This is a genomic window from Bartonella sp. MM73XJBT (genome assembly GCF_028618465.1).
GTDB lineage: Bacteria > Pseudomonadota > Alphaproteobacteria > Rhizobiales > Rhizobiaceae > Bartonella.
Genome location: NZ_JAQISY010000013.1, coordinates 1 through 47,858, shown reverse-complemented (window position 1 = coordinate 47,858; position 47,858 = coordinate 1). Strand labels below are relative to the sequence as shown.

The 47,858-nt window shown below is 37.9% G+C and carries 36 protein-coding genes, 2 tRNA genes and 3 pseudogenes; 23 read left to right on the top strand and 18 right to left on the bottom strand.

Features of this window, described 5'->3' with window-relative positions; all coding sequences use genetic code 11:
• Positions 1 to 392: pseudogene (locus tag PVV69_RS05795) on the top strand (isocitrate/isopropylmalate dehydrogenase family protein); the annotation flags it as partial.
• 909 nt (positions 393 to 1,301) lie between these two features.
• Entirely contained in the window at positions 1,302 to 2,246 is a 945-nt protein-coding gene (locus PVV69_RS05790; RefSeq protein WP_273756806.1) for an N-acetylmuramoyl-L-alanine amidase, read from the top strand.
• A 637-nt stretch (positions 2,247 to 2,883) separates the two neighbouring features.
• Here PVV69_RS05790 and PVV69_RS05785 read toward each other — a convergent pair.
• Together PVV69_RS05785 and PVV69_RS05780 are read right to left on the bottom strand one after the other, a co-directional pair.
• Positions 2,884 to 4,066 (bottom strand): annotated as a pseudogene (locus PVV69_RS05785) (MFS transporter).
• 807 nt (positions 4,067 to 4,873) lie between these two features.
• A tRNA-Leu gene (locus tag PVV69_RS05780) sits at positions 4,874 to 4,958 on the bottom strand.
• 362 nt (positions 4,959 to 5,320) lie between these two features.
• Between PVV69_RS05780 and PVV69_RS10065 the strand changes: the two are divergent.
• Positions 5,321 to 5,551 (top strand): annotated as a pseudogene (locus PVV69_RS10065) (integrase); the annotation flags it as partial.
• 321 nt (positions 5,552 to 5,872) lie between these two features.
• On the opposite strand, the gene PVV69_RS05770 reads toward PVV69_RS10065, so the two are convergent.
• Entirely contained in the window at positions 5,873 to 7,090 is a 1,218-nt protein-coding gene (locus PVV69_RS05770) for a porin (RefSeq protein ID WP_273756805.1), read from the bottom strand.
• A gap of 311 nt (positions 7,091 to 7,401) precedes the next feature.
• Between PVV69_RS05770 and PVV69_RS05765 the strand changes: the two genes are divergently transcribed.
• Positions 7,402 to 7,492: transfer RNA gene (locus tag PVV69_RS05765), tRNA-Ser, on the top strand.
• A 785-nt stretch (positions 7,493 to 8,277) separates the two neighbouring features.
• On the opposite strand, the gene PVV69_RS05760 is transcribed toward PVV69_RS05765, so the two are convergent.
• The 7 genes from PVV69_RS05760 to rpmH form a co-directional block, all read right to left on the bottom strand.
• A complete protein-coding gene (locus tag PVV69_RS05760) occupies positions 8,278 to 8,898 on the bottom strand; it encodes a 2,3-bisphosphoglycerate-dependent phosphoglycerate mutase (RefSeq protein WP_273756804.1) in 621 nt (206 codons plus the stop codon).
• Between the two features lie 28 nt (positions 8,899 to 8,926).
• Positions 8,927 to 9,739: a 4-hydroxy-tetrahydrodipicolinate reductase gene (gene dapB / locus PVV69_RS05755; RefSeq protein ID WP_273720944.1), complete on the bottom strand. Its 813-nt coding sequence runs from the start codon at positions 9,737 to 9,739 to the stop codon at positions 8,927 to 8,929.
• Between the two features lie 549 nt (positions 9,740 to 10,288).
• Positions 10,289 to 10,981 (bottom strand): glutathione S-transferase family protein, encoded by a 693-nt coding sequence (locus tag PVV69_RS05750; RefSeq protein ID WP_273720945.1) that lies wholly within the window; start codon positions 10,979 to 10,981, stop codon positions 10,289 to 10,291.
• Positions 10,982 to 11,121: 140 nt separating this feature from the next.
• Positions 11,122 to 11,769 (bottom strand): ribosome biogenesis GTP-binding protein YihA/YsxC, encoded by a 648-nt coding sequence (yihA, locus tag PVV69_RS05745; RefSeq protein ID WP_273720946.1) that lies wholly within the window; start codon positions 11,767 to 11,769, stop codon positions 11,122 to 11,124.
• Positions 11,766 to 13,604, bottom strand: coding sequence for a membrane protein insertase YidC (gene yidC, locus PVV69_RS05740; protein ID WP_273756803.1), 1,839 nt, complete (start codon positions 13,602 to 13,604; stop codon positions 11,766 to 11,768). Before yidC ends, yihA begins: the two co-directional genes overlap by 4 nt.
• Positions 13,594 to 13,986 carry a ribonuclease P protein component gene (rnpA, locus tag PVV69_RS05735; RefSeq protein WP_273720948.1) on the bottom strand — a complete coding sequence of 131 codons (393 nt, stop codon included), beginning with the start codon at positions 13,984 to 13,986 and terminating at the stop codon, positions 13,594 to 13,596. The genes yidC and rnpA overlap by 11 nt, the downstream gene beginning before the upstream one ends.
• 119 nt (positions 13,987 to 14,105) lie before the next feature.
• A complete protein-coding gene (rpmH, locus tag PVV69_RS05730; RefSeq protein WP_005864709.1) occupies positions 14,106 to 14,240 on the bottom strand; it encodes a 50S ribosomal protein L34 in 135 nt (44 codons plus the stop codon).
• Between the two features lie 606 nt (positions 14,241 to 14,846).
• Here rpmH and PVV69_RS05725 point away from each other — a divergent pair.
• The 5 genes from PVV69_RS05725 (at position 14,847) to PVV69_RS05705 (ending at position 19,171) form a co-directional block, all read left to right on the top strand.
• Positions 14,847 to 15,941 carry an Mrp/NBP35 family ATP-binding protein gene (locus tag PVV69_RS05725; protein ID WP_273756802.1) on the top strand — a complete coding sequence of 365 codons (1,095 nt, stop codon included), beginning with the start codon at positions 14,847 to 14,849 and terminating at the stop codon, positions 15,939 to 15,941.
• A gap of 759 nt (positions 15,942 to 16,700) precedes the next feature.
• Positions 16,701 to 17,588 carry a 16S rRNA (cytidine(1402)-2'-O)-methyltransferase gene (rsmI, locus tag PVV69_RS05720; RefSeq protein ID WP_273756801.1) on the top strand — a complete coding sequence of 296 codons (888 nt, stop codon included), beginning with the start codon at positions 16,701 to 16,703 and terminating at the stop codon, positions 17,586 to 17,588.
• A 16-nt stretch (positions 17,589 to 17,604) separates the two neighbouring features.
• Positions 17,605 to 17,973 carry a YraN family protein gene (locus tag PVV69_RS05715; RefSeq protein ID WP_273756807.1) on the top strand — a complete coding sequence of 123 codons (369 nt, stop codon included), beginning with the start codon at positions 17,605 to 17,607 and terminating at the stop codon, positions 17,971 to 17,973.
• Between the two features lie 105 nt (positions 17,974 to 18,078).
• On the top strand, positions 18,079 to 18,324 hold the full coding sequence (locus tag PVV69_RS05710; protein ID WP_273756800.1) for a hypothetical protein: 246 nt from the start codon (positions 18,079 to 18,081) through the stop codon (positions 18,322 to 18,324).
• Positions 18,325 to 18,379: 55 nt separating this feature from the next.
• Complete coding sequence (locus tag PVV69_RS05705; RefSeq protein ID WP_273756798.1) at positions 18,380 to 19,171, top strand: pyrroline-5-carboxylate reductase; 792 nt, start codon at positions 18,380 to 18,382, stop codon at positions 19,169 to 19,171.
• 825 nt (positions 19,172 to 19,996) lie between these two features.
• Here the strand turns inward: PVV69_RS05705 and PVV69_RS10060 are convergent.
• From PVV69_RS10060 to PVV69_RS05680, 5 genes are all read right to left on the bottom strand, one after another.
• A complete protein-coding gene (locus PVV69_RS10060) occupies positions 19,997 to 20,122 on the bottom strand; it encodes a 4Fe-4S dicluster domain-containing protein (protein ID WP_404978373.1) in 126 nt (41 codons plus the stop codon).
• Between the two features lie 224 nt (positions 20,123 to 20,346).
• Positions 20,347 to 22,008, bottom strand: coding sequence for an electron transfer flavoprotein-ubiquinone oxidoreductase (locus PVV69_RS05695; RefSeq protein ID WP_273756797.1), 1,662 nt, complete (start codon positions 22,006 to 22,008; stop codon positions 20,347 to 20,349).
• A 306-nt stretch (positions 22,009 to 22,314) separates the two neighbouring features.
• A complete protein-coding gene (locus tag PVV69_RS05690; protein ID WP_273756796.1) occupies positions 22,315 to 22,473 on the bottom strand; it encodes a hypothetical protein in 159 nt (52 codons plus the stop codon).
• A 3-nt stretch (positions 22,474 to 22,476) separates the two neighbouring features.
• Entirely contained in the window at positions 22,477 to 23,397 is a 921-nt protein-coding gene (locus tag PVV69_RS05685; protein ID WP_273756795.1) for an electron transfer flavoprotein subunit alpha/FixB family protein, read from the bottom strand.
• A gap of 52 nt (positions 23,398 to 23,449) precedes the next feature.
• Positions 23,450 to 24,196, bottom strand: a complete 747-nt coding sequence (locus PVV69_RS05680) for an electron transfer flavoprotein subunit beta/FixA family protein (protein WP_273756794.1) — start codon at positions 24,194 to 24,196, stop codon at positions 23,450 to 23,452.
• A 528-nt stretch (positions 24,197 to 24,724) separates the two neighbouring features.
• On the opposite strand from PVV69_RS05680, the gene PVV69_RS05675 reads away from it, so the two are divergent.
• The 3 genes from PVV69_RS05675 (at position 24,725) to PVV69_RS05665 (ending at position 27,432) form a co-directional block, all read left to right on the top strand.
• A complete protein-coding gene (locus PVV69_RS05675; protein WP_273756793.1) occupies positions 24,725 to 25,534 on the top strand; it encodes a hypothetical protein in 810 nt (269 codons plus the stop codon).
• Positions 25,535 to 25,699: 165 nt separating this feature from the next.
• Positions 25,700 to 26,620 (top strand): sulfite exporter TauE/SafE family protein, encoded by a 921-nt coding sequence (locus PVV69_RS05670; RefSeq protein ID WP_273756792.1) that lies wholly within the window; start codon positions 25,700 to 25,702, stop codon positions 26,618 to 26,620.
• A gap of 2 nt (positions 26,621 to 26,622) precedes the next feature.
• Positions 26,623 to 27,432 (top strand): TIGR02186 family protein, encoded by an 810-nt coding sequence (locus PVV69_RS05665; protein ID WP_273756791.1) that lies wholly within the window; start codon positions 26,623 to 26,625, stop codon positions 27,430 to 27,432.
• Between the two features lie 21 nt (positions 27,433 to 27,453).
• On the opposite strand, the gene PVV69_RS05660 is transcribed toward PVV69_RS05665, so the two are convergent.
• Both PVV69_RS05660 and PVV69_RS05655 read right to left on the bottom strand, forming a co-directional pair.
• Positions 27,454 to 27,735, bottom strand: a complete 282-nt coding sequence (locus PVV69_RS05660; protein WP_273720961.1) for a DUF6460 domain-containing protein — start codon at positions 27,733 to 27,735, stop codon at positions 27,454 to 27,456.
• Positions 27,736 to 27,790: 55 nt separating this feature from the next.
• Entirely contained in the window at positions 27,791 to 27,931 is a 141-nt protein-coding gene (locus tag PVV69_RS05655) for a hypothetical protein (RefSeq protein WP_273720962.1), read from the bottom strand.
• 901 nt (positions 27,932 to 28,832) lie between these two features.
• Between PVV69_RS05655 and PVV69_RS05650 the strand changes: the two genes are divergently transcribed.
• The 11 genes from PVV69_RS05650 (at position 28,833) to PVV69_RS05600 (ending at position 46,638) form a co-directional block, all read left to right on the top strand.
• Positions 28,833 to 30,464: an ABC transporter substrate-binding protein gene (locus PVV69_RS05650; protein ID WP_273756790.1), complete on the top strand. Its 1,632-nt coding sequence runs from the start codon at positions 28,833 to 28,835 to the stop codon at positions 30,462 to 30,464.
• Positions 30,465 to 31,384: 920 nt separating this feature from the next.
• Positions 31,385 to 33,010 (top strand): ABC transporter substrate-binding protein, encoded by a 1,626-nt coding sequence (locus tag PVV69_RS05645; RefSeq protein WP_273756789.1) that lies wholly within the window; start codon positions 31,385 to 31,387, stop codon positions 33,008 to 33,010.
• A gap of 902 nt (positions 33,011 to 33,912) precedes the next feature.
• The gene (locus tag PVV69_RS05640; protein ID WP_273756788.1) at positions 33,913 to 35,544 is read left to right on the top strand and encodes an ABC transporter substrate-binding protein; all 1,632 of its coding nucleotides are present in this window, start codon (positions 33,913 to 33,915) and stop codon (positions 35,542 to 35,544) included.
• 416 nt (positions 35,545 to 35,960) lie between these two features.
• Positions 35,961 to 37,391: an exodeoxyribonuclease VII large subunit gene (gene xseA / locus PVV69_RS05635; RefSeq protein ID WP_273756787.1), complete on the top strand. Its 1,431-nt coding sequence runs from the start codon at positions 35,961 to 35,963 to the stop codon at positions 37,389 to 37,391.
• Positions 37,369 to 37,995 (top strand): DNA-3-methyladenine glycosylase I, encoded by a 627-nt coding sequence (locus PVV69_RS05630; protein WP_273756786.1) that lies wholly within the window; start codon positions 37,369 to 37,371, stop codon positions 37,993 to 37,995. Before xseA ends, PVV69_RS05630 begins: the two co-directional genes overlap by 23 nt.
• Before the next feature lie 1,273 nt (positions 37,996 to 39,268).
• Complete coding sequence (locus tag PVV69_RS05625) at positions 39,269 to 40,894, top strand: ABC transporter substrate-binding protein (protein ID WP_273756785.1); 1,626 nt, start codon at positions 39,269 to 39,271, stop codon at positions 40,892 to 40,894.
• 369 nt (positions 40,895 to 41,263) lie between these two features.
• The gene (locus PVV69_RS05620; protein WP_273756784.1) at positions 41,264 to 42,880 is read left to right on the top strand and encodes an ABC transporter substrate-binding protein; all 1,617 of its coding nucleotides are present in this window, start codon (positions 41,264 to 41,266) and stop codon (positions 42,878 to 42,880) included.
• Positions 42,881 to 42,985: 105 nt separating this feature from the next.
• On the top strand, positions 42,986 to 44,059 hold the full coding sequence (locus tag PVV69_RS05615) for an ABC transporter permease (RefSeq protein ID WP_273756783.1): 1,074 nt from the start codon (positions 42,986 to 42,988) through the stop codon (positions 44,057 to 44,059).
• Between the two features lie 2 nt (positions 44,060 to 44,061).
• On the top strand, positions 44,062 to 44,991 hold the full coding sequence (locus tag PVV69_RS05610; RefSeq protein WP_273756782.1) for an ABC transporter permease: 930 nt from the start codon (positions 44,062 to 44,064) through the stop codon (positions 44,989 to 44,991).
• Positions 44,984 to 45,859 carry an ABC transporter ATP-binding protein gene (locus PVV69_RS05605; RefSeq protein WP_273756781.1) on the top strand — a complete coding sequence of 292 codons (876 nt, stop codon included), beginning with the start codon at positions 44,984 to 44,986 and terminating at the stop codon, positions 45,857 to 45,859. Before PVV69_RS05610 ends, PVV69_RS05605 begins: the two co-directional genes overlap by 8 nt.
• Positions 45,856 to 46,638, top strand: coding sequence for an ABC transporter ATP-binding protein (locus PVV69_RS05600; protein WP_273720973.1), 783 nt, complete (start codon positions 45,856 to 45,858; stop codon positions 46,636 to 46,638). The genes PVV69_RS05605 and PVV69_RS05600 overlap by 4 nt, the downstream gene beginning before the upstream one ends.
• A gap of 1,053 nt (positions 46,639 to 47,691) precedes the next feature.
• Here PVV69_RS05600 and PVV69_RS10055 read toward each other — a convergent pair.
• Positions 47,692 to 47,858, bottom strand: a 167-nt coding sequence (locus PVV69_RS10055) for an autotransporter outer membrane beta-barrel domain-containing protein (protein WP_404978372.1), incomplete at its 5' end; no start/stop codon positions are given.

Below are 47,858 nucleotides of genomic sequence, written 5' to 3'. Positions count from 1 at the left end.
TGGCGGAGCATTTGATTGAAGAATTTGAAAATCATTTTCGCCCATATTTGGTTGGGGCAGAAATTACCACGGCTTACAAACAATTAGCAATGCACGCAGAAGTTCGTTGGTTAGCAAATGATCTTCATCTTTTAAAGTATTTTCAGCCGATAGAAAAAAGTGCAAAAAATGTTCCGCAGCTAGAGGTTGAGGTTAGCTTATCACCTCCTTTGGAGATATTAGAAAATCAAAAAGAAAGCCTTGGATATGCTACAATGACTGTACGAATAAAAAACTATGGTGATGATCATGTTTCTTTTCCTTATACACGACCACTTTTGAGGGCTGTCTTACAGGAATATGCAGCTTGGTTGGTTTTAAAAAGATATTTAAAAAGGGAGAAAAGCAAATAATACTTTGTAGAGGCGGAACACAATAATTTCCAAATCATTTTGCTGTTGTATGTGGTGAAGACAGTGTTATTTTGATACTTTAAAAATATTTGTTTTGGCAAACAGTTTTCTTTGATAGCAGATGCTGGGTCAATAGTATTAAAGATTTGGGCAATATTTTCTTTTAAATGTTCTTAGAGAAAAATTTGCCTATAATTGCTCAGATTTTATGCGGAAAATTTCTGAAGGTAGAATTCACTATTCTCTTTTTCATCACAAGTATTGATATCATTTTTGGGTAAGATCCTGTGTATAGGTGCATTGGGATTTTTATGGCATGATGAAATTCCATTATTTTTCCAGAGTATTTGTATTTGGTTTAGGAAAAGCTTTTTGGCGTGTGTTATTTGAGAGATAAAGATATATTGAAAACGATAGGAAAGATTTCTTTATCACAAAGGCGATCGCTTGATTATTTATCACTATACAGAAGAATTTTCTCAATTTTATTGAAAAATGTGCAAGCAAAGAGGAGTTTATCAAAAAGTGGCGTTGTTCATGTGGCAGCCTGTAAATGGACACAAAAATTTCATAATATTTTTGCATTATCAGGTGGTGATGAAGCACGGCGTTGTGTGTGCGCTGTGTCTTTGTCCAAGTGTTCCATAATGAGTGGTTTTCAGACATTTTAGAGAGTCGATATCTGATGTAATGGCTTGAGAATGTTTTGAGGTTTGCATCGTTCATTGTGTATAAAGGATTTGGAAGTGCGGGTTCATTAGGGAGCAAGAACTTTGATGTTTTCTCGTGAGGCAAATTTTAAGCTAGGTAGTGGGATATCTTACAAAAAGTCACCATAACGCTACTTTTCGGTATTTCTGTTCTAACACGCGATGCTATTCGTGGATGAGATAAAAAGGAAGGATTTCTATGTATCAGATTGATTACAACAGTTATCGTTCTATTAAGAGCTTTAATCGTCGCGTTCGTTTTCTTGTCATGCATTATACTTCACTTGATTTTAAAGAGTCAGTAATGGCTCTTACAGGGGAAAATGTGAGTGCCCACTATCTTGTTCCTGATCCAACAGAGAAGAGCTATATTGAGGCAGGATTTAAGGATATGCGTATCTTTAATCTGGTTGATGAAAACGAACGTGCATGGCATGCTGGTGTGAGTTCATGGGCTGGACGTAGTAACTTAAATGATACATCCATTGGAATTGAAATAGTGAATTTGGCGAATATCCCTTCTTGCTCTTCAGAGCAACCCTATGTTGACGCAGCTTTAAAGGATGCGCGTGTTTTAAATCCGGTTAATAAAGATGGATGTGAATTGCAGACTGATGGTGGCTTGCGAGCTGGGGACAGTGATATGAGGGGGACAGTTTTGCAGCTTGAGACAGTGAATTTAGAGATTGATAACCACGAGCGCGTTGTCTTTCCTCCTTATAATCCAAAGCAAATTGATGCAGTTAAGGAACTAGCATTCAATATTCTTCAAAGGTATCCAGATATCATGCCAATCGATGTTGTTGGACACAGTGATATTGCTATTGGAAGAAAGTGTGATCCAGGAGCTGCTTTCCCATGGAAGGAGCTTTATTTGGCTGGTATAGGGGCTTGGTATGATGAGGAAAGAAAAGATTACTATCAGAAGAAGTTCTATAAGAGTTTGCCGCTTAAAACAGATGTTTTGGCTAAACTAAAATGTTATGGATATGATATTTCGGTTGCATGTAGTGAAATGGGATATAAGAATTTGATCCGAGCATTTCAGCTTCATTTTCGTCAGAAAAATTATGATGGAATTCTGGATATTGAAACAGCTGCGATTGTCTATGCGTTGGTAGATAAATATTTTCCGTCGAATTGATTCAATACATTTTCATATCAGTATAAAATTACGATAATAGATGGTTATGAAGTTCTTTGCTGCTTTTTGCCAATTAGAGTTGTGTGAAAGAAAGACATTTATGAGGTGAGAACAATATGGTATGTAAAGGCTGTTTTCGAAAATGAGTAGAAAAAAACTCTCACGCTTGCAGGGGTAAGCTTTGAAGTTGTGTTTCTTTATCATATTCTACGTGAAGCAAGATACGTAAAATTAAATGCTGTGCACAGCGTGGTATAAAGATGGTGATGCTTCATGAGAAGGATGACACGCTCCCGCAAAGCGCTACAAGCAGAAAATTATATCATGCTTTCCCCAAATTATATCTTTTAATATGCACACTATATTGATTTATAATTCATTATTTTAGATAGAGACTCTCATAGCGTAAGATTATCTTCATTCAAATCTGTTTATATTGAGTCATCTAAAACACTCGTCCGCTCCTCACAAATGAGATGAGCATATGGATAAAAGACTTTTCAGAAAAGAATAACAATGCCGCTTATGAATCATCTCAAATGCCAAGAGATATCGCGACATTGGGGGTAACAAATAACATAATGAAGCGCTTTCTTCTTGATAAATGCAAAGACAGTTGTGCATAGTGGCTTTATCGCTAGACGACTAAACCACACATGAAAAAGGTGACGGTCGGTAATATGATAATAAGACGGTGAAATTTTTGCAGAAAGAAAAGAGATAATGCTTAATACTGCAATTGAAAATATTCGTCCACAAAAAGATACTGTGCCAATAACACCGGAAATGTGCTGAGTTTGTTTTGGGTTAAGCTCTGAAAAAATAGACTCTTTGCGCCGATTGGCACGGTGCAAATAAAACCATGGATTAATGAAAATGCAATAATTGCTATAGCGATTTGATTGCCATGAACTAAAATAAAGTACTACGCATATCAGGGCAGAGAAGAATGAAAAATATTTCACAGAATTTCTGTATTTGTTATCTAATACATGATATTTAGACATTAGTAGATTTGAAAAATATTGTGCTGAAAAAGCTGCTACATGGCAGAACATCAGTGTCAGCATCTGAGTGCTGGTAAGATAATCGATTTTGCTCGTTGAAAGTATTATTGGTTGCCAAAAATGATAAATAATTTGAATGCCAGCACTGAAAAGGCACATGAGGAACATAAACCATGCCCCTCCAATGGTATTTTAGAAGATCCACAGCGTTTCTTTGGCATGGTGGAAGATCGTTATTGTTTTGTGTTTTTCAGGCGCTGATTTTGTTTCTTCAGAAACAAGAAGGAATATTAAACAGATAATGCTCATCATGAGGCATGAGATAATATATCCCATAAAATATTGCCCAGAGTAGTATAATGTTCCAATTCCTATCATACCGCTGAGAATGCTACCGAACGAATTGATTTAATGATAGAGATGGGCATAACTGGCGAAAAGCGATCTTGTTTGTTGCTCAGTAAGTGGAAAATCCATCCATCAATGGCACTTGCAATGAGGCAAATTCCTGCGGAATAGAGGATTTGTGCAATGATAAGGATTGTTATATTAGGGGCTTTAAGGCAGAGCAGATAAAATGTGCCTGTCATGATGCCCCCGCCATAACAGAATATTTACGTCGATATCTGTCTAAGAGAACAGCATAGGGAAAATCAAGAAGGAGAATGGTTAGGGAAAAGGCAACTTGAAGTAGAGCCAATTGCGCCAAACTCACGCCCATAGACATTAAAAAATCGCATGGTAGGCACCAATCAGCATTCGTACGGCATTATAGAATCCATAGGTGAAAGCAAGGATACGTGGTCTGTTCATTGTTGTTTTCATTCACTATACTGTGAAGAGTAGCAAATTCTCTCAGTTTTTGCTGTCGTTAATAAAAAAATGTTTTTAGCAGATAGCAGAAATCATATTATTATTACGGGAGAACAAGGGCGTTTCCTCCATATATTACTATTTCATTGATGCCCCCCCTTATTTATCAAATCCATTTTTTTAAAACCGATACCAAAAAAAGAGCTATTCTTATTATTTTAAAACTCTATAGTCCCTGTTTTTTCTTTTTAATTTTTACTATCTTTCATTGGTACGTTAGAAAAAGTATTAATTTTAAATAATACAAATTTAACTGTATTTATTTTATAAAATAAATACAGTTTTTCTTTAAAATGTTTAATTATACATTTATTATTGTTTTATAATAGTTATAATTTTTATTTTAATATTATTTCAATTTTATGCATAAAAATATTTATACCATCATTTTGCTATTTTCTAACATTTGCGTTTTAATCGCTTTTCATATTAGCATAATGCTTTACTTTGTTTAAGTTATGCGTATTTTCTATTTAATATCATTATCTTTTGCAATCGAGCATAGCTATATTTTATTGCCTTAAAAAATAAGGAGTGAAAGCAAAAGAAAATTTAGAAAGTTTTATTTTTGGATAGTGCAAAGAACTTGGATGTTTAAAGGGGCTGAAAATATATAAAGAAAAAGTTGCAATCTAAAACAGATTATAAAAATCACTTGGAAAATCCTATTTTCTCACTTTTATTCGGATATCCGTCAAGTTTAAAAAAATACGTAAAATCAACTAGTTATATCACAGCAAAAGAGAATGGTGCCCAAAAGAGGACTCGAACCTCCACGCCTTGCGGCACAGGTACCTGAAACCTGCGCGTCTACCAATTCCGCCATCTGGGCTATAAAACTCGTCTAAGCTTGTGAGGCAGCTCTGTCAATAAAATTTTCTACCGTAAAGATTGTTTTTCACTATAAGGGAAAGTACGTCCATACATATTCAAGGACTTATTTTAACGAGAGATCTCTCAACTCTCCAAAGCTCATTTCACGATAGCGTTTGTGAATAATAGTATAATGGTAAATCATGACAACACATTGATTTATAATGATAATTTAGCGTTATTCATATTGAATGAGACTCTCGAATAACCTAAGATTCTCTTATTTCAAACCTGCTTATCTTAAATCAATGAAAATCACTTGTTTGCATGTAACAAGCGGGGCTGGCGTGTGGGTAAAAATTATATAAGAAAGGATTAAAAATGGCTCTTATGAACCGTCTTAATGCAAGGTCTGTCGCAACATTGGGGGCTGGCAAATATAATGATGGTGCCGGCTTGTTACTCCATAAGCGTAAAGATGGTGGTGCTCAATGGATTTATCGCTATACCATTCATGAATGGCACTAGAAAATAAGCTTGAGCACCTTGAGAAATGTTTTTTTTAAACAAGTACGTAAATTGATGATATTATGGTGTTCTGCTTTACGTAAGCAGATGTCATTCCGTTCATGAAATACAAAACGAGTGAAGAATCTTCTGAAAAATCACGATCTTATGACAACTGATGAGAGGGAAGAATTTTATCCCAAAAGGGCAAGGAGAAGATCATTCGAGTGAGATGTGCAAGATTTTTGGAAGCCCTTATTGCACTTTATAATTCATTTGTTTGGAGTATTTTTATAGTAGAAAATAGCTTTTTTGAGAAATAGTGGTAAAAATATCATGAAAGAGTGTGGTGATCATTATTGCTCGTTAAAAAAATAAAAACTGGCAATATATATTGCCAGTTTTTTTAAGCGTAGTCCAATAGGATTAGAATGAACGCTGTAAGCGGAGCATACCTTGGAAAGCATTTTTGCCATTCAAAGCATGGGTATATTTTGTATCGTTATTTACGCCTTTAAAAGTACGATCATCATTCCAAGAGACATAAGTAAGTTCAGGTGTAATTACAAAGCCTGGAACGAGCGTGTAGGCAATATTGACAGAAGTTGCAAAGGTTTTTACAGCGCTATAAGAAACTTGAGCATTTAAATTTGCTTTTGGAGTGAGTTTATAAGTCGCGCCAGCCCAAGCTGCCCATTTTCCTCCCCAGTTTGCGTAGATCGTTGTATTTTGTCGCGATAGCGTATTATTTTCATCCACTAAATAGTAATCAACGCTGTTTTTATAGCCAGCCATTGCCCATAAATTGAAACGATCATTGACATTGAAATCTACGCGTACCTTACCTGCCCACTTTTTATAGTAAGAATCATAAGCAGCAACAGCTGAAAAACCACCCCATTTTTGCATAAACTTCACACCAAAAACCAGATTAGGGGTGTAATTTTTTATTCCTTTGCTTGGTGGAAGATAATCACCAGAAACGGGAGCAACTTTGTCATCTTTATCGATGTAGTAGTAAATTGGATTCGTTGTATCATCTGGATAAGCGAATGAAGCATTGCCTAATTCAGCTCCGATAATCGCAGAAAAGCCACTGTCACCACTAAAGGTGTAAGAAATAAAATTCGTACGTGTTACACCCGCTGGTGCTATGCTGTCATCATTTATGACATTTCCATAATCACCGGTCCAGCTGTTGAAAATTGTATCATCAAGACCTACGCGAAAACCACCAAGTTCAATGTAAGCTGCAGCAAGCTTGGCACCATCCTTGTTTCTACCGTTGCTCCAGTTTGAAGAGATGCGTGCATATGAACGAAGTGTTCCCATTTCTGTTTCAGAAGCAGTCTGAAAAACAAGGGTTAATTGTGATGTTGCGCTATAGGTTTTTCTTTTGGCAGCTAGTTCAGCATTTGTTGTGGCATCAATATTATCACCGCCTAGAAAATCAGCGCGAACATTTCCTGACAAACGCATACAGGTCTCTGTTCCAGGGATATAAAAATAGCCTTTACCATATGCATCACAAACGCGAACATATTCTACAGGCTCTGGTTCTGCAACGACTGTTGAAGCGGCATGCGCTCCAGAAATCGCTAAAAAAGCTGCTGTAGAGCTTAAAAAAAGGGACTTAATATTCATAATGAATCTCCAATGAAAGGTAGTTCAATCTTCGTTAGGGAATATTATTTTCTCGTCTTATATTAAAGACAGAGTAAAATACGCGATACTTATAATTCTTAGCTATACTAATCTTTTTTCAATATACAAATATGAAATTAACTTTTTGAAGGGTATTGATGTACTATTCAAGACAATGTGGCAAAAAAGGCACATATGCATTTTGGTAATTTTTTATCCGATATCATCAATAAAAAGAAAAACTTTAGATATTTTTGAAAAAAATCGAAAATGTCTTGAACTTTCAGTTGATACCATTTATGCACTTCCTTGGAGAGGTGGCCGAGTGGTCGAAGGCGCTCCCCTGCTAAGGGAGTAGGGCTCAAAAGGCTCTCGAGAGTTCGAATCTCTTCCTCTCCGCCATTTTCAATGAAGTTAATAAGTTATAAAAAGGTTTGGAAATTTTGTTCCTTTGATTCTTTTAAATTATTTTTCTCTCTCTTCTGAACCATTGTATCTATATTTTCCCCAAGGCGTAACGTGTGTTCTCTGTTTTTCAATCATTTGTGAGCGTTGCCTGCACACCGAGCACAGAACCGTAATCTATTTGCATTTCATGATTATGGGAGTAAAGAAACTGTTACGCTCCTCTTCTTCACGCAATTCTTGAGCACTTTGTTCTTTATGCTTATCGGCACCATCATACTCTTTGCTAGCTCAAAATGTTGCCACAGTTCTTGCCTTAAGACAGTTCATGAGAGGCATTTTTACTCCTTTCTTGAATGTTTTATCTACACGCCAATCTTACTTGCAACGTAAAAGCGAATGAGTTTGATTGATTCAACATGGAACAGGTTTGGAATAAGATAAACTTGGGAGCTTCGGGTTTCTCATTCTCATGAACAATAATATATTGTCTCTTATAAAGGTATAATGTTGTTGATGTCTCTTTTTGTTTTCTTTTGTACTTATCAAATGTGGAAGAGATAAAATTGAAAAAATGTTTAGGGCAGAACTTATGCGTAGGGACTGTGAAATCAATCATATAAGTGCTTGGCAATGGAAATTACCAAGAAAAACCAATCTAATGACAGGTTAACAGGGGATAAGAGTTTTTGTCTTTTAGGGTAAGGAAAAAGTCCAAGAATTTATATCTCAGCTTAAAATGATTGGGTTGAACTCCTTGTGATCACTAAGATTTTAGGAAGCTAAGGAGTGATGATTGTCTTTGAGGCGATTGTTGAGTCAGGATTTAATGTATAAACGATAGGAATGCCAGTTGCTAGTTCTTGAGAGATGATTTCTTCACTGCTTAAACCTTCAAGTGCCATTATTAGAGCACGAAGAGAATTACCGTGTGCTGCCACCAAAACAGTTTGAGAACGCAAAATATGAGGTTGGATATGGTAGAGGTAATAGAGCAAAACGCGTGCACTAGTATCGCGTAGGCTTTCTCCGTTTGGGGGGGCAATCGTATAGGAGCGACGCCATATTTGTACTTGTTCTTCTCCCCATTGTTGGCGTACTTTATCTTTATTTAAACCAGAGAGATCACCATAATTACGTTCATTTAATGCGGGGTTTTTTATCAGTTCTAAATTTTCTTGTCCCATTTGTTCTAAGATGTAGCGTGCTGTTTTTTGTGCACGCTGTAGGGAAGATGTATAAGCAATATCAAATTTTAAACCAGCGTCTTTAAGTTTTTTTCCTGCTGTTATTGCTTCTGTACAGCCTTTTTCTGTTAAATCGGGGTCTTTCCAACCGGTAAAAAGATTTTTGAGATTCCATTCACTTTGTCCATGACGGATGAGTACAAGTGTGCGTCCCATTATAAATTTCCTGCATTATATTGACTGTTTATAATTCATCATTCAATCCTAAAACATCAAGCATTGAATAAAGACCATTTTTGTGGTTCTTTGCCCATAAAGCTGCTTTTAAGGCACCATTAGCAAAAATAGAGCGTTCTTGTGCTGCATGTGAAAGAACAATACGCTCATTTGCACCAGCGAAAATGACACTATGGTCGCCAACAACAGTTCCACCTCGCGAACAAGAAAAGCCGATAGTGCCTTTTTCACGTTTACCGGTATGACCACTGCGTCCGCTAACACTTACATTTTTGAGCATAACATTGCGACCTTCGGCGGCTGCTTGCCCAAGAAGAAGAGCTGTTCCAGAAGGAGCATCAACTTTGTTAGCGTGATGCATCTCATAAATTTCAATATCAAAATCATCCGCTTCTAATGCTTTGGCTGCTTTTTTTACAAGGTTCGCTAACAGATTGACGCCAAGACTCATATTTCCAGATTTGACAATAGTTGTATCTTTTGCAAAATCTGCAATTTGTCCTTCTTCTGTTTTATTAAATCCGGTTGTCCCGATAATATGCACAAGTCCTTTTTGAGCTGCATAGTTGGCGTAAAGAACACTAGCTTGCGGCTGAGAAAAATCTAAAATACCTTCCGTATTAGAAAAGGCACTTTCAAGATCATCGGTGATGTAAATACCAAGAACATCGGAACCAATCAATATACTCGCATCTTTATTGACGAAAGGTGATCCTGTGCGCACAAGCACCGCACAAAGCTCTACATCTTTTCTCTTCTGGATAGCGGTGATGAGTTCGCGTCCCATTCTTCCATTGGCACCAACAACTGTAAGGCGCATCTTTTTCTCCTTATGACACTTTACTTCTTGTAGTATAGGCAAATTCTTCTCCTCTTTCCAATGGTTCTTTTTCCTCCTAAGGAGAAATTACGCTTCTTGAGCTTTATGAAAAGATTGTTTGTTGAGAGAGACGCATGATAAAAAATATTTTTGCTTTTATTATAGAGTGAATCATGTGGATGTTAAGCAATCGTTTATTTTACAAGATCTTTGGCAAAAGACATGTGTCGATATTGTTATTTTATTTGTGTGCTTTCCGGATACTACGGCTCTTGTCTTTAAATATGGGAACTTTAACTCTTCTTTTAAATGATTTTATTCATAGGTTTTTCTCATTTATGGTGTGCAATCCCCCCCTTTTTATCCATTAGCAAATAGAGCTCAAATGAGAGAATATTTTTATTTTGAGCTCTCATGTAAGTTATTAACAATAATCATTTTTATGTATCAATTTATCATTATAGACTCTATAAAATGGTAAGGTTTTATTGATGTAGAGCTCTATGATCTTTGAAGTAGAATATTGTTTTCACTTGCTGGAAAAAGTGTTTAGAAATCAAGGTCCGTATAATGAGGACTTGCTACAATTCCTCGAATGCGGTCTGTTAAAAGAGAGCGAAAAGAAGGTCGCGATTTAATCCGCATATACCAGTCTTTGGCTGCAGGAACTGGTTCCCAGTCAATTTCTCCTAGAAAATCAAGGACAGAAACAGCAGCTGCTGCTGCGAGATCTGCATAGGATAATTCAGAGCCGACTAACCAGTCGCGAGATGCACAGAGCCAATTGAGATAGTTCATATGGGGTGCAATATTGGCACGTGCATTGCGTAAAATTTGAGAATTGGGAGCACCACCGCCAATGGCTAGTGGCATTTCACGTTTATAGATCCTTTCTCGTACAATATGGCGTGTGGCTTCGGTTTCAAATTTATTTAAAAACCAGTCATTGAGACGACGGACTTCGGCACGACCTAAAGGATTTTCTGGAAAGAATTTATTCTCTTGTCGTAAACTACCATGCGTTTCATCTAAATATTCATAGATAACAATGGCGCCTGATAATGGAACTTCATGTTCATCAAGAAGAACGGGCACATGACCTGCTGGATTGAGTGCGAGAAATTCATGTCTTCTGGCCCATTCATGTTCTTCAATGAGTTGCGTGGTTACACCATATTCTCCAAGAATAAGGCGTATAAAACGGGAGGCAGAAGAAAGAGGAGAATGAAAAAGTGTCAGCATAATCTACAATATCAGATAGAGTTGATGAGAATTCTTTCAAGTAATAAGAATTTTTATAAAGCTGCTTTACTAGAAGTACAAGATTATTAGTAGAAGCCCGCAATTATGTTTAATAAATTCTTAAAAAACAGCAATATTTTCTATACTGTTATGGTTTGTAAAATGGCTGCACGTAATTCCTCCAAACCAAATGCTTTTTCTGAAGATGTTACAAGAAGTTCAGGGTAAGCTGCTGGGCGTTTGAGCAGCTTTGTTTTTGTGGTTATTATTAGTTTTTCAAGGTCGCTTGATTTTATTTTGTCACTTTTCGTGAAAACAATTTGATAAGAAACAGCGGCTTTATCAAGGAGATCTAGAACATCTGCATCATTCTTTTTGATGCCATGGCGTGAATCAATCAACAGATAAACACGTTTTAGTGTTGTACGTCCCTGTAAATAGCGAAAGATTAAATTTGTCCATGCATCAACCAAATTTTTAGGCGCTTCAGCAAAACCATATCCTGGCATATCTACCAGTGCTAGAGGAGGGAGGTCCTCTCCTTGTCCACTGAAACCATCGGGTACAAAGTAATTGAGTTCTTGTGTACGTCCTGGTGTATTTGAGGTGCGGGCTAAGCTTTTTTGTTGGACAAGTGCGTTGATTAAAGACGATTTTCCGACATTGGAACGCCCTGCAAAGGCGATCTCCGGTGGTCCTTCGGGAGGAAGAAAGCTTATTTTTGGCACACCACGAATAAAAATCCAATTGCGAGAAAAAATTCCAGAAAGGCAAGAATCTCTTGTCATTTACGCACTTCTTTTTTGGGTGATTTCCTCCACATAGCTTTAAGATTATCGAAAAGCTCAATTTTGACTCCTTGGCGTTTCATCATGATACCTTGTTGAATTATTGACAATATATTATTCCATGCCCAATAGATAACAAGACCAACGGGGAAGGAGGCGAGCATAAAAGTAAAGATAACCGGCATCCATGCAAAGATTATTGCTTGTGTTTGGTCTTGAGGGGATGGATTCATACGCATTTGTAAAAACATTGTTATTCCCATAATCAAAGGCCATGCACCAATCATAAGAAAGCTTGGAGTCGTGTAGGGCAAGAAGCCAAACAGATTAAAAATAGAAGTTGGATCGGGCGCTGCTAAATCTTTAATCCAGCCAAAGAAAGGTGCATGCCGCATTTCGATGGTAATATACAGAACTTTATAGAGCGCAAAGAAGATTGGAAATTGAACCAACATCGGCCAACAGCCAGCAAGAGGATTAATTTTCTCAGTTTTATACAGCTCTATTATCGCTTGTTGCTGTTTGGTTTTATCATCTGGGTACTTTTCTTTTATTTCCAATAGCAAAGGTTGTATAAGCTTCATGCGTGCCATAGATTTGTAAGACTTATTCGCCAGCGGGAAGAGAAGCGTTTTTAACAGCACTGTGACAAGAAGAATGGCGATGCCAAAATTTCCTGTTTGTTTATAAAGAATGTCAATGAGAGAAAACATCGGTTTAGTAATGAAATCAAACCAACCCCAATCGATTAAGAGCGCAAATTTTCTAATTTTTAAATCATTCTGGTAATGATTAATGATTTCAACTTGTTTCGCACCAGCAAAAAGATGATTTGTAATGGTTTTTGTTTCATTGGGGGCAATCGTTAAAAGGGACCCTAGCAAGTCAGATTGATAATGTGTTTGCAAGCGATCAAAATAAATAAAGCGGCTTGTATATTCTTTATCTTGTGGTGGAATAACTGCTACAGCCCAATATTTATCGGTAATACCGATCCAACCTCCTGTTACTTTAGAGAAAGATATACTTTTTTGACCATTATGAGGATTTGGATCAAGCTCAGTTAAGGCTTTGTATTTCTCAGTTTTAAGTGTATCACCTGCAATAGCTATCATACCTTCATGAAGCAAATAGGTTGCATTTGTATGTTCTGGTGGAGCTGCGCGTGCAACACGCGCATAGGATGAGAGATATATTGGTTTATCCCCTTCATTGCTGATAGAATCCACAATGGTAAACATGTAATGATCGTCAATAGAAATCATACGGCGGAAGATTTGTCCCTGTCCATTATTATAAATTAAAGTAACAGGTGTTGAAGGGGTTAGGGTCGTATTGTTGCCCTCTATTTGCCATTGTGTATCGGATTGTGGTAAGGCTCCTGCTGGCAAAGATGAACTGGTAAAACCAAATTCAGCAAGGTAGGTCTTTGTGAATCCTTTGGGATTTAGTAAAGCAATTTCTGGTGATTTTTTATCGACCGTTAGGCGATATTTTTTGAGAAGGAGATCATCAAATTGTGCACCAACAAGATTAATGGAGCCTTCAAGTTCGCTGGTTTTAATAGGAATACGGTTTGTTTTAGCTAACACATCATTGCGCAATTCAGAAGTCATTGGCTGATCAATCATGGGGGAAGATTGATGCGTTGATGCAGGATCAGAAAAATTTTTAGTAGGCGTAGAAAGCACTGATTGTTGTTTTGACAACTGCTGGGCAATTATTTGTTGTTTTTGTAACTCAGCCTGTTTGGGAATAACATAAAGAAATTGCCATGCGATAAGCACTATGAAAGACAATCCAATGGCGATAAAGAAATTCCGGTTATATTCCATTCGTATATCCCTGTTGTCGTTGCTGATGTTGTGTTTTTGGTTTTATTCGTCGATTTAATTCACGGATCAAAGATGTAAAAGGCGCATGAAGCGCATCAGGGCGCGCAATAATGACATAGTCTGTTCCTGCTTCCATGTTATTTGTTAAACCAATTCTTACAGCTTCACGCAAACGTCTTTTAATACGATTGCGTTTAACAGCATTACCATTTTTGCGTGTAACTGTGAAACCTACACGCGCAACAAGAGGCGTTTTTGTTTCTGCTGCTTGTGTATGGGATTTCACTTCAAGCAAAAATAAAGGACCACGTCGTTTCTCGCCTGTGCGGGCAGCTAAAAAATCTGCTCTCTTACGAAGACGGCATGGATGTTTTTTCTTCATAAAAAACGTTTCGCAATTTTACCAAATGCCTGTTTTTGCAGGCATCGGAGGTTCATAACGAAAATTTCACAACGGTTAAGATGATGAACAATATCCAATTATTGTGAAAATTTAAATGGTTAAGCGGATAGACGCTTACGTCCACGAGCACGCCTTGCGGCAATCACTTTACGGCCACCAGCTGTTGCCATACGTGCACGAAATCCATGGCGGCGTTTCCGGACAAGTTTAGATGGTTGATAAGTACGTTTCATTTATTTCAATACCGCGGAGTGCGGCCCTTCTTAATTTTATGGCAATATTCTATGGCAACTATGCACTAGATGAATATAGTCTCATCCTCTCATACGAGAGCTTATCCATAAGGAAAAACATAAAAAAAGTCAATCTTAGATTATTTTTTCTCTCTTAAAAAAATATCAAAATTCTATGGTGGATATGTATTTTGTTCATAATAGTTTCAAATTTAAGGGAAATAATGATTGCTTACAATACCTTAATTTCCAGTACTTTTACATAAGTGAATACTGGTCAAAGGAGTAAGAGAGAATCGCGATTTGTTATTGTATGATAGTAGTAGAGTGTGTTTGTTTTATAAAAAGTTTGCTTCGTTTGAGCTTTTAAAGGCGCTTGTAAAGTTCTTGATGTGATTGTACGAAAAACAGATTTACTGGGATTTTATCTAAAATTTCACGTGTACATTTTTCTATGAAGTTGGTTTTGCCTTTTGTAAGGAGATAATCTTCACGATATTTATAGTTTACAATTTTAAAAAGTGCAAAATTTCAAGTGATGAAGTGAGATGTGTTTTGGGTCTTTATTACTATGTTTTTTGGCATTTATGAGAGAGAGGAAAGAGCGTGAATCCTATTACAAGTGAGGCTATCCGTAACGCGTTATCTAAAATCAAAGTGCCGGATTCTGAAAGCAATATTGTGTCGCTGGGACTTCTTTCAGAAATATTGGTTGCTCATGGAAAAGTATTTTTTTCTATTACAGTTCCAGATGGACGTGTGCAAGAGTGGGAAATGTTGCGCCATGCTGCTGAAGACGTGGTGTGTACTATGGAGGGGGTTAAATCTGTTGTTGTCACACTTACGGCAGAAAAAAAAACGGAGACCTCTTCTCAGATTCAGAAAGCTACAGTTTTTTCTGCATCAAAACGCAGAATGAGTGGATTGCCTGTAAAAATGCCAATAGAAGGTGTGCGGCATGTGATTGCGGTGGCTTCTGGAAAGGGAGGGGTTGGCAAATCGACAATGGCGATCAATATTGCTTTAGCTTTACAAGATTCTGGTTTTAAAATCGGGTTGATGGATGCGGATATCTATGGTCCGTCTTTGCCACGTTTGACAGGGCTGGTTAACCAAAAACCACAACTTGTTGATGGGAAAAAGATTCAACCTCTTGAAAAATTTGGTCTTAAATTGATGTCGATGGGTTTTTTGGTTGAGGAGGAAAAACCGGTGGTATGGCGTGGTCCCATGGTCATGGCGGCAGTGACGCAATTGCTCAGAGATGTTTTATGGGGGACTTTGGATGTGTTGGTGGTTGATATGCCACCAGGTACAGGAGATGCACAATTGACACTTGCTCAACAAGTGCAGTTGACGGGTACGTTGATTGTTTCTACTCCTCAGGATCTGGCTTTGGTTGATGCACGTAAAGCGATAGAAATGTTCATAAAAATTAATGTTCCTATTTTAGGACTCATTGAGAATATGAGTTATTTTATTGCTCCTGATACGGGGAAACGCTATGATATTTTTGGTTATGGTGGTACGCAGGCAGAGGCGAAGCACCGAGGGGTACCTTTCTTAGCTGAAGTGCCGCTTGATGCAGCTTTGAGATCTTCTTCAGATGATGGCGTGCCAATCTTTGTTGCTAAGCCCGATGAGATGCATGCTAAGCTTTATCGTGCGATTGTGGAGAAAATAAAAAACAAATTTTCTTAAATTCACTAACAGACAATAATTTAAAACATAAGGGCTATTTGTACAGAAGTTATAATATCATGAACAATTCCATTGTTATATGAAGATCTTTCAGATGTTAAGCAGAAAACTGATTGCGGGATGGCTAATTATGTTTATTTTTATAAAATTATCCGTTGATTTTTACGGATGAAATAAAATTGGTTAAAGATTTTTAGTTCAGATATAAAAAGTATTTTTCGATATGAAATTTCTGGGTATTCATCACGCTGTTGCAAAAGCTATAGAGAATATTACAAAATGAGATGTTATGATACGGTCATACTTATCCTAAAATGATGAGGGGACTACTGCTAGGGGGAGAGGCATATTTGCTTGGGGGATATTTTAATGGCGATGAATAAGGTTCTCTCGAAAAAAAGCGGGTGATGTCAGTTAGAAAACTTTATTTTTAACAGAGGAATGTCGGCATTTGATATGGAAATGGCTGAAATTGTTTTCTTGATTTCTTGAAATGGACGTTTTGCGTAAAAATATTGGAGCTGATATGATGTTTTGAGAATTGAGATCTATTTTATTGAGAATGATTATGGTTACCAAAATGCGTTATAATATTCAATAAAAATATCAATATTGGAGTAAGAAATCTTGGTGTAGCTCAGCATTTATTGCAATGGTTGGTTCTTTGGCGGTAGCAAAAATTGGCTGAAATAGATGGTAGCGAAGAAAGGTTCTGATAAGAGCAGATGGAGGGGGATTATTTGATTATGAAAGAAGGGCATGGGTGAAAAAGCATATTTTATAGGTGGGCATGCTTATTCTGTGCCTGTTATAGAACCAGCACTCTATCTTGTGGCAACGCCTATCGGAAATCTTACCGATATCACTCTTCGTGCTTTGCAAGTGCTTGCAGGAGTTGATATTCTCGCCTGTGAGGATACACGGGTGACACGTGTTTTGTTGGAACGTTACGGTATTGAGAAAAAAACCATTCTTTATCATGAATATAATGCACAAAAGGCAGGACCGAAGTTACTGAAAGCTTTGGCAGAAAATAAAAGCGTGGCTCTTGTGTCAGATGCTGGGACACCGCTGATTTCTGATCCGGGATTTCGATTGGTGGAAGAAGCACGCAAAGTGGGACATAAAACTGTTCCGATTCCTGGGGCATCAGCTCTTTTAGCTGCTCTTGTTGCAACGGGTCTGCCCACCGATAGTTTTTTCTTTGCAGGTTTTTTGAGTGCACGAAAGGCACAACGCCAAAAGCGTTTGGAACAATTAAAAGCCATTCCTGCAACATTGGTTTTTTATGAATCGCCCCATCGTCTTGTTAATACTTTACAGGATATGGTTGCTCTTTTTTCGGCGGATCGCCCTGCGGCAATCTGTCGTGAATTAACAAAAAAGTTTGAAACGGTGGATGTCTCTAATTTAGGAAATTTATTGGAAAATTACAGCAAACAGGCGCATATTCGTGGGGAAATTGTTGTGCTTGTTGGGCAGGGAGTTTCTTCTTTGCAAGTGATGAATGATCAAGAAGTTGATGCACTGTTGTTAGAATTGTCTGGTGTGCATTCTGCGGCTCAGGCGGCTGCTTTGGTGGCAAAGAAAACGGGCTTAAAAAAACAAAAATTATTCCAGCGGTTGAATTTTTTAAAAGACACGTAAAACAATGGGGAAAACTATACAAAAAGAGCGCAGGCAGAAGTCTTTCTATCGAGGGGTTCGTGCAGAAAAATGGGCGGCTTGGTGGTTGCGACTAAAAGGCTTTCATATTGCTGAAATGCGTTTTAAAACAAAATGTGGTGAAATCGACTTAATTGCACGGCGTGGAAATCTTGTGCTCATTGTTGAGGTCAAGGCACGTCCAACATTAGCTGAAGCAATGGCTGCAGTTTCTCGGGTGAATGAAAGGCGCATTGAGGCAGCTGCCGATATTTGGTTGGCACGGCAAAAGGATCGCGCTCTTTTGTGTTTACGCTTTGATCTGATTGCAATTTTACCGTGGCGTTGGCCGCAGCATATTCCAGCATTTTTTACATCTGGTAAATAAGAGTTTCTATATTATTTGAACCATGGTAAGTGAAAGAACTTCCGTTTTCATATACAGATGCGTTAAATAAAATGCATAATATTTGAGTGCTATGAGGAACAAAATATGGATGATTATGAAAAGTTTGCAACGGGTTTGTTGATTGTTTTTGGGGCGTTGATTATAGGTGGTTTAATGGCAGTCCATATTATGCTGATGAATAAGCCAGGTTTTTTATTTGCTTTAGCGGCTGCTATTGTTGGTTGGTTTTCTGCTTTTGCTGTTCTTTTTGATAAGCCCAAAGTCTATTTGGTATTGATCATTCTTGCTATGCTTTGTGTTGCATCCTCAATTAGTGTTTATGTGAGTTAGAATGTTAAAGCGTTGGCTTTAGTTTTCTTTGAAATGATGCGTGTGAGGAATAGAAATGAAAATTGGCTTTCTTGGAACAGGTAAAATTAGTGCTTCCATGGTCGATGGTTTAATGATGAGCGCTTTTGACGTTTCTTCTGTTATCCTTTCTCCTCGCAATGCACAAATGGCAGAGCGCCTTTCATGTCATTATGATAAGGTTATGATTGCTGAAAACAATCAAGCATTGTTGGATGTTAGTGATTGTGTTTTTCTTTGTTTGCCCAACCAAATTGCAGAAGAGGTTTTGCGTTCTCTTCGTTTTCGTCCCGAACAGCTTGTGGTTTCTGTGCTGGCAATGGCAAAAGCAGCAGATGTTGAGGCATGGATAAATCATAAGGTTTATCGTGCTGTTCCACTACCATTTGTGGCAGAATGTAAAAATTTGACACCAATTTATCCTGATCATTCATTTTTACGAAGTTTATTTGATGCTTTGGGTGGTACATTGGTTTTGGATGCGGAAGAGCAATTTAATCTTTTCATGACGGCGGGTTCACTGATGGGGGTGTATTTTAATTTTATAGAAACAGCACATCAATGGTTTGTGACACAGGGGTTAAAGAACCAGCAGTCAGCAGATTTTCTTGCTATGATGTTTGGAAACTTAACCGATGAAATGCGCAAAATTATGGCTCAAGACTGTTTTACATCTCTTGATTTTGCGCTGCTTGAGAAAGAGTTTTCAACAAAGGGGGGAACAAATGAACTTTTGTCAAATTGTTTTTCGCGCCAAGGAGGAAAAAATGCTTTAATCACAGCTCTTGAGATCACTTTGCAAAAAATAAATACTCCCTTTACGCATTAAAATGCTTGATTAAAATTTATTTTTGATCTTCATCAGAGTTGTTTAGTGTATTTTTTATTTTTCATGAACACAGGCTTATAGAATTATCAGCTCTATATTTAAGGACAAGCAGCTTGATATTTAGGATTTTTTTTACAGGTATAAATTGCTTTATGAAGGTCGTTTCTCCTTTGCAGCTTGCATAGCAATCCTGAAGACAAAAACTTCTTTTCTCTTATCTTGGAAGCAAAAAATCTTTTCTTATACGATTACAAGAGAGATGAATGTGTGGATAAAATCGTTTACGGAGGAGAAAAATATGTTTTTTGTAAATGCCCTCAAACACAAAGAGCCAATGTGATATTTTGAGTTGGTAACAGATCATACAGCTTGCTTGTATTCTATTTTCATGGGGTGCACTGTGAGATGGGCTTGGAATTTTGTTGGGATTGTTTGTTAAAACAGCTCTATGAATCAGTGTTGTAGGGAGGGGGAGAGAGCAAAACGATAAACGCAAAAGCGTTAAGTATTAATCTCCTTAAAAGATTTTGTTGTGGATGTGTTTGAAGGTCGTGAAGCTTAAACTAAAAGACAGTGAAAAGGAGCGCTGGTTTGCCTCTTTCCAATAGAATTGTCAAAATATCTTAGTCGTTTTTTGTTCTTTATAAATAAAAAGTTGTTAGTGAAAATATGTTATTTTTTTAATGAGAACAATGATGGTTCTTGAAAATATTCTGGTGTGAGAGTGTTGATGAACAGATTGCACATTGTGAAAGAACGCATGCGTGAAAGCTATTGGGTGGGGTTCTAAGAAAAAGCGCTTTTATTGACTAGATTTATAGATTTTCATCTTAGGAGAATGAACAATGATTCCATAGTGAGATAAAGTGATTCCTCATTACTTTGTGAATGGGACCAGGACCAATCGATATTTTGATTGGGATCTTTCATATCGCAGTTTTTGCAATGTATGCAGTTTAAGGCGTTGATAACATAAGCCTAGCAATCATTAGACTCTAGCCATTTGTAGATAGCACTAGGGAAATAGCAGGTAGCAGTCTTCCATAGATTGCATATTCAGAGTTTTTTTGTTTTTCTTATGCGGCTATTGTTAAATGGCAAAGTTGGTTTTCTTTATGGTGCGTATGATACAGGCGTAATATTAGAAAGCTGGCTTTGAGAAGGATGAACAATGATTACATATTGAGATAAAGTGGTCCCTCATTGCCTTGCGGACAGGTCCAATTGATATTTTGATTGGGGTCTTTAATATCGCAGGTTTTGCAATGTATACAGTTTGAAGCATTGATAACATAGGTTGGGGAATCATTATGCTCTAGCCATTCGTAAACAGCAGCAGGGCAATAGCGGCTAGAAGGTCCTCCATAGACTGCATATTCAGAGTCTTTTTGTTTTTCTAATGAGGCTATTTTTAAATGGCAAGGTTGGTTTTCTTCATGGTGTGTATTCGAAAGTGCGATACTGGAGAGACGATCAAAGGTTACGATTCCGTCTGGTTTGGGATAAGCAATGGGTTGAAAATTTGGGGCTGGCTCAAGACATGCATAATCTGCTTTTCCATGGGAGAGCGTTTTGAATAAAGAAAATCCAAACAGCTGTTGCCACCATATATCAAAACCGGCAAGTTTGATTCCATATTTTGTGCCGTATTTTGCCCAGAGTGGTTTGGCATTGCGCACTTTATAAAGATCTTTGCCAATGGGACTTTTGCGCCAATCTTCTTCGATTTCTTTGACTTCATCATGGGCGCGGCCTTGTGCTAGAGCTATCGCGATTTTATCGGCTGCTAATATGCCAGATAAGATGGCATTGTGTGATCCTTTGATGCGAGGGACATTGACAAAACCAGCAGCACAGCCAATAAGTGCTCCACCTAGAAAGGTCAGTTTGGGTACAGACTGCCAACCACCTTCGCTGATGACGCGTGCTCCATAGGAAAGGCGTTTTGCACTTTTGAAAATTTCATAGAGTTTGGGATGTGTTTTGAAACGTTGAAATTCTTCGAAGGGAGAGAGATAAGGATTTTTATAATCTAAGTGCACAACAAAACCGACAGAAATTAAATTGTTTTCTTGGTGGTAAAGAAAACCACCACCACCAGTGTCATTGTCTAAGGGCCAGCCGGAAAAATGCTGCACTAAACCAGGCTTATGTTTTTGGGGATCAACTTCCCAAAGCTCTTTGAGACCGAGACCAAACTTTTGTGGTTCACGGTTTTTACTCAGATCAAATTTCTGTATCAGTTGTTTTGCAAGGGAACCACGTGCCCCTTCTGCAATCAGAGTATATTTTGCTAATAAAGCCATACCAGGCATATAATTTTCCCCAGGAGTTCCGTCTTTATTCAGTCCCATATCCCCTGTAAGAACACCAATGATGGCTCCATTATCGTTCTCTATGGTTTGTGATACGGCAAAACCAGGATAGATTTCAACACCAAGCGCTTCGGCTTTCTTGCTTAGCCAACGGCAAACACTCCCAAGTGAAACAATGTAACACCCATCATTTGATAAGATTTTAGGGAGAAAAATATTGGGAAATAATGTAGCGTGTGTTGGCTTTAGAAAAAAAAACTGATCACTGGTAACAGGCGTTTTAAAGGGATGATCGTGTTCATTTCTCCATTCTGGTAAGAGCCTATCAATGCCGATGGGGTCAACAACTGCTCCAGAGAGAATATGTGCACCAACTTCTGTACCTTTTTCAACGATTGTCACAGAAAGTTCGGGGTTGATCTGTTTTAGACGAATTGCGGCAGAAAGTCCTGCTGGTCCTGCTCCAACAATCACTATGTCAAATTCCATACTTTCACGTTGATGATGCAAAGGCACATTCATGGCTTATAAAGCTTTCTCCCGTTTTGGCATAATTTGGTGAAGATTAGCTGCAGATATTGGGCAGTTTTTATGGAGAGAAGTTCTGCTTGTTCTGCTTCAACAATCACACTGTCAACTTCCATACTTTCACGTTGATGATGCAAAGGCACATTCATGGCTTATAAAGCTTTCTTCGGTTTTGGCATAATTTGGTGAAGATTAGCTGCAGATATTGGGCAATTTTTATGGAGAGAAGTTCTGCTTGTTCTGCTCCAACAATCACACTGTCAAATTCCATACTTTCACGTTGATGATGCAAAGGCACATTCATGGCTTATAAAGCTTTCTCCAACTCTGGAATAATTTGGTGAAGATTAACTGCAGATATTGGGCAGTTTTTATGGAGAGAAGTTCTGCTTGTTCTGCTTCAACAATCACACTGTCAACTTCCATATTTTCACGTTGATGATGCAAAGGTACATTCATGGCTTATAAAGCTTTCTCCAACTCTGGAATAATTTGGTGAAGATCACCGACAAGGGCATAATCAGCAATTTGCATGATGGGAGCTTCTGCATCTTTATTAATGGCAACAATAATTTGCGCATCCATTATACCGGCTAAATGCTGGATTGCACCGGAAATGCCAACGGCTATATAGAGTTCAGGAGCAACGACTTTTCCGGTTTGTCCAATTTGCCAATCATTAGGAGCATAGCCAGCGTCAACTGCTGCGCGGCTAGCTCCTAAGGCCGCTTCTAGTTTATTTGCAAGGGGGAGAAGGAGTGCCATAAATTGTTCTTGTGAACCAAGTCCACGCCCACCTGATATAATAACACGTGCTGAGGTAAGATCAGGGCGGTCACTTTTATTGGTTTCTGCTTCTATAAAAGAAGAAAGGTTGGGATTGGGGGCTGGTATTATTGTCTTAATGGGAGCAGTGTTATTGTGGAAGGGGGTTGGTGGGAAAGAAGCTGTACGAACGGTTATAACCTTTTGATGATCATTGGTGCGTACAGTTTCAAGTGCATTTCCTGCATAAATGGGGCGTTTGAAGGTATCAGGTGCAAGAACCGCAATAATGTCTGAAATTTGCATAACATCAAGAAGAGCAGCCACACGCGGCATGACATTTTTGCCGGTGCTGGTAGAGGCAGCCATGATTACATCATAATCCTTCGCATATTTGACAATGGTATTTGCTATAGGTTCAGCGAGTTGATGGGCTAAATAATCAGCTTCAGAAACAAGAATTTGCCGTACACCAGCAAGTTTAGCACTGTTTTCGGCTGTAACTTGGACCTTTGTTCCACAAACCAAAATATCAATATCATCGCTCATTGCGCGCGCGGCGGTGAGCGCTTTTGCGGTTTCCTCTGTATTTTGTTCGGCTAATAAAAGAATTGCCATAAGTTTTTGCCCTTTTATACAATGTGTTTTTTAATCTATTGGTTATAGACTATTAAATGCGATTTGTTTGTTTTAGTGCATTGACTAGCTCTGTTACGTTAGCCACTTTAATACCAGATTGGCGCGGTTTTGGCTCTTCAACGCTTAGGACTGTTAAGCGCGCTTGCGTATCTATGCCAAGCTCAGAAAGCATTTTTTTTTCAATGTTTTTCTTTTTTGCTTTCATGATATTGGGCAGCGAAGTATAACGCGGTTCGTTTAAGCGTAAATCAGCAGTCATGACCATGGGGAGGGGTAGGGAAAGAGTTTGCGTACCATCGTCTACCTCACGGATAACAGTTGCGTATCCATTTTCTAGGTTTAGGCTTGAGGTAAAAGTTGCTTGTCCCCAACCAAGAAGAGCTGCTAGCATTTGTCCAGTTTGATTGCTGTCATCATCAATAGCTTGTTTCCCCAAAAAGACCATATCTGGTTTCTCTTCATCAACAATGACCTTGAGAATCTTAGCAATTGCTAAGGGTTCAAGAGTTTGTTCTGTCGTTATAAGCAGTGCGCGGTCAGCGCCCATGGCAAGTCCTGTGCGTAAAGTTTCTTGTGCTGCTTCTGGTCCAATTGAAACAAGAACAACTTCTGAAATTTTTCCAGATTCTTTCTGCCGGATTGCTTCTTCTACAGCAATTTCGTCAAAAGGGTTCATAGACATCTTGACATGGGACAGATCAACGCCTGTACCATCGGGTTTGACGCGTATCTTGATGTTATAATCCACAACACGTTTGACAGCGACAATTATCTTCATAATAATCCTCTTCATTTGTATGAGCACGAGTTTATAGTAATAATGGTAAGAAACCAAATTATTTAGAACGAAATCTCCTTATATTTTTTCTCATTATAGACGCTTGCTTGAGTCGGCTTATGTCTTTTATCACTGTTGTTCATCTCTTTTTTATGCGTTTTCATAATTGCCCTCTTCATTTGAATAAAAAGTAAAAACAATGCGCATTTATTTCAAGAAAATGCCTTCATGATGGTTTTGAAACAGTTGTAAGAGAACTTAAAATAAAAGGAATACAGAAGAGTAAATGGTCTTAGAATAACAAAATGAAAATATCCTTTTTTCGTTCCGTATGGTGATTTATCATGGAAGAATATTTTGTCTGTTTAAATCGTGAGAACAGGAAAATCAAAGATACTCATTGAGATGTTTTTGCAAATTCTTAAAGCTCTATTTACTAAAATAGAACATACTGTCTTCTGATTTGTGCAATTCTGCAAAAAATGAATAAAGCGTAGCGTTTATAGACATAGTGAGGGGTAGCGTATTTTGAATACGAAAAGTCAGACTATAAAGCAGGTTAAGCAAGACAATCCTTCTTCTTTTGTTGTGGAGCAAAAAGAGAAGATGGAAACTTCTACTGAAGTAACGATGTCCGATATTGCTAAAAAATTACGCTCTGTTTATGCACAAATGCAAATGAAGAATATTCCTCGTTCTGTAACAACACAAAGTTTTGTCGAAGAGAGTTTAAAATCTTACTTGGATGATATTAGTCGGGCAATTTTGGCTGAGCACTCTATTCGCCGCCAAAAAGAAAAAAAACTTTTTGAGTATCTAGAGCAAATTAAAACACTTGTTCAGAGTTTGCAGAAGGAAAAGAATAGCCTAGAAGAAGCAATGGTGACACAGCGTATGGCGCGTTCAAAATCACTTGATTCTGTTGTGCAAAAGCTTGCTAATATGGCTGGGGAGGGGGGAGAAGAATGCTCGTTGCTCCAAGAGACACCAAGCTGTTCAAAACAAAACAGTATAACTGCAAGCCAAACAAATTTTGAAAATGTGTTACAAAAAGGGAATAAAAACTCTTTGCCAAATGACACTATAATCCCTTTTTCAAAAGAGGTTGAGGAGCTTGTAGAGCATTCTACCAGAGAAGAAAAGAACTCTGATGTTCAAGTATCGGGTCTTTGTATTGAGGATGGTTGTACGCATTCCTTAAATGTGAAACCTCAGAAGATTTTCTCTTCTTCTCTTAAAAGTTTTTTTTGGTGTTTTTTAATCATTGCATTTATGACAGCGATAACGTTATGTTTTTATGGATTTTTCAAAGGAGCTGTTTCTTTTCATTTTTATTAGGTTAAGTGCTATGAGATATGTTGCGCATTCTTTATTTTCTGAAAGTATGTATGGCATTTTGAATTATCCTTTTAAATACGCGATAAAAACAAGTGAAGAAGAGGCTTATTGGAGAGGAGCTCTCGAATTATCTAAAAAACTCAAATTATCTTGAAGGTTTTATAAGTGAGTATTTATTTGCCAATTGCTGAAATGTCTCTCAACATGCTGATCTTGATTGGTATGGGAGTCGTCGCTGGTTTTTTTTCAGGTCTTTTTGGCATTGGTGGTGGTTTTCTTATTACGCCTCTATTAATTTTTTATAATGTCCCTCCTGCTATTGCTGTTGGAACAGGTGCTAATCAGATGATTGCATCATCTGTGACGGGAGCAATTACACATTTTAGAAGGCGTACTCTTGATATCAAACTTGGTATTCTTTTGGCAATTGGAGGGGGCGTTGGCTCTGTCATTGGGATTCAGATTTTTTCTGTTTTGAAAAAATTGGGACAATTAGATTTGATGATTTCACTTCTTTATGTGGTTCTTCTTGGCAGTATTGGAAGTTTAATGATTATTGAAAGCTGGTGCGATATGGTGCGTCGGCGTCAGAAACAAAAAATCCATGTTCGTCTTGCTGGTAGACATAATTGGATCCATCGATTGCCATTAAAAATGCGTTTTCGCACATCTATGATTTATGTGAGCATTATTCCAGTTTTAGCGATTGGTCTCATTGTTGGGTTGTTGTCTTCTATTATGGGAATTGGTGGCGGATTCTTTATGATACCGGCATTGATTTACCTTCTGCGTGTTCCAACCAGTGTGGTGATTGGAACATCACTTTTTCAGATTACATTTGTATCTTCTTTTACCACAGTTTTGCAAAGTGTGACTAATCAGTCCGTTGATATCGTGTTAGCTTTTTTGTTGATGCTTGGTGGTAGTATTGGGGCGCAATATGGAACACGGGTTGGACGAAAGTTAAAGGCTGAACAGTTGCGTATGGCTCTTGCATTTTTGGTGTTGATTGTATGTATGCGTCTTGCATTTCAATTATTTATACGCCCTGATAATCTTTTCTCTCTGGATATTTTGATGAGATAAAAATGGGTAGATTCTTTTCTTTATGCATCATTGCAGGTTGTTTTGGTGTTGTTTCTTTTTCTGCTTGGGCCCATATTGGCGCAAAAGCTGCGTACATTGATCCCGTTGATCATGAAACCATCCAAGTTATTGTAACAACAAATAGGATTACAGTTGATGCACATTTCGACGGTCGTGATCTGTATATTGCTGGTGTTTTGGAAAATATCGATCCTTTATATTCTCGACAAAATCCTTATGATATTATTGTGAGCTTAGAGGGACCAGCTCGGCCAATGGTGATGCGAGAAAAGAAACGTAATGCTGGTGTTTGGGTTAATGCAGATTCCCTTATTTTTAAAAATGTTCCTCTCTTTTATTCTATGGTCACAACGCGTGAGATTGATGATATTACAAGCGCTGAAGATTATAAACGTTTAGGGCTTGGATTATCTTCTTTATACTTGCCGACGGATGAACAAGATCAAAAGAAAATACAAATTTTTCGTGACGAGCTTATAAAATTACAAAAAGCCAAAAATCTTTATTATGAGGAAGAGGGCGGTGTTCATTTTGGTTCTGGTGCACTTTTCACAGCACATTTTCGTTTGCCAGCCAATACGCCTGTTGGACATTATCAGGTTCGTGCTTATCTTTTTCGTAATGGGCAATTTATTGACAGCACAACGACAACTCTTGAAATCGTTAAAGCACAAATTACTTATACAATTTTTCATGTAGCGCACAAGCATAGCTTGCTCTATGGTATCGTTGCTGTGATTGTGGCTATTAGTACAGGCTGCTTATGTCGCTTGATTTTCCGAAAAGATTAGCGAAGAAGAACCTTCAGTTCTTTATTTTTTTTCAAGGATGCGTAAGATGAGAAAAATAGGCACAACAATGATGGCTCCCATCATGGTCAGATAAGAAAGATTTGTAAGGGTTATAAAGCCTGTTTCCCAGAGAGATTTTAAAAACTTTATCATTTTCTGTACAAGACTCTCAGGTGTCCAGCCAAGAAAGTTCATGATAATGCCAGCGAGGAAGGAAAGGATGAGCAATTTTAGAACAACACGCCCTAATGTCCCTCCAAGAAATCTATGAAGAGAATTGGCCCACTTTTGCTTTTTGTTCATTTTTTATACTTTCAAATATATTATCCTATTGTTGCATAATATAATGGTGTTATCATTACAAAGAAGAAATAATACTTTTTTTATTATTTTTCCTTACTTCTCTTTCGAGTTTACCACCTTGTAATACGGGGGTAACCTTCGTGCTGGTTTCTGAAACACGCTCGTGTTCTGTTGGCATTTTTCGAGGTATCTTCATAATATTCCTTTCACTTTTAATGGATATTCTTTAGTTTCTCATGAATTTATGGAGAAATGTCATAATGTTTCGACGTTTTACATGAGGATGAAAAATTTTCAGTACGTCGAAGATTCCATAACAAATCAATGTGTTGTGTATAGAATGTGATTTCAAGACATCCTATTCCAAAGAGAGATTATTCATCTCGACAGGACCTGTATATATAGGTATTATATCTAAGTATTTCAACTTTTGTGAAAAAATAGTTATTTGTTTATTAGAAAGACCAATGCAACAAAAACAGGCAGCATAAGTGGAAAGAAATTCAGTGTTTTGAAAGCAGAGGGTTTTGAAATGTGTTGTTGAAGAAAAAGTTGATTGTATGCAGGGGGAAGGAATATCAGGTCACTATTGTTTTCGTGCTTTAGACTACGCCATTTTTTCTTAAAAGAGGATAAGGCTGGAGAGTGTTCTTTTTGGGATTTCATGGAAAAACTCAAATTTTCTTCTGCAGAAGGAGGTAAAGAGTTACGGTTTGCAAACTCTTCTTTAGGATTATAAAAATAGTCAATTATTCTTGAAGTTTTTGAATCGAGGGGATGATATTTTGATAACTTTTTTAAAAATCATTAAGAGGAAATTTGCTGAAGCAAACAAGAAGTCTTTGCCTGATGTGCTTTAAATTATAGATGTTGTGATTTAGCACGGATGCTGTCATGTGTGGTGTTACTCATTATGATCAGATCATTTTCTGTTGCATATCTTAATCTCGTTTAGTTGTGTTGGGAGGGACGAGTGGTTATTGTTAAAGATTTTAATATTTATTAAGGGGGTGTATTTTCTCAGTCTGATTTACTTATTTTTTTGCGCACTATTGTTGCATGGGGAATTTATACATAAATTTTAAAAGGAAAAATTGATGAGTTTAAAAAGAAAAATATTAAAAGGGAGCAGTTCTTTTATTTCTGCTGTTCTTGCAGTGGGGATGTTTGCACAACAAGTGTCAGCAAAGACACCTGCTGATACTCTCGTGATGGCTTTGAACATCGATTCAATCGAGACTTTTGATCCGGCACAGATCAATGAACGTTATGGAAATGAAATCGTTGCCAATATTTGTGATAACCTCATCGATTCCGCTACAGATGATTCAGCTAAAATAGCTCCTTCTTTGGCAAAGAGTTGGGATGTTTCAAATGAAGGTGGGGGTACGGTGATTACCTTTCATTTGCGCGATGATTTGAAGTTTAATGATGGCCGTACTGCTGGTGCTCATGATCTTGTTTGGGGCATGAAGCGGGTTGTCAAATTGAAGCTGTCTGCAGCGGCAATATTTAATGAATATGGTATTACAGAACAAAATGTTGATTCTACTCTGCAAGCACCAGATGAAAAAACGGTGGTGATGAAATTTGACAAGCTTTATCCAGCAGAGATCATCCTTGGACATATTCTTACTACTCGTGTTGCTGCTCTTCTTGATCGTGAAACAATTATGAAACACGAACAAGATGGTGATATGGGAAATCGCTATTTGGCAAGCCATGCTGCTTGTGTTGGTCCTTATCAGTTAGAAAGCTGGCGTTCGGGAGAAGCGATTTTGTTGCGTGCCAGTTCCCATTATTGGGGAGAGGTACCCAAATTGAAGAAGATTCTTATTCGTCATATTGGCGAGCCTGGAACACAACGTTTATTGTTGGAAAAACACGATATCGATGTGGCACGTAATTTGATGCCAGAGGATGTAGCAGATCTCCAAGCAACAACAGATATTAAGATTGAGAAAAGATTGACCCCATCTGTGATCATGTGGGGGTTTAATACGACAAATCCTATTTTTGCCAATGAAAAAGTGCGTTTGGCAATGCGCTATCTTATTGATTATGAAACACTTGGAAAGACTCTTCTTAAAGATGTTGGTATTCCACGGGCAAGCTTTATTCCCATTGGTAATCTTGGTGCCTTGGATGAAAAAGAGGGGCAACCTTTTAAACTTGACCTTCAAAAAGCTAAGCAGCTTTTGACAGAAGCAGGTTATCCGGATGGTTTTGAGGCTAATATTTATGCCGGAAAATCTCCTTATCCTTTCGCTTTGCCTATTGCTCAGTCTATTCAAGACAATGCCAAGAAGGTAGGTGTGCGTTTTAAGATTGAAAATTTTGTAGGAACACAATTGTTTTCAAAGCTTTATGCACGTGGTTTTGATACAATTTTTATGGGATGGAATAACGATTCTGCAGATCCTTATACGATGGCTTCACGTCTTGTTTACAATCCTGATAATCGATTTGAGGCTAAAAACACGGGCTATCCTAGTTGGTGTCATGGCTATTTTGATGAAGAGATGAATAAAAAGGTGAGGGAAGCATTGTTTCAGAAAGATCCACAGAAACGGGCGCAGATGTATGCTGATTTGCAGCGTGATTTTATGCAAAAAGGTCCCTATGCGTTTATCTATCAGACATATAATATTATCGCTATGACACCTGATGTGAAAAAATGGGTTTGGAATAGTGCACCACGTATTTTTTATAGTGCCATTGAAAAATAAGTGTGTCTTAGAACATTGTAAATTCTAAAAGCGTGATCATGAGAGCTTCGACGTTTTGCCTATGGTTGAAAAATCGCTGCAATATGTCGAAGTTCATCGGTAGCGAAGCAATATGCCAGCGAGAGAACGGGATTTCAAGGTATCCCATTTCACAAAGAGGTTATTCACCTCGACAAAGCATATGTGCGTAGGTATTATGGTTGAACATTTCAATCTTTTTGAAAAAATAATCATTTGCTGATTGGCAGGACAAACGCAACAAAGCAGGCACAATAAACAGTGCAAAATTTGGTGTTTTTGAAAGAGTGGGGGGCTTTAAAATGTGTTGTTGAGGAAAAATTTGATTGTATGCAGGGGCGTGGGGGAATGTTAGGTCACTGGGGGGGCATGCTTTAAATTATACCCTCTTTTCTTAAAAGAAGATAAGGTGCTGAGAGTGTTTTTGGGGGGATTCATAGAAAAGCTTAGATTTCTCCTTAAAGAAAGAGAGAAGGAAGCGCTATGAGCACTCAGTTCTTTAGAATTTTCAGAATAGCAATTTGTTATTGAGGTTTTTAAATCAACTGAAGGTGGTACTGTGGTCACTCTTTTCAGAAAAGAGCAGGAAGACGTTTGAAAAAGAAAGCCTGTTTGATGAAGTAAACAAGAAATCTTTGCTTGATATACTTCGAATTATAGATGTTGTGATATCGGTAAGAGATCTTGTCACTTGTGGTGTTACTCATCGCATAGGGGGTGATTGTTTTCTGTTGTATATTTTGCTTTAGCCTATCTGTGTTCGGAGGGGATGAGTGGCTACTGCTGTTGAGAGTTTTGATGCTTTTTCTCTAGGGGGGCTTATTCCAAAAACTAATCTTTTTATTTTTGCGTGTTGTTGTCGCATGGGGCGTTTGTACAATAAATTTTAAAAGGAAAATTTGATGAGTTTAAAAAGAAAAATATTAAAAGGAAGCAGTTCTTTTGTTTCTGCTGTTCTTGCACTGGCGATGTTTGCACAACACGTTTCAGCAAAAACACCTGCCGATACCCTCGTGATGGCTTGGAATATTGATGGCATTAGTACTTTTGATCCTGCGCAGATCAACAACGTTTATGGAACTGAAATTGTTCTCAATGTTTGTGACAATTTGGTTGATACTGTTAGAGATGATCCAACAAAAGTCATTCCCTCTTTGGCAACGCATTGGGATGTTTCAAGTGATGATCAGAAGACAGTGCTTACTTTTCATTTGCGTGATGGTTTGAAGTTTAATGACGGTCGGCCTGCGAATGCCCATGATCTTGTTTGGAGTATGAAGCGGATTATTAAGTTGAAGTTGGCTAGAGAAGAGCTCTTTCATGAATATGGTATTACAGAACAGAACATGGGTTCTGCTCTTCAAGCACCGGATGAGAAAACGGTGGTAATGAAATTTGATAAGCCTTATCCCGTAGAGATTCTCCTTAGTAATATTGTTGCGAGTCACGCTACTGCTTTGCTTGATCGTGAGACCATTATAAAACATGAAAAAAATAGTGATCTGGGTAATCGTTATTTGGCGAGTCATGCTGCTTGTGTTGGTCCTTATAACTTGGCGAGTTGGCGTCCTGGAGAGGCTATTTTATTGCGTGCAAGTGCTCATTATTGGGGGAAAGCACCTAAATTGAAAAAAATTCTCATTCGCCATGTTGCGGAGTCTGGAACACAACGCTTATTGTTGCAAAAAGGTGATATCGATGTTGCTCGTGATTTGAGACCTGAGGATCTTGCAGATCTCCAAGCAACAACAGATATTAAGGTAAAAAGAGTGTTGGAGCCTACCGTAATGATATGGGGATTCAACACGACAAATCCTATTTTTGCCAATGAAAAAGTGCGTTTGGCGATGCGCTATCTTATTGATTATGAAGCTCTTGGCAAGGCTTTTCTCAAAGGTGTTGGGATACCACGGGCGAGCTTTATTCCTCTTGGTAATCTTGGAGCTTTGGATGAAAAAGAAGGGCAGCCCTTTAAACTGGATCTTCAAAAAGCCAAACAGCTTTTGACAGAGGCAGGTTATTCGAAAGGCTTTGAGGTTAATTTTTTAATAGGAAGCTCTCATTATGCTTTGCCCATTGCTCAGTCTATTCAAGACAATGCAAAAAAGGTAGGCGTGCATCTTAAAATTGAACGTTTAGCAGGTGCACAGTTGTTTTCAAAACTTTCTGCGCGTGCTTTTGATACGATTTTTGTCGGATGGAATAATGACTCTGCGGATCCTCATTCCATGGCTTCACGTCTTGTTTACAATCCTGATAATCGGTTTGAGGCGAAAAATACAGCCTACCTTAGTTGGTGCCATGGCTATTTGGATGAAGCTATGAATAAGAAGGTGACCGATGCATTGTTTCAAAAAGATCCACAAAAACGGGCACAAATCTATGCTGATTTGCAGCGTCAACTTATGCAAAAAGGTCCCTATGCTTTTATTTTTCAGAGATATAGTGTTGTAGCTATGACACCTCGTATTAAAAAATGGGTTTGGAATAGTACGCCGCGTATTTTTTATAATGCCATTGAAAAATAAATCTGTCTTAGAAGGTTATAAATTCTAAAAGTGTTATCCTGATAACTTCGGTGTTTTTTCTATGGTTGAAAAACCTTACAAGATGCCGAAGCTCATCGGTAGCGAAGCGATATGCTCTGTAGAGAATGGGGTTTCAAGATATCCTCTTTCAAAGAGAGATTATTCATCTCGACAAATCCTTTATATATAGGTATTATGGTTGACTGTTTCAATCTTTTTGAAAAAATAATTATTTGTTGATGGCAAGGCAAACGCAAAAAAACAGGCACAATAAGTGGTGCAAAGTTTGGTGTTTTTGAAAGAGTGGGGGGGCTTTAAAATGTGTTGTTGAAGAGAAATTTGATTGTATGCAGGGGCGTGAGGGAATGTTAGGTTACTGTGGGGTTCATACGTTAGATTGTGCTCTCTTTCCTTAACAGAAGATAAGATGCTGAAAGTGTTCTTTGCTGGGGTTTATAGAAAAACTCAAATTTTCTCCTGAAGAAGGAGGGAGAGTGTTATGGTTTGCAAATCTTCTCTAGGGCTATTCAAATATTCAATGATTCTTGAGGTTTTAGCAACGAGGGATGTGATGTTTCTTTCTTAGAAAATGGTAAGAATAAGTTTGAGGAAGAAGGTTTGTTTGATGAAACAAAAAAGGATCTTACCCTGATATGTCCTGAATTATTCGTGTTTTGACGTACTAGTAGGATGCTTATCGTTTATGATGTTACTCATTATTTATCGGGACGTTTTCCTTTGCATATTTTCATTGCGCTTATTCGTGTCTGGGGGGGGGTGAATAGCTGTTGTTGGAGGTCTTATATCTCTAAGGGGGTGTGTTTTCTCAGTCTGATTTTCTTATTTTTGCGCATTATTGTTGCATGGAGAATTTATACAATACGTTTTAAAAGGAAAAATTGATGAGTTTGAAAAGAAAGATATTAAAGGGGAGCAGTTCTTTTATTTCTGCTGTTCTTGCAGTGGGGATGTTTGCACAACAAGTGTCAGCAAAGACGCCTGCTGATACTCTCGTGATGGCTTGGGATCTTGATGCAATCAGTAATTTTGATCCTGCGCAACTCAATGATCGGTATGGAGCTGAAGTTATTGTCAATGTTTGTGACAATTTGGTTGATACTGCAAAAGATGATGGGACTAAAGTTGTTCCTTCTTTGGCCAGGAGTTGGGATGTTTCAAGTGATGACCAGAGTACAGTAATTACTTTTCATTTGCGTGATGATTTGAAGTTTAATGATGGTCGGCATGCTGGTGCTCATGATCTTGTTTGGGGCATGAGGCGGGTTGTCAAATTGAAGCTGTCTAACGCGGCAACCTTTAATGAATATGGTATCACAGAAAAAAATGTTGATGAGGCTTTTCAAGAACCCGATGAAAAAACAGTGGTCATGAAATTTGATAAACCTTATCCAGCAGAGCTTATTTTGAGCAATATTTCCACTCATCGCACTGTTGCTTTACTTGATCGTGAGACACTGATGAAACACGAACAAGATGGTGATATGGGAAATCGTTATTTGGCGAGTCATGCTGCTTGTGTTGGTCCTTATCAGTTAGAGAGTTGGCGTCCTGGAGAAGGGATTTTGTTACGTGCCAGTTCCCATTATTGGGGAGAGGCACCCAAATTGAAGAAGATTCTTATTCGTCATATTGCCGAGCCTGGAACACAACGTTTATTGTTGGAAAAACACGATATCGATGTTGCACGTAATTTAACGCCAGAGGATATAGCAGATCTTCAAGCAACAACAGATATTAAGGCTGAAAAAGTGTTGGCTCCATCCATGATCATATGGGGTTTTAACACGACAAATCCTATTTTTGCCAATGAAAAAGTGCGTTTGGCAATGCGCTATCTTATTGATTATGAAACGCTTGGCAAGACTCTTCTTAAAGATGTTGGTATTCCACGAGCAAGCTTTATTCCCATTGGTAATTTTGGTGCTTTGGATGAAAAAGAGGGGCAACCCTTTAAACTTGACCTTCAAAAAGCCAAGCAGCTTTTGACAGAGGCAGGTTATCCGGATGGTTTTGAGGCCAATATTTATGCCGGAAAAACGCCTTATCCTTTTGCTTTGCCCATTGCTCAGTCTATTCAAGACAATGCCAAAAAGATAGGTGTGCGCTTTAAGATTGAACATTTTATTGGTACGCAATTATTTTCAAAACTTTATGCACGTGGCTTTGATACAATTTTTATAGGATGGAATAATTCTTCTGCGGATCCTCATACGATGGCTTCGCGTCTTATTTTAAACCCTGATAATCGATTTGAGGCTAAAAACACGGGCTATCCTAGTTGGTGTCATGGGTATTTGGATGAAGAAATGAATAAAAAAGTGAGGGACGCATTGTTTCAGAAAGATCCACAGAAACGGGCGCAGATGTATGCTGATTTGCAGCGTGATTTTATGCAAAAAGGTCCCTATGCATTTATCTATCAGACATATAACATTGTCGCTATGACACCTGATGTGAAAAAATGGGTTTGGAATAGTGCACCACGTATTTTTTATAGTGCCATTGAAAAATAAGCGTGTCTTAGAACATTGTAAATTCTAAAAGCGTGATCATGAGAGCTTCGACGTTTTGCCTATGGTTGAAAAACTTTGCAAGATGTCGAAGTTCATGGCTAGTGAATAAATATACCATATATAAAATGTATTTTAAGATCTTCTCTTTGATGAGAGAGGTTATCATAAAAGATTTGTTGGTGTGGATGTTAAGATTGAATATTCTAACTTCTGTTGATAGAATTTTTTTGGATTGAATAATGCTCTGCAGCCCCTTACGTCTTCAATTTTATTTACAATCCCGATCATCGGTTTGAGGTTAAAAATACAAGCTGTTCTGGTTGGTGTTAGGGGTATTTGGATGAAGCTATCAATCAAAAGTTTAAAAATGTATTATTGCAAAAAGATTCACAAGAACGGGTGTAAAGAGTTTAAAAATGGTAAGTTTGTTTGGTAAAAAAGCAGGTGCAACGAATGTAGTAGAATTTACTGTTTCTGAAATAGCAGGGGCTTTAAAGCGCGTTGTTGAAGAAAAGTTTGGTTACGTGCGGGTGCGTGGAGAAATATCAGGTTATCGTGGTCCTCATGCTTCTGGTCATGCTTACTTTGCTTTAAAGGATGATAAGGCACGGTTGGAGGCTGTTATTTGGCGCGGGTTTATGGAAAAGCTCAAATTTCCTCCTGAAGAGGGGATGGAAGTGATTGCTGTTGGAAAACTGACAACTTATCCTGGGTCGTCAAAGTACCAAATTGTTATTGAAGCACTTGAACCAACTGGGGTTGGCGCTTTGATGGCACTTTTAGAAAATCGTAAGAAAAAGCTTGCAGAGGAAGGTTTATTTGATGAAGCCAAAAAGAAGCTTTTGCCTTATATGCCTCAAATTATAGGCGTGGTGACATCGCCAACAGGTGCTGTTATTCGCGATATTATTCATCGTATATCAGATCGTTTTCCCTTGCATATTTTGGTTTGGCCTGTTCGTGTTCAGGGAGAAACCTGTGGGCATGAAGTGGCTGCTGGCGTTGAGGGGTTTAATGCACTGCCTTTAGGAGGTTCTATTCCAAAACCTGACGTTATTATTGTGGCGCGGGGAGGAGGGAGTTTAGAAGATTTATGGGGGTTTAATGATGAAGCTGTTGTGCGTGCTGTTTATGCCTCTGCTCTTCCAGTTATCTCTGCGGTTGGGCATGAGACAGATTGGACTTTGATTGATTATGTTGCTGATTGGCGTGCTCCAACCCCTACAGGAGCAGCAGAAAAGGCTGTTCCCGTCAAGCTTGATCTCGAAGTCTATGTGGCATCGCTTGGTGCACGTTTGCGTATGGGACTCACACGTTATTTTGATTTTCATCAACAAAAATTGCATGCTCTTATCCGTGGACTTCCCACGGTTGATCAACTTTTTGCTCTACCGCGGCGTGGTTTTGATGAAATTTCCAGCCGGTTACAGCGTGCTCTTTGTGTGAGTTATGATAAAAAGCGTTTTTATTTCCATGCACTTTCTCTTCGTCTTGCACCGCGTTTGTTGAATACTGAAAAAGCACAACGCAATACCAAGGAATATGTGATGCGTCTTCAGCGTGCTTTTGTGCACAAGGTGGAAAAACAACGTGCTCAGATAGACGTTGCTTTTAGGCTTTTAAAAAGCACTTCGTATCAGAATATTTTAGAGCGTGGTTTTGTTTTGGCTTTGGGGCAAGAGAATAAACCCGTTAAACGATTGGTACAGTTTCCTGAAACAGGACAAGTCAATTTACGTTTTTTTGACGGTGATGTCAGTGTTGTCACCGAGGGATCTGTTTTGAATAAACGTTCAAAACACAAACAGATAAAGCAACAAGACGATGATCAAGGAACACTCTTTTAATACGCTCAATCAGGTGCTCGAGGAAGGACTTCGCAGGGGAGCGGATGGAAAAATTCGTTGTTCATGGGCAGGAGATGATCCGCTTTACTGTGCTTATCATGATAATGAATGGGGAAAGCCTGTTTTGGAAGATCGCCGTTTGTTTGAAAAAATTTGTCTTGAAGGTTTTCAAGCAGGGCTTTCTTGGCTTACCATTTTAAAAAAACGCTCTTTTTTTCGAGAGGCATTTGATCACTTTGACTTCGAAAAAATCAGTCATTATGATGAAGCAAAAGTGCAAATGTTGATGCAGAATAAAAGCATTGTTCGTCATCAAGGGAAAATCCGCTCAGTGCTTAATAATGCATTGAGAGCACAGGACATTATTAGAGAGTGGGGAAGTTTATCTCACTATTTTTGGTCTTTTCAACCACCACAATCAGAGCGTTATGAAAAGATCAATTTTCAAACATTGTTAGCAAATCCTATAACACCTGCGTCTCTTCGTCTTTCTCAAGACTTGAAAAAACGTGGCTGGACATTTGTTGGACCAACAATTTGTTATGCTTTTATGCAGTCGGTAGGAATTGTTAATGATCATCTTGAAGGGTGTTTTTGTCGATAAATTGGTACAGATCTTTTGCATAAGAAGATGTTGTCTAAAAAAATAAAAAAAGAGCGTGGAATGGTTTTGAGATCGTTTCATGTATTTGTTGTTGTTGGATTATCGTTTTTTAGCGTAGTGTAAGCTGTGATACTGCTTTTAACAGAGGAAGAAATGTATTTGTTAAATTATTATAAGAGAAATTTTTATTATCTGTTTTAAGCCATATTTGTCTATTTTTATTTATATAATATTTATAATCAGGTAAATTGTGGAGTTTTGTTTATTTATGTTATTTACTTTTATTAATAAAGTAAAATTATTTATTATGTCTTTCTATAGAGAAATATTTTTATATTGTTTTGCTCTTTGAATTTTACAGCAAGATATTTTCTATATTTTTATTGAATATAGAATGATGCGTTTATTTATAGAGTGTTTGATTATCAAATACTTGTGTTAAGTTTTATTATCTGATAGCCTCCTTTTTAAGAGAATAATTTTGCTGTGTGTAAGCTCTAGCTTTTGGGGCAGATGCTTTTGTTCAGATAGCTTTGTGTCACTCCATTGCTTCTGTAAATCTCTAGCATATGTCGTTGGGGATGTGAGTGAGAGTAGCGTATTGTTTCGTTTTTGTTTTTGCTCATGAAAAAGAGCATTTTATGATGTGTTCTTTTATTGGCTATTGTATTTTGTGAAAGATAAGACGTAGAAAAGCAGGTATTTTTCATTGCGATTTTGTTTCTGTTGACTTGTTTGGTGTCATTGATAAAAAAAACTTTTCTTTTATGCTTAACGTTCAGAAGATTTAGCAATTTTTAAATAGATCATAGAGTTTTTGCAGAAATGTTTTCTTTTGTTTTTCTGTCTGTTCATGCGCAGTCTTATAATGCAGTAAGGGTGTGTATTTTGAAACTGAGTGTCTGAGGAGATACGATTATTTTTAAAATTTGCACATTATCCTTATTCTTTTTAGTACAGTTTATAGATAAGGGTGCGTTCATCAATATCCGTATGACGATTTTCTCCAAGGTCTAGATTTTGGTGAATGATATAGGGAGCAATTACGGGGTATTGTGGAGACAAAGGGGTATTGTGGTGGAGATGTCATAATGGTTGGTGACGGATATTTCGTGTATTTACTGTATTTTCATTGAGTTTAAGTGAGTGAATTGAAAAGTAAATACCTTTGTAGAGATGGCGAATATGCGTTTAATCAATCTTTAGTTTTACAAATCTGCTGTGTTATTTCAGAATAATAAATTGATACAATAAACTTTAAAAGGAAAAGGCTATGAATATAAAAAGAAAAATATTGAAAGGCAGTACTTCTTTTGTTTCTGCTGTTCTTGCATTGGGAATATTCGTGCAACAAGTTTCAGCAAAAACACCTGCCGATACCCTCGTGATGGGTTGGAATATTGATGGAATCAATACATTTGATCCTGCGCAGTTTAATGATGTTTATGCAAATGAAATCGTTCTCAATGTTTGTGATAATTTGGTTGGTACTGCTACAGATGATCCAGCAAAGATCGTTCCTTCTTTAGCAACACATTGGGATGTTTTAGGTGGTGATCAGAATACAGTGCTTACTTTTCATTTGCGGGATGGTTTAAAATTTAATGATGGTCGGCCTGCGAATGCCCATGACCTTATTTGGGGTATGAAACGGATTATCAAATTAAAGATGGCAGCTGCAGCGATTTTTAATGAATATGGTATTACAGAACAAAATGTTGATTCTGCTCTTCAAGCACCGGATGAGAAAACGGTGGTGATGAAATTTGATAAGCCTTATCCAGCAGAGCTTATTCTTAATAATATTGTTGCGAGTCGTGCTACGGCTTTGCTTGATCGCAAAACCATTATGAAACAGGAAAAAAATGGCGATATGGGCAACCGCTATTTGGCCAGTCATGCTGCCTGTGTTGGTCCTTATCAGTTAGCAAGTTGGCGTCCTGGAGAAGCTATTTTATTGCGTGCAAGTCCTAATTATTGGGGGGAAACTCCTAAATTAAAAAAGATTCTCATTCGCCATGTTGCAGAGACTGGAACACAACGCTTATTGTTGCAAAAACACGATATCGATGTTGCTCGTGATTTGAGACCTGAGGATATAGCAGATCTGCAAGCAACAACAGATGTTAAGGTGGAAAGCGTTTTGGAGCCTTCCATGATGTATTGGGGCTTTAATACAACAAATCCCATTTTTGCTAAGGAAAAAGTACGTTTGGCGATGCGCTATCTTATTGACTATGAAGGACTTGAAAAGAGTATTCTCAAAGGAGTTGGTGTTCCACGGGCAAGCTTTATTCCTCTTGGTAATTTTGGAGCTTTGGATGAAAAAGAAGGACAGCCCTTTAAACTTGATCTTCAAAAAGCCAAACAGCTTTTAACAGAGGCGGGTTATTCAAAAGGCTTTGAGGCTAATTTTTTAGTGGGAAGCTCTCATTATGCTTTGCCTATTGCGCAGTCTGTGCAAGACAATGCAGCAAAGGTGGGGGTACATCTTAAAATTGAACGTTTGGCAGGCACGCAAGTGTTTTCAAAACTTTATGCACGTGCTTTTGATACAATTTTTGTCGGATGGAATAATGACTCTGCGGATCCTCATTCCATGGCTTCACGTCTTGTTTACAATCCTGATAATCGGTTTGAGGCGAAAAATACAGCTTATCCAAGTTGGCAGCATGGCTATTTGGATGAAGCTATGAATAAAAAGGTGGAAGCTGCATTGTTTCAAAAAGATCCACAAAAACGAGCACAAATCTATGCTGATTTGCAACGTGAACTTATGCAAAAAGGACCTTATGCTTTTATTTTTCAGAGATATAGTGTTGTAGCTATGACACCTAGTATTAAAAAATGGGTGTGGAATAGTGCACCGCGTATTTTTTATAGTGCAATTGAAAAATAAATGCGTATTAAATAATACTGTGAAATACAAAAAGAACGCGATCATCATGTAAATGATGAAAATATCCCCCGCAAAGGGTTGTCTTAACGCTTAAGATATGAAATTGCGGGGGGCTTTTTGTGTGATACAATTAAGGTATAGTTTATAGGGGGCGATGTTTATCCGTGTGAAAAGTAAGGGCTTTTAGAAGTTTCTGTGATAATACTACAGAGGCTATGCATCTCAATTGTAGGTTGCTGTGTGAGAAAATCATCTTCAGCTTTTTGATGCGTAAAGTTGATAACATTACGCTGTTTGAGAAATAAAGAGAAAAATCAGTAGTATTTTGTGAGAGAATAATCACATAAAATGCAAAGGGTAATGATAAAAATGAGAAAAAAAGGAATGTTAAAAAACTTTTGTATTTTGTTAAGTACAGTCGGTTTTTTAAATGGATCTCTATCACCATTATTGAGTGCGTCATCGAAAGATATATTGGTAATGGCATGGAATATCGATTCAATTAGTAGCTTTGATCCAGCTCAAACAGTGGAAGTTGTCGCGAGTGAATTATTGACAAATATATGTAGTGCGTTAGTGCAGTATGATCAGCATGATCCCACTAAAATTCGCCCTTCTATGGCACAATCTTGGGACGTTTTAGATGGTGGAAAAAGAATAATTTTTCATCTTCGTGATGATTTAAAATTTGATGATGGAAGGGTGGCCACAGCACAGGATCTTGCTTGGTCAATGCGGCGGATTATTAAATTGGGATTAGGGTATGCTCAGTTTTTGATGGATTATGGCTTTAATAAAAACAATGTGGAAACGCATATTCAAGCTCTTGATGATAGAACTTTACAGCTAAAACTAGATAAACCCTATCCTATTCAGCTTATATTAACAGCTATTGGACAGTCCTATGCTTCTGCTTTGCTCGATCGGAAAACAGTTGAAGCAGAAAGTATGAATGGTGATATGGGCAATAAATATTTGGCAACGCATTCGGCTTGTGTTGGACCTTATAAATTGGTACGTTGGTCTCCAGGAGAAAAAGTTGTATTGGAAGCTACAAAATATTATTGGGGAGAGGCTCCTAAAATTAAGCAAATTGTTGTGCAGCATGTTGCAGATTCAGCAAGTCAGAGATTTCTTTTGGAAAAAGGGGATGTGGATATAGCGCGTGATCTTTCTTCAGAGGATGTCTTAGATATTGAAAAGCAGGGCGGACCAGTTAGAATTAGCCGCGTTTTGCGACCGCAAATTATTTATCTCTCGTTGAATAATAAAAATACAATTTTTTCTCACGAAAAAGTGCGTTTGGCACTTCGTTATTTAGTCGATTATGAGGGACTTGGAAAAACCGTTTTAAAAGGTATTGGCATTCCACGTGCTAGTTATATGGCGTTGGGAATTCCTGGCGCTTTGGATGAAAAAGAGGGATTGCCCTTTAAGTTAGATTTGAAAAAAGCCAAACAATTGATGAGTGAGGCCGGTTATCCTAATGGTTTTAAAGCTAATCTTTTAGTTGGTAGCCTTAGTTATATGTCATCTGTTGCGCAGTCTATTCAAGCCAATGCGCGTAAAATTGGTGTTGAGATTACCCTTGAAAAAATGGCACAAAATCAATTGTTAAGCCGTGTGCGTGGTGGAAATTATGATAGTGCACTTATGGGATGGGGGAGTGCTGATCCTGATGGGCATCCTGCTTCGTTAAATCATGTTTTTAATCCTGATCCAACATTTACAGAAAAGCACAATATGTATCTGGCTTGGCGTGCTGGATATTATGATGAAAATATCAATAAAATGGTGATGGATGCTTTGTTTGAGCAAGATCAAAATAAGCGTCTTTTGCAGTATCGTGCTTTACAGAATTATGTGTTTGAACATGGTCCTATGGTTTATTTATTTCAGACATATTATACCGTTGGTATGGGACCTGCAGTAAAAAAATGGGCTTGGAATAGTTTTAGACTTTATTACAGTGATGCAGAAAAATAAGCATATTATGAAAAAAGATTGTAGAGTGTTCTTGATTAGAGGCTACTTGATTGTATAAAAAAGGTGTTAGCTTTATGTTTGGTAGCTATGGAGGGGAATATTATAATGGTTTTGCCATTTCCAGATGCTGAAAGAGTAGTATCACAGAAGCAGAAACAAATGTTCGTATGGGACTTTTTTTTCAAGCTATTGAAGTTGCTCATTTCAGTCTTTGTCACGTTACTTGGTTTGGTAACGATTACTTTTTTTATTGGTCACTTGCTTCCCTTAGATCCTGTTCTTGCTATCCTTGGTGATAATATCAGTCAGGAAGCTTATGATGCGATGTTTCATAGGTTGGGCCTTGATCAGCCATTGATTGTTCAATATTGGAATTATCTCCGCAGTGTGTTTTTGTTTGACTTTGGAGATGCTTTAACCTCAGGGCGTCCAGTTTTAGAAGATATTATGCGCGTATTTCCTGCAACGTTAGAGCTTGCTACAGTTGCTATTGTAATTGGCACAAGTCTTGGTATTCCATTTGGGGTTTTTGCGGCAATGTATCGTGATTCATTTATTGATTACTTTGTCCGTGTTTTTACACTCTTGAGTTATTCCACTCCAGCCTTTTGGCTTGGATTAATGGCGTTATTGATCTTTTATGCTAAGCTTGGCTGGATCGGTGGTCCAGGACGTATTGATTTCCTTTATGAATATTCTTTTGAACCTAAAACGGGATTTTTTCTCTGGGATACTGCTCGTCAAGGACAGTGGGAAGCTTTTGGAAATGTGTTCAGTCATGTTATTATGCCTGCTTTAATCTTAGCTTTTGGTGCTATGGCCTATATTAGTCGTATGACTCGTGGATTTATGATTGAACAGCTCAATCAGGAATATATCATTACTGCGCGTGTGAAGGGATTATCGTTGGCACGAACGGTGTGGGGGCATGCCTTTCGGAATGCCGCCGTGCAGATTATCACGGTTGTTGCACTTTCATATGCTTTTCTCTTAGAAGGTGCTGTGTTAACGGAGACTGTTTTTGCTTGGCCTGGCTTTGGGCATTATTTAACAAATGCTCTTTTGGCTGGAGATATGAATGCAGTTGTCGGCTGCACGCTACTTGTAGGGTTTCTCTTTGTTGTTATTAATTTATTTTCTGATTTGCTTTATCGAATCTTTGATCCAAGGACACGTTGAATATGGCAACAATTCCTCATCATAAATCGCAATCATCATTTTCTTTGGGGCGTTGGTTAAATGAATCTGTTCCACGGTCAGTCTTTCAAGCGAACGTACAAAGAATTTATCATGCATTGATCAAGTTTTCTGGTAATTTTTCTGCTGTGTTTGGTCTGACTATTATTTTTATTATTATCTTATGTGCAATTTTTGCTCCTTGGATTGCTACCAATGATTTTGTGAGTAATGATCTTGCGCATCGATTGCAACCGCCCTCTATGTCGCATTATTTTGGGACAGATGAATTGGGGCGTGACATTTTTAGTCGCCTCGTTTTTGGTGCACGTATCACGCTTTATGTTGTTTTTCTCACGACAATTATTGTGGGACCAATAGGGCTCCTTGTTGGGACTGTATCGGGCTATATAGGGGGATGGGTTGATACTGTTCTTATGCGTATAGTTGATATTTTTCTTGCTTTTCCAGCTTTGATTTTAGCTCTTGCTTTTTCAGCGGCATTGGGACCAGGTATTGAAAATGCATCTGTTGCAATTTCCATTGCAGCATGGCCCCCAATCGCGCGTTTAGCACGAGCAGAAACTTTGACGATACGTTCTTCTGATTATGTCTCTGCTGTTCGCTTGCAAGGGGCATCTCCTTTGCGGATTATTTTATTTCATGTTGCACCGATGTGTATTCCTTCAGTAGTAGTACGTCTAACATTAGATATGTCCGGAATTATTTTAACGGCTGCTGGTCTTGGTTTTTTGGGGTTGGGAGCTCAACTGCCAAGTCCTGAATGGGGTGCAATGCTTTCGACAGGTCGTGAATTTATGATGACAAATTGGTGGTTAGCGGCAATACCAGGTTGTGCAATATTGTTGGCAAGCCTTGCTTTCAATTTGTTGGGTGATGGACTTCGTGATATATTGGATCCGCGCAATGGCTAAAAAATTATTAGAGATAGAAGATTTACGTATTGCTTTTCCTACAAGGCGTGGCATTGCAGAGGTTGTGCGCGGCGTTAGTTTTTCCGTGGGAAAAGAAAAAATCGGCATTGTTGGCGAGTCTGGTTCTGGAAAATCAATGACTGGGCGCGCGATACTCAAATTGAGTCCAAGAGCAGCAATTGTCAAAGCGAAAAAAATGCGCTTTGAGGATATCGATTTATTGCGTGCAAGTGAAGCTCAGATGAGAACTATTCGGGGAAAGCATATTTCAATGATTCTACAGGACCCCAAATATTCACTGAATCCACTCATACGGATTGGGGACCAGATTATGGAGGCTTACCGTATTCATTACCGTGTTTCAAAAGCCGAGGCGCGCGAGCGGACAATTGCTATGTTGGAATCTGTTCATATTCGTGACCCGGAACATGTGATGCGTCTCTTTCCTCATGAAATATCAGGAGGAATGGGGCAGCGTGTGATGATTGCGATGATGCTCATTCCAAAACCTGATTTAATTATTGCCGATGAGCCAACATCTGCGCTTGATATTACGGTAAGACGTCAGGTTTTATCAGTGTTGGATGAGCTTGTGACTAAAGCTGGAACAGGGCTTATTTTCATTAGTCATGATTTGAATATGATTGCTGATTTTTGTGATCGTGTTTTGGTTATGTATGCAGGTCGTGTGTTAGAAGAATTGCCTGCGTGTAATTTATCTCGTGCTTGTCATCCTTATACTAAGGCTTTGCTAGCGAGTTTGCCGCGGCTTGATAATTCTGTTGATGTTTTGGCTGTTCCTGAGCGCGATCCTGATTGGTTGCATAATCCTACGATTGTTAATGGTATTGAAGGAGTTGCTCCGTGACCAACTGTGACAATATTATTGATGTTTCTAATTTATCTGTAACCTTTGGGCATCGGCACAAGGCAGTAACGGTTGTAAAAAATGTCAACTTTCATATTAAGCGTGGCGAAGCTTACGGTTTGATTGGTGAATCAGGCTGTGGAAAATCAACTATTTTAAATACATTGGTTGGGCTTATTTCAGGCTATAGCGGATGTTTTGTTTTTGATGGAGAAGAAGTTCCCAAAAAAAGAGATAAGAATTTTCTACGCCGTATTCAAATGGTTTTCCAAGATCCTTATTCTTCACTTCATCCAAGAAAAATGGTTCATACGGTTCTTTCTGAATCACTTAAAATTCATGGTATGGATAATCCAAAGGAGCGGGTGCGTGATGTTTTAAATTCCGTTGGCTTAAATTCTTCATTTCTTTATCGTTATCCGCATGAGTTATCTGGAGGGCAACGGCAGCGTATTGCTCTTGCTCGTGCTTTAATTATTGAGCCAGAGGTTTTACTGCTTGATGAACCAACATCTGCATTGGATGTATCGGTACAGGCTGAAATTTTAAATTTGTTGAAATCCTTACGAGAGGAAAAAAAGCTCACTTATTTGATGGTATCCCACGACCTTGCTGTGGTTGCACATATCTGTGAACGTGTTGGAATTATGCATAAAGGGATTATTCTTGAAGAACTTAGCAATGATGATTTGCGTAGTTTACGTGCACAACATGACTATACAAAGATGTTTTTTGAAGCCAGTATTGAACCTATTGTTTATAGAGAGCAAAGGGCATGATAAATTCTACAGGAGAAAAATATCGTTTCTTCTATTTTAGGTTTCTAGAGATCTTTGCAGTATTGTTGCAACAGGGAGGGATATTTTTTATCTCGTTATGCCGTAAAACACTGTTGTTTGAGATATGGTATACAAGCTATGTAAAATTTATATATTCAGTAATTTGGGGTAATGCAGTCAATATTTAGGGCAGGGCTTATTCCTTATATAGGTGAACCATATAAATGGTTAGTAAGTGGAGCCTGCTAGACAAGAAGTTGGATTGCTTACAGGTCAGCATGGGTAGGAATCTTCGTCATTTGAGGTGTGAAGAGGAGACCAAAGTGTGCGATTTTATCCATTATAATTTGCTGAAAGAATTTTTAGCTATAAATATTTTTCTATAAGGTGTATAATTTTATGAGTCATGCTGGTAGCATATGACAGGGGTTATTTTTCTGAACGGATTGTATTGTTTTTTGATGATAAGTTTATGTTCAGTCGTTTTATTTTGAAGTGTTAAACATGAAATTTGTGAGAAATAACAGAAGATAATCATTACTGTATTGTGCAAGAAGAGTTTTGATTATTTTGTAGTATAATTTTATTTTTGTTTTTTAGATTTTTTACAGCTTTAGATCTTATTTATTGAAAAACGCTACGTTCTCTTTTCGTAAAGTGATAATTTTTAAAATGTTTTGGTTGTTTTTTATGCTTTAAGGATAAAGAGGCAGAAAAGCGTAGTTGAACGCAATAAGTAAAGATGAGAAGAACGTTTTCTCACTTTGGCTGTAGAGCGCATTTTCTATTTAAGATAAAGACTGCTGATTGCTGCTTTTTAAAATTTGAGTATTCATATCTTAAGTGTTTTGATAAATTTGTTAAAGCAGCTTGTTATGTTTGTTGGATTTGGTTTGGTGCATTTTACAAGAGCCATTCTGTTGTACTTTTTGTGTGTAAAGAGACAAGAGAGCGCCTTTGAAGCGGAAAAGACAGATGGTTGTCGAAAAGACAGCATAACGCTGCCTTTTTGTTAAAATAAGTAGAATGTGATAGGCTTTTTACAGTCGTGTCTTAAAACTGATAGCGTATTCCGCCTGAGAAGCTTGCTCCAGATATACCAGTCTTTTGTAGTTTTTGTTGATAGCTGACATCACCATGAAGCGAAACGTTTGAAGACAATTGAGCACTGATACCAAGTCCACCTTCAAGGAAAGAGCCCATGGGATCAATTTTATAAT

What these genes read in the sequence shown, in the direction of transcription:
- PVV69_RS05605 (WP_273756781.1), top strand. Translation starts at nt 44,984, where the DNA reads ATGGCTAAAAAATTATTAGAGATAGAAGATTTACGTATTGCTTTTCCT.
- PVV69_RS05680 (WP_273756794.1), bottom strand. Translation starts at nt 24,196, where the DNA reads ATGAAGATAATTGTCGCTGTCAAACGTGTTGTGGATTATAACATCAAG.
- PVV69_RS05665 (WP_273756791.1), top strand. Translation starts at nt 26,623, where the DNA reads ATGGGTAGATTCTTTTCTTTATGCATCATTGCAGGTTGTTTTGGTGTT.
- rpmH (WP_005864709.1), bottom strand. Translation starts at nt 14,240, where the DNA reads ATGAAACGTACTTATCAACCATCTAAACTTGTCCGGAAACGCCGCCAT.
- PVV69_RS05770 (WP_273756805.1), bottom strand. Translation starts at nt 7,090, where the DNA reads ATGAATATTAAGTCCCTTTTTTTAAGCTCTACAGCAGCTTTTTTAGCG.
- yihA (WP_273720946.1), bottom strand. Translation starts at nt 11,769, where the DNA reads ATGACAAGAGATTCTTGCCTTTCTGGAATTTTTTCTCGCAATTGGATT.
- PVV69_RS05685 (WP_273756795.1), bottom strand. Translation starts at nt 23,397, where the DNA reads ATGGCAATTCTTTTATTAGCCGAACAAAATACAGAGGAAACCGCAAAA.
- PVV69_RS05710 (WP_273756800.1), top strand. Translation starts at nt 18,079, where the DNA reads ATGGATGATTATGAAAAGTTTGCAACGGGTTTGTTGATTGTTTTTGGG.
- PVV69_RS05615 (WP_273756783.1), top strand. Translation starts at nt 42,986, where the DNA reads ATGGTTTTGCCATTTCCAGATGCTGAAAGAGTAGTATCACAGAAGCAG.
- PVV69_RS05750 (WP_273720945.1), bottom strand. Translation starts at nt 10,981, where the DNA reads ATGCTGACACTTTTTCATTCTCCTCTTTCTTCTGCCTCCCGTTTTATA.
- PVV69_RS05705 (WP_273756798.1), top strand. Translation starts at nt 18,380, where the DNA reads ATGAAAATTGGCTTTCTTGGAACAGGTAAAATTAGTGCTTCCATGGTC.
- PVV69_RS05690 (WP_273756796.1), bottom strand. Translation starts at nt 22,473, where the DNA reads ATGAATGTACCTTTGCATCATCAACGTGAAAATATGGAAGTTGACAGT.
- dapB (WP_273720944.1), bottom strand. Translation starts at nt 9,739, where the DNA reads ATGCGCCTTACAGTTGTTGGTGCCAATGGAAGAATGGGACGCGAACTC.
- PVV69_RS05645 (WP_273756789.1), top strand. Translation starts at nt 31,385, where the DNA reads ATGAGTTTAAAAAGAAAAATATTAAAAGGAAGCAGTTCTTTTGTTTCT.
- PVV69_RS05655 (WP_273720962.1), bottom strand. Translation starts at nt 27,931, where the DNA reads ATGAAGATACCTCGAAAAATGCCAACAGAACACGAGCGTGTTTCAGAA.
- PVV69_RS05650 (WP_273756790.1), top strand. Translation starts at nt 28,833, where the DNA reads ATGAGTTTAAAAAGAAAAATATTAAAAGGGAGCAGTTCTTTTATTTCT.
- rnpA (WP_273720948.1), bottom strand. Translation starts at nt 13,986, where the DNA reads ATGAAGAAAAAACATCCATGCCGTCTTCGTAAGAGAGCAGATTTTTTA.
- PVV69_RS05790 (WP_273756806.1), top strand. Translation starts at nt 1,302, where the DNA reads ATGTATCAGATTGATTACAACAGTTATCGTTCTATTAAGAGCTTTAAT.
- xseA (WP_273756787.1), top strand. Translation starts at nt 35,961, where the DNA reads ATGGTAAGTTTGTTTGGTAAAAAAGCAGGTGCAACGAATGTAGTAGAA.
- PVV69_RS05640 (WP_273756788.1), top strand. Translation starts at nt 33,913, where the DNA reads ATGAGTTTGAAAAGAAAGATATTAAAGGGGAGCAGTTCTTTTATTTCT.
- PVV69_RS05620 (WP_273756784.1), top strand. Translation starts at nt 41,264, where the DNA reads ATGAGAAAAAAAGGAATGTTAAAAAACTTTTGTATTTTGTTAAGTACA.
- PVV69_RS05660 (WP_273720961.1), bottom strand. Translation starts at nt 27,735, where the DNA reads ATGAACAAAAAGCAAAAGTGGGCCAATTCTCTTCATAGATTTCTTGGA.
- PVV69_RS05630 (WP_273756786.1), top strand. Translation starts at nt 37,369, where the DNA reads ATGATCAAGGAACACTCTTTTAATACGCTCAATCAGGTGCTCGAGGAA.
- PVV69_RS05760 (WP_273756804.1), bottom strand. Translation starts at nt 8,898, where the DNA reads ATGGGACGCACACTTGTACTCATCCGTCATGGACAAAGTGAATGGAAT.
- rsmI (WP_273756801.1), top strand. Translation starts at nt 16,701, where the DNA reads ATGGGTGAAAAAGCATATTTTATAGGTGGGCATGCTTATTCTGTGCCT.
- PVV69_RS05625 (WP_273756785.1), top strand. Translation starts at nt 39,269, where the DNA reads ATGAATATAAAAAGAAAAATATTGAAAGGCAGTACTTCTTTTGTTTCT.
- PVV69_RS05695 (WP_273756797.1), bottom strand. Translation starts at nt 22,008, where the DNA reads ATGAATGTGCCTTTGCATCATCAACGTGAAAGTATGGAATTTGACATA.
- yidC (WP_273756803.1), bottom strand. Translation starts at nt 13,604, where the DNA reads ATGGAATATAACCGGAATTTCTTTATCGCCATTGGATTGTCTTTCATA.
- PVV69_RS05610 (WP_273756782.1), top strand. Translation starts at nt 44,062, where the DNA reads ATGGCAACAATTCCTCATCATAAATCGCAATCATCATTTTCTTTGGGG.